Origin of the sequence: Shewanella sp. SM68 (assembly GCF_025653925.1) — a bacterium.
Classification (GTDB): Bacteria; Pseudomonadota; Gammaproteobacteria; order Enterobacterales; family Shewanellaceae; genus Shewanella; species Shewanella oncorhynchi.
Genome location: NZ_JAKKRU010000009.1, coordinates 111,617 through 169,287, shown reverse-complemented (window position 1 = coordinate 169,287; position 57,671 = coordinate 111,617). Strand labels below are relative to the sequence as shown.

The following is a 57,671-nucleotide window of genomic DNA, read 5'->3' as shown; positions in this document are numbered from 1 at the left end:
GATTTTCAAGGTCAAGTGCTCAAACTGCACGATTTAGCGTTACCAACTTTGCCATTACCTAATGCGGCGACTGTATTGGCAGTGATTGAACAGGGCTGGCCAGAGATCACGCCTTCAATTATTGCTGAGGGTATTAGCACGGCTCGGTTAACGGGTCGATTAGAGCAGGTGAGTGAGCAGCCGTTAGTGTTACTCGATGTTGCCCATAATCCCCATGCGGCGCGTTTTTTGGTACAACAGTTAGCGCCAATCGTTGTGGGTAAGCGCGTGTTCGCCCTTTGCGGCATGTTGAAGGATAAAGATATTGCAGGTGTGTTGCCTGTGATCAATCCACTGATCGACACTTGGTATTTGGTCAGTCTGCACGGTGAGCGTGGCGCGAGTTCGGCCATGCTACGCAAAACATTAGCCACTGAGGCTGCTGCATTTGAGTTTGAGGACATATCTGAGGCTTGGTCTGCATTAAAAGCGCAAATTAACCCAGATGATGTGGTAATTGTGTTTGGCTCCTTTTACACTGTGGCAGGTTTTAAGTCTCAATTTATGCAGGAAGTCAGTTTTGTCTAGCCAGTTTCATAATCGTTTAGTCGGCACTGTAGTGCTGGTTGCGCTTGGGGTAATTTTTTTGCCGGATATTTTGGATGGCAAAAAAGATCGCCAAGAAGAGCAGTTTTCCGAAATTCCTTTACGCCCGACCGTGATTGAGCAGCAAAAAGCCGACGATGATATGTTTGAAGTCTTGTCGGCCGAGGATGCTGCTGCGCTGAATGGGACTGAGGTCGCCTTAGCCGAAATGCCAGTTAATGCTGACAATGAAAAGTCTGTCGCCGCGCCAGTAATCGAAGTCGCAAAGCAAGATGTTAAGAAAGATGTTAAGCCTGATGTTAAAAAAGCAGAGCCTAAGCCTGAAACGAAACCTGAAGCTAAAAAAGAGCCGCCTAAAGCCACTGTAAAAACTGAACCGGCTAAAAAGGCGGACGCTAAAGCGACCACTGTGGCTAAGGCTGAAAAGCCTAAAGCAGAAACGCCCAAAGCCAGTGCAGCCAAAGAGGATGCCGTTAAAGTGGTCAGCCGTGACAGCTTGAAAAGTGGCTTTACCTTGCAGCTTGGCAGTTTTAACAACGCAACGAATGTTAAAGCCTTGGTTGCACAGCTGCGTAAGAGTGGTTTTAAAGCGTACACTATTCCTGAAAACCCTAAAGATGGCGTATTAACTAAAGTGTTTGTCGGACCCGATGTGTCTGAGGCAAAGCTGAAGAAAGTACAAGTTGAGGTGGAAAACCTTACACGTCTCAAGGGCTGGATTGTTCCTTTTAATCCCTTAGAATCTTAATGGTGATACAACACTCGAGACTGAAAATGATTTATTTACCTCACTAGGGGTGAGAATCGTTTCAGTCTCTGGTAGAATCGCGCCGTCTTAAAGCCCATGTCGGAAAGCCATCTCAATGGTTTGGATTGATTACGCTATCATATTCGTCATCGGATTATCGACTCTTATCAGTCTGATCCGTGGATTTGCCAAAGAAGCCATGTCCTTAGTGGTATGGTTTGCGGCTTTCTTTGTTGCCAGCCAATTTTACCAAGATCTTGCCGTTCACTTAACACAAATGAACGATGAGATGCTGCGTAATGGCGTTTCTATTGCCATCCTCTTTATTACCACTTTGGTACTCGGTGCCTTAGTTAACTATATTCTCGGACAACTTGTTGTCAAAACCGGATTATCTGGCACTGACAGGCTTTTGGGCTTGTGCTTCGGTGCTATTCGAGGCGCGCTTATTGTGAGCGCCTTGTTGTTTTTCATGGATGCTTTTACAGGCTCTCCCAACTCCCAATGGTGGAAAGATTCTGTGCTAGTACCCGAATTTGGCGTTGTTATTCAATGGTTTTTTGACTATTTGGAAAATACCTCCAGCTTTGTACCCAAACTATAAGAAAGAAAATAAAATAATCCTAAGTGATAGAACATCTTACAATGAGGAAGCTTACCCATGTGTGGTATCGTCGGAATAGTTGGCCAATCATCGGTTAATCAGACCATTTATGATGCACTGACAGTGTTGCAGCACAGAGGTCAGGATGCGGCAGGTATTGTGACCATTGATCGTGGTGCTTTCAGACTACGTAAAGCCAATGGTTTGGTTAAAGACGTTTTTGAAGTCAAACATATGCAACGCCTACAAGGTAATGCTGGTATTGGCCATGTGCGTTATCCAACTGCGGGCAGTTCAAGCGCATCTGAAGCGCAGCCTTTCTATGTTAACTCGCCATTTGGGATCTCATTAGCCCATAACGGTAACTTAACCAACACAGTCGAATTAGCCGAAGGACTGATCAAAAAGCGTCGTCATGTTAACACCACTTCGGATTCTGAAGTCTTGTTAAACCTGTTGGCCGACGAACTGCAAAAAACCACGAGTTTAACCCTGACGTCGGAAGAAGTGTTCGATGCGGTCGCTAACGTACACCAACAAGCTCGTGGCGCCTACGCGGTTGTTGCCATGATTATTGGTCAAGGCTTAGTTGCGTTCCGTGACCCATTTGGTATTCGTCCTTTAGTATTAGGTAAGCACGAAACCGCCACTGGCACTGAATACATGGTGGCTTCTGAAAGCGTGGCACTCGATGCTGTTGGCTTTGAAGTGATGCGTGATGTGGCACCGGGTGAAGCGATTTATGTTTCAATTGACGGTCAGCTGTATACCCGTCAATGTGCAGCCGAGCCTAGCTATGCACCTTGTATCTTCGAATTCGTCTATTTTGCCCGTCCAGATTCGACGATCGACAAAGTGTCTGTATATGCAAGTCGCGTCAACATGGGCGCTAAGCTTGGCGAGAAGATTAAGAAAGAATGGTACGATCACGATATCGACGTGGTTATTCCTATTCCTGAAACCTCTTGCGATATCGCGCTGGAGATTGCCCGTTGCATGGACTTACCGTACCGCCAAGGTTTTGTGAAAAACCGTTATATTGGCCGTACCTTCATCATGCCTGGTCAACAGGAGCGTAAGAAGTCAGTGCGTCGTAAGTTGAATGCGATTAACACTGAGTTCAAAGGCAAAAATGTCTTGCTGGTGGACGACTCTATCGTTCGCGGTACGACCTCAGAGCAAATCATCGAAATGGCCCGTGAAGCAGGTGCTAAGAAAGTGTACTTTGCCTCTGCCGCACCGGAAATTCGTTTCCCGAACGTGTACGGTATTGACATGCCAACGTCGAATGAGCTTATTGCACACGGTCGTGATGCCGATGAAATCGCCAAGTTAATTGGTGCTGATGGCATTATTTTCCAAGACTTACCCGATTTAATTGAAGCGGTAAGAATGGAGAATCCTGCAATTAAACGTTTCGAAACGTCCGTATTTGATGGTCACTACATCACGAACGACGTTGACCAAGCGTATTTAGATCACTTGACGCAACTGCGTAATGATGATGCTAAAGCCGATCGAAATAAAGATATCGGCACTAACTTAGAGCTGCATAACGTCTGTCACCCATAAAGATTGTGGGTCATTCAGTATCGTAAATTTTGTGTTATTTTTGTTCTAAACGATACAAAAAAGCCAGTGAGAAATCACTGGCTTTTTAATGGCTTATATTTGCTTAACGGATCATCGTGATAACGTCTACGTATTTATGCGTTGTGTTGTTTCAGTCATTACATTTTCTTCAGCGTGTTTACGTTCAACCCAGTAATCCGCATTTTTAATACCCAGTTTTACCGGGTCAAAAAGTGGCTCTATGCCGAGTGCTTGCTGTGATTCATAATCTTTTAGGCAAGTGAATGCGGTTTTCCTTAATAGAATAATGGCAATAATATTGAGCCATGCCATGAGTCCAACACCAATGTCACCCATTCCCCAAGCCATATCAGCCGTTTTAACTGTGCCGTATACGGTTGAGCCAATGATCACGACTTTGAGAACGACCATGAACCAAGGGTGATTTACTTTACGGTTGATATAGGCAATGTTGGTCTCGGCAATGTAGTAATAAGCCACTATGGTCGTAAAGGCGAAGAAGAAGAGTGCGATAGCCACAAAGATATTGCCAAATCCTGGCATCATACTTTCCATTGCCGTTTGTACGTAGCCTGGTCCTGCAGCGACTCCGGCAATGCCGGTATAGAGCGCCGCACCGTCTGGGCCCTGAACATTATACAGTCCTGTAATAAGCAGCATGAAACCAGTTGCAGAGCAAACGAATAAGGTGTCGATATACACAGAAAAAGCTTGAACTAACCCTTGTTTGGCTGGATGGCTTACCGCCGCTGCAGATGAGGCATGTGGCGCTGTACCTTGACCCGCTTCGTTGGAGTAAATACCCCGCTTTACCCCCCACATGATGGCTAAGCCTAAAATGGCACCAAAACCCGCATCAAAGCCAAAGGCACTTTTGATAATTAACCATAAAATACCCGGTAGCTGGCCAATATTTAGCGCTATGATGACACAAGCCACTATGATGTAACCCAGTGCCATAAAGGGGACGACGGCACTGGCAAAGTGAGCGATACGTTTTACACCGCCAAAAATGATAAAACCAAGAAGCATGGCCAGTATGGCTGCCGTCACATTAGGATCTATGTTGAAAGCGGTTTTTAAACTTGAACCTATCGAGTTAGCTTGTACGCCTGGCAGCAGGATCCCGCAAGCAAATATGGTCGCAATTGCAAATACCCATGCATACCATTTCATGCCTAAGCCTTTTTCAATATAAAAAGCAGGCCCACCACGATACTCGCCATTGATTTTTTCTTTATAGACTTGACCTAAGGTAGATTCAACGAAGGCGGAGCTGGCACCGAGAAAGGCAACCATCCACATCCAAAATAAAGCGCCAGGACCACCAAAGGTGATTGCTGTGGCAACCCCTGCAATGTTACCTGTACCGACTCGGCCCGCTAATGTCATCGCGAGTGCTTGAAAAGACGACACTCCCGCATCAGTACTCTTACCATCAAACATCAGGCGGATCATTTCTGGCAGATGGCGCAGCTGTAAAAATCGAGTGCGAAGGGAGAAATAGAGCCCGACACCTAGGCAAAGAAAAATAAGTGCAGGGCTCCAAATTACACTATTGATCGCGTTGACAATCTCATTCATAGACTCCGATTCCTTTATTGTGTTGTTTTAGCAGAGTTTTTAGGTTTACTGTTATTCAACAGATGTTGAGTTAGGACATTCACTTTTGATTAAGACATTTTTTGTAAATATCCAAGATACTCAACATAACTATTTTTTAGGGAGCTTCATAGTTAAAGTGTTAGATATTTGAAACCAATGTGTTTTGAAATTGAGTTTTAGCATGGATAAATAGAGCAGAGGGGCGAGTTAACTCGAAATACGGTAGTGATTTATTATGAATGTCAGTTATCCCATTACCCAAAGTAGCATCCACACGCCGAATAAGCTGCTTAAGCTATGGCGCGTGATTTGATGGCTGAGTAATAGAGATAAACTCACAGCAATAGGAATGACGAGAATGAATCCCCATGCTAACGGCATATCGATGATTTTCATTTGTCCCAGCCAGGTACTGGTGAGCATGCTTATTGCGAGTAACATTAAGCTATGGAATATCAATAACTGATTGAATCTTAATATTAATACTGGAGTTATTGTCATAGCCTGTCGCGCATTTATTGCAAACTGTCTCATAGTCACTCCTTAGTTATTTAGTGTATCTTATGCCTTGTTGAGAATTATTCGCAATTGAATTTACACTTAAGCTTTTACATTTAAGCTCGGTTTACTACAGAAATTTGCACTCAACTGGCGTTTGGGCTAAATTATACTGTAATTATATCCAGTGCTTGGTGTTTGTATGATTCTCTATATCGCAGAAAAACCTAGCCTAGGGCGGGCCATTGCCGATGTATTGCCTAAACCCCATAAAAAAGGCGATGGATTTATCGAAGCCGCCAATGGCGATTGTGTGTCTTGGTGTGTCGGTCACTTGCTCGAACAAGCAGAACCTGATGCCTATAATCCCGAATTTAAGTCTTGGAAATTCGAGCATTTGCCAATAGTGCCAGACAAGTGGCAACTAAAACCTAAGGCCGCAACCCGCAGTCAACTCACAGTGCTTAAACGATTAGTCAAACAAGCCAACACCTTGGTTAATGCGGGCGATCCCGACCGCGAAGGGCAGTTACTCGTGGATGAAGTGATTGCCTATCTTGGCGTGACGGGGGACAAGCTACATCAAACCCAGCGTTTACTGATCAGTGACTTAAACCCACAAGCTGTAAAACGGGCTCTAACACAGCTACGCAGTAATCGCGAGTTCATTCCTTTATCCACATCGGCCTTAGCTCGCAGTCGTGCCGATTGGCTCTATGGCATGAATATGACGCGTGCGTACACCATCCAAGGTAAAAAGGTCGGTTATCAAGGCGTGTTATCCGTCGGCCGAGTACAAACGCCATTACTTGGACTAGTGGTGCGCCGTGATGAAGAGATTGCCCACTTTCAATCTAAACCTTTTTATGAAGTACTAGCGCATTTGGCGACCGAGAAGCAAGAAACCTTCAGCGCCAAGTGGCAACCTAGCGAAGCTTGTCAGCCTTATATGGATGAAGAAGGACGAGTGTTAGCGAGAGGGCTAGCGCAAAATGTGGTGAGTCGCATCAGTGATAAACCCGCCTTAGTCACTCAATTAGTGGCTAAGGACAAGAAACAGAATCCACCATTGCCCTACAGCTTATCCGCGTTGCAAATTGATGCGGCGAAACGGTTTGGCATGAGTGCTAAGGATGTGCTCGATACCTGCCAGAGTTTGTATGAACGTCATAAACTCATTACTTACCCACGCTCCGACAGTCGTTATTTACCCGTTGAGCAACATAACCTTGCGCCTTCGGTACTTAAGGCGATCAGTAACGGTGCTGCTGAGTTATTGCAAGGTGCTGATGCACCCGATCCCCGTCTTAAATCTAAAGCATGGGATGATAAAAAAGTGGACGCCCATCACGCAATCGTCCCCACAGAGAAGACGGCTAACTTATCTAGCTTGAGTCAGCGTGAGAGGCAGTTATATCTTCATGTTGCTCGCCAGTACTTAGCCCAGTTTTATCCGGCTTATTGTTACAGTGAAACCACAGTGCAAGTGACAATCGAGGGTGGCTTATTTAATACCAAGGCGCGTCAGGATAAATCCCTCGGCTGGAAGCAACTCTTTGCCCGCCAAGAGCCAAATGGCAGTAAGGCGAGTGGCAACAAGTCGACGGAAGAAAGCGCAGGTAAGGACGATGAGGAGAATGACGAGTTTATCGGCCAATTACCGCCTTTGAAATTGGGACAGGCTTTGCATTGTACTCGAGGCGAATTGTTGGAGAAAAATACTCAACCACCAAAGGCCTTTACCGATGCCACTTTACTCGGAGCTATGACGGGTATTAGCCGTTATGTGACCGATCCTGAGATCCGTAAAATTCTTAAAGAAACCGACGGATTAGGTACAGAGGCTACCCGTGCAGGTATTATCGAATTGCTGTTCAAACGCGGTTTTTTACAGCGCTTAGGTAAATCTATTGTCTCGACAGACGTGGGGAAAGGATTGATTAACAGCTTGCCCGCGAGTGCGACTACGCCGGATATGACAGCGCTTTGGGAAGCGAGTCTGAATGGCATTTGCCATAAAGAAACCTCTTATCAAGCCTTTATGCAGCCACTGCTCGGCACCTTATCCACGCTTATCCAGAATGCAGGCGCACAACTGCCAACCGCGCTTAATGGTTTACAAGGCCAAGGTTATCGTAAAACGGCAAGTAATAAATTCGGTTATCGTAAGTCGTACTCTAAAAAATCAAGTTCAGCGAAAGGTATAGGTACAACAAAAAACAATGGTTCCAACAAATATGCTTCCCAAAAGACCAGTTCCAAAAGTTCGGTAACTCGATCAACCAGTCGTTCAGCTTCTAATAGCCGCAAATCTACAACAGCAGTGTAATGACACACTTGTTGCATATATGTCGTTATTGTCTCTTGATGTAATAACGACATTTAATTTATCTAACGGTATTTAACAACCGATAATCACGATATTTCGAGATTGCCTGATCCGTATCTAAAAAACACCTTGATTTTCAGCTTTTCCTCCCGGTGGCATATAACCTGCTTAGTATTGATTGGGGAAAATAATATATTAAATAAATCATGTGATTATATGTGGTTTCGCTGAATTTAAAGGTAGATGAAATGAAAAAGACATTGCTCGCTTTGATGATCCCAAGCTTATTGTTAATGGGAACTGCTCAAGCCGTTGAGTTGTATAATGACCAAACTAACAGCGTTAACATGATAGGTTGGTTAGGTTTTGCCGCGTTAAATGATGGTCATGAAACTTCCGTTATAGATAATTTTTCTCGTGTTGGTTTTCGTTTCGACCGTCAAGAGAAAAATGGCTGGAGCTCCTTTGCCCATACGGAATGGGGTATCAATATGGTGACCAGTGATGACGGCCTTATATACACGCAAGGCCAAGGTGGCGGTCAGTTATCTGCATCTAAAAATTCAGATTTTTTATTCAATCGACTGGGTTATGTAGGGATGTCCCATGAGAAATGGGGAAAGATCAGTTTTGGTAAGCAATGGGGGGCTTACTATGATGTTGCTTACACAACCGATGTGCTCAATGCTTTTACGGGGTGGTCAGTGGGGGCCTATACCTTCGGTGACGGTGGTTTAACAGGGGCAGGGCGTGCCGATGCTGCGCTGCAATATCGTAATACTTTTGGTAATCTACATGTCGCAGTGCAGTATGCCTCTAAACAAAATAGCGATGTTGCCTTGTATGATGGCAGTGGTGCTCCCTTGAATGATGGTTCCGAATTGAGTTTCGAACCTAGCTACGGTGCAAGTGTAACTTACAACTTTACTGATAAATTTAAAGTGCTAGCGGGATTTAATCGTGGTGATTTTACCGGAAATCTTGCAGGCCAAGAGGTTGATAACACTAATCAAATTATTGGTATTGGCGCCCAATACGGTAGTTTCTATCAATATGCTCCAGGTCGTGATGCTGACGGTTTATACGTAGGTTTTAACGCCCATAAGAGTGAGCAAAACGAATTAGTGGGCGGAGATTTATATGATTCAACTGGAGCAGAGTTTATTGTTGCTTATCAGTATGATAATGGTTTCGTTCCAACAGTATTACTGACATATCAAGATCTTGATACCGATGTAGATACTGCGATCCAAGGAAAATGGACACGCCAATTTGCAGTGTTAGGTCTGCATTATCGCTATAGCCGCGACACAATTATGTACGTTGAGGCCAAAATAGATTTCAGCAGTATGGATGATAAAGCCTATGAAGATCTACAAGATAACAACTATGCGGTGGGAATCCGTTATTTCTTCTAGATCCTATGGTTATCATTAATTTTTCAAAGGTCACTTATGTGACCTTTGTTATTTATGCACTTTGTTAACCGATGCTTTCTATTTTTGTTATAGAGCACTCGTTAGCCTTGAAAGATTATACAATCCCCAGTTTCTTCATTTTGCTGCGCAGGGTATTGGCATTGATGTCCAATAACTCAGCCGCACCTCCTGGACCATAGAGTTTTCCACCTGTAATCCTCAGTGCATGACTAATATATTTTCTGGTCATAACATCAAGGGGCACAAGTTTATCGCTCGCATAGTTTGGATCTATGATAACGGTTTGATTTGCTTGGGTCGTAATTTCCTCACCCTGATGTGGAGCAAGGAAGCCAAAATCTAACGGTCCTGAAGGTTGTTGTATTATCGCCCGTTCGAGCACGTTAATGAGTTCTCGGACATTTCCTGGCCAAGCGTATTGATTCAGAATATTCAATTGTTCCGGTGTAACTCTTGGTAATTGAGGCAGGTTGAACTTTGAACTCAGTTGCTCGATAAAATGCTGTACGAGTAAAGGAATGTCTGTACGTCTTTGTCTTAATGAAGGGATTTCAATAGGGAAAATAGCTAAGCGATACCAAAGATCTTCCCGAAACATTTCTCTGTGTACCATAGCTTGTAAATTTCTATGGGTGGCAGCCACTATACGAATATCCAGCTGTACAGCATCATGCCCACCCACACGGGTAATACTGCTATTTTGAAGCACACGGAGTAATCGAACCTGTGCGGATAGTGGTAGCTCACCAATTTCATCGAGGAAGATAGTGCCGCCATTGGCTTGTTCGAAGTAGCCAATTTTACGGGACTCAGCCCCAGTAAATGCCCCTTTTTCATAACCAAAGAGTTCGGAGTCAATCAAAGTATCTGGAATGGCGCCGCAGTTGACCTTGATAAAGGGCTTATCCGAACGTTCAGAAAGTTCGTGAATAGCATTAGCTATCACTTCTTTTCCACACCCCGTTTCACCCAGCATTAGGACGGTCGTATTAATCTTGGCAATAGATTGCACTTGCTGCATGACGTGTTTCAAGCCTGAATTGGCTCCCACTACGCCATTCTGGACATCCAGTGTTCTGCGAAGACTCACATTCTGCTTTGAGAGTGCTTCATTTTCTTTAAGTAAATTACGTCCGCGTAGATTTAGTGCAGTGATTAAGGCTAATGCATGCATATGCGGAGCAATTAAATCAGCATGACGAGGGCGAAAAACGCCTGTCGTTTTGGCATAAAATCCGACTATCCCAAGGTGGGTATTTTCGATAGACATTCTCAAAATGATCAGCGAACGAATACCACTGATCACCTTAGGCGCAACTAAAGCTGTGATTGGGTCGTGCTCAATATCATTAACAATTCTCACGCGTGGGCGTTGAGGATCATCTAAGCACTTAGCCAGTTCTTCAGGGATAGATATTTGCCTATCTAAGGTACATGATTGGTTAGCATTGACATGAGCAATAAATTGTATGTCATTAAATTGTTTGCGAAAAATATTAATAAATAGCCCATCAATAGGCAGTTCATCCCGAATAAACTCGAAGTAACTTTGCAGGGACTTTTCGAGTTGTAGGCTACTGCATAATCTCAGTGTCGATTCGTGATAAAAGTGTTTTTCCATTGATATTTCATGTTAATCATTAAGTATCGTGATTGTAGATCTTTATATTTCGTGATTCCGTGCCTCCAATCAAAGTTCCCCACTTAATTACCTCTTTTTAGGTGCTTGGCACAGCGCATGCACTTCCATGCTGACAAGTTCCAGCCATTATTGAAGGAAGTAAGCATGAGTAAAACTCAAGATATTGATACGGGCCGTCGGCAGTTGCTAAAAGGTGGGGCTGTGATGGCTGCGGGCTTTGGGGCTGCAATAGCCTTACCTGCAACAGCAAGTTGCGATGCTGTTCCTGAAGCATTCGACGAGATTGTAGATGTGCTGGTCGTCGGCAGCGGCTTTGCTGGTATGTCTGCAGCATTACAAGCAAGGGAAGTCGGTGTCAGTGTGATGGTTGTGGACAAGATGCCTGTCTTTGGCGGTAACTCAACAATCAATGGCGGTGCCATGGCTGTGGCGGGCTCTGAGTTGCAAAAACAGGCCGGAATTAATGATTCTGTCGATGAAATGGTCGCCGATATGATGCGAGCAGGTCGGGGCATGAACGATGTTGAGATGTTAAAACTGGTGTGTAATGGCACGGCTGAATCCTGTCAGTGGTTGATTGAACATGGGGTTAAGTGGAAACCTTTTGTGCAGCATTTTGGTGGACACTCAATACAACGAGTCTTGCAAACCGTTGAAAGTTCAGGGGCAGGTATTATCAGACCGCTGATTAACGCCGCGAGAGATAAAGGCGTGGTGATGAGAAATCAGACCAAGCTCGAAAGCTTTGTGAAAGATCTCGATGGTCGCGTGATTGGGGTCGAAGTTCGTGAAGGTTTTTATTTCCCTAATGAGCGAACCGGTAAAATACGTCGCATAGGCGCGCGCCGTGGTGTTGTCATGGCAACGGGGGGCTTTGGTCGCGATATTGAATATCGCATGATGCAACTACCTGAGTTAAATAACGACTTAGATTCCACCAATCATGCTGGTGCAACTTCAGAAGCCCTAAAGCAAATGATGCTCTTAGGTGCTAACCCTATTCATTTAGACCAAATTCAACTCGGCCCATGGGCATCTCCCGATGAAAAAGGCTTTGGTACTGCATCCCAGTTCAACACGATTGCGACCTATCCCCACGGTATTGTGGTGGATGTGCGCACTGGTGAACGTTTTTTCAATGAACTTGCAGATCGTAAAGCGAGAGCTGACGCTATCATGACTCGCCGTGATGAACATGGTCAGCCTGTTTATCCTATTGGTTTCACTAATGCAGAAGGGGCTAGTAAGGCGCAAACCTTAGATTGGGGACTGAAATATAAGGTGATTAGTAAAGCAGAAACCTTAGACGAACTTGCTGATATTTATGGTATGCCAGCCAAAGCACTAAAAGCTCAAGTCGCCCGTTGGAACGAAGCGGTAAAAAATGGTGTTGATAAAGAATTCGCACGTCCTCTGCAAGAAGCCATTGTGCTAGATAAAGGGCCTTGGTATGCCGTTCGTATGTGGCCAAAAGTTCACTATTGCATGGGCGGCGTTAAAGTGAATACCCGATCAGAAGTACTGCATTTAGTCACCAACCAAGCCATTCCAGGGCTGTATGCCGCAGGTGAAGCAACCGGAGGAATTCACGGTGCTAGCCGTTTAGGCGCTTGTGCTGTCGCAGAGGGCGTTGTTACTGGTCGCAACGCGGGCCGAAATTGTGCCGCGGCAAAGGCGGCGGTGCTTAAGCAAGCATAATTAGATTTTTATTAAAAATTACAATGTATTGGAGAATGGTAATGAATAAATCAGTGTTGATGGCATCGCTTACTTTAAGCCTACTCTCTGGGAGTGCTTTAGCGATGGAGCACGTTGTCCTCGATGGTAAACATTTAACGCAAGAACAAGCATGGGCAATCGCCGATGGCGCTAAAGTCAAGATTGCATCTCAAGCGAAAACCCAACTCGTTAAAGCTAATAGTTTGTTGATGGAAGCTGCTCGTTTAGGTAAGCCTGTTTATGGTCTTACTGTGGGCGTTGGTTTGAACAAAGATCACAAGTTATTTGATGCCAATGGCAAGTTAAGTGATGAAGTGCTTGAGGCATCACGTAACTTTAACTACAGCACTTTTCGAGCTCATAGTGCAGGAGTCGGTGACGCTGCACCGATTCGGTTAACTCGATTAGCCTTGGCGGTACGCTTAAATACTATGCTCGCGGGACAAACAGGGGTGCAACCTGTTGTGGCTGAACTCTATGAGGCATACCTTAACAAAGGGTTAACGCCAGTCATCCCCGCCCACGGTACTGTAGGTGAAGCGGATATTTTGCTCTCATCCCATGTCGGGTTAGCTATGGTGGGTGAGTGGGAAGTATTCTACAAAGGACAACGTGTTAGCAGTAAAGATGCTATGGCGGATGCCGGAATTACACCACTTGTGCCTATGGGTAAAGATGCGCTATCAATTCTGTCTAACAATTCGTTTTCAGTTGCTTATGCGATGCAAGGTTACCGTGAGGCCAAGCAATTACTCTCTATCTCGCCAACGCTATTTGGTTTAAGCCTTGAGGGATTAAATGGTAACGTGGCGCCATTTTTACCACAAACCAATGATATTCGTCCTTTCCCTTATATTAAAGCCAGCACAAGTGACATTCTAAAACAGTTAGATGGCAGTTATTTATGGCAGCTTAATGATGAACGTCCTTTGCAGGACCCTCTCAGTTACCGAACGACAGCATACACGTTAGCCAGTGCTGAACAAGCGTTAGCAGAATTGAATGATGTGGTAAATATTCAAATAAATCATTCGGATGATAACCCTGCAGTTATTGTTGGCGCATCGAATGAGTATGCGAAGTTTCCACAGGTTGCTAAGTATATTGTCGAAGGGCAAGGTGGTGTGTTCCCAACCACGAACTTTGAACCTTTGCCTGTTGCACTGGCAGTACAAAACTTGAGCGTGGCGTTGACGCATGTATCCCATAACAGTGTCATGCGCACTATCCACTTATCCGATGATCACTTTACTAAACTGCCACGCTTTTTAAGTGCTCCAGGTAATAATGGCCATGCTTTTGGCGCGATTCAAAAAGCTTTTGTAGATATGCAGGTTCGTAATAAACAGTTGGCGACCCCAGTGTCATTTGATGGGATTTCAATTGCGGGGGGAATTGAAGATACTTTCACTAACCTGAAGCTTGCTGCGGACAATTTGATCCAGATTGTCGACAACACACGTGTGATCTACGGTTTAGAGTTGCTGCATTCAAGTCAAGCAATTGATTTACGTAAGTTGGCCACTCCAGATCTTCATTTAGGTAAAGCGACCGAAGCCATGTACAAGGCTTACCGAGAAAAAGTGCCATTTGTTGCTCAAGATCGCCCATTCACGCCTGATATCCAAACTTCAACTGAATTTATCGCAAATTATTAATATGTTATGCGGGGCAGTATGCCCCGCTATAGGAAGAGTCTGATGTTAAAACCCTTATATACACTTTTACTTGGTTGCATGTTCATGCTGCCAATAACAACAAATGCGATGAATATTAAGGATTATCATAAGGATGTGATGACAAGTGAGAATGGTCAGGTCGACTGTACTGCCTGTCATGGTGATGTAAAGCGTAAGACCATACCTGATGCCGCAGTGTGCGCTAACTGCCATGGTTCTCCTCAGGATGTGGCTAAACTGACTAAGCGACCTGAAGACGCGGGGCATTCGGTTGAGCCCAATCCCCATGACAGTTTACATTACGGTTCTGATTTACCATGTACCTACTGTCATCAAGAACATAAAGAAAGCAAAGTTTATTGTAATCAATGTCATGAATTTACTTATCCTAAAATGAAGCGATAGTTTTAAGATTTTGTCACTTTGCTTTGTCGTCTATTTTATTGGGCAATGCACTCGCCGAAGGTGAGTGCATTTTTTGCAAAAAAAAGAGTAAACCAAAACGGTTTACTCATACGGAAATGGGTCGTTAAAGCTTGCCAAAATCACTCAACTGATGAGGAGCAGGCATATAATCTCAGCATTAACTTAATTAGCCCTTAAAGCTCATATTTATCTTAGGGTGTCGCCTCGGTTTAAGCTGATGAGCTTATCCAGTATGCGTTCTCCATCCATGCGGATGCCGTTATGTTCATATTCTGATGTTAACCAATACTTTAGCCTGCCAACTTGTTTTGTGGTTTCTAAACTGTATTGCATCTCTACAAACATATCTTCACTGTAAATGGCCGCTGCAACAGGGACTCGGTTTTGTGCCAGTTGCTCTAGATTGTAAAGTGTTGGCCAATCTGATTTATGGGCAAGGATTTCTGCCGCGGCTTTAAGCGGCACTAAGTGACTAAATTGGTCAAACATCCATGGGTATATCATCTCACCTGTGAATAAAAACGGTTTACCTTGTTGATAGTTAAAGGCGGGGAATTGCTGTCTAACCCTGTGTGCCGACCATTGTGAAGCCGAGTGTTGACAGTAGATGGCTTCATGCAACAGGGCAAAAATCGGGTTAGTGTTGTAATCGAGCATTTGACCGAAATGATTTAAAAATAACGGGTTAACGACTGTCCCTGAAGCCGTGTTGATCAAGGCTTGTTCAAGCAAATAATAAACCGATTCAGGCCCTTGCTCCATTCCAATATTAATACCCAGCAGTTGCAGCATTTCAACCGTGAGGCGTTCACCCGTTGCCAAATACACTTCATTTTCAAGCAAATGTTTTGCTAAGCGAGTGACGAGATGTTGAGCATCGTGGAAGCGTTGGAAAAATTGTTTATTCTTCGCCAGTACGCGTTGATAAGTCGCAAGATAGACGTCGTCGCTGCTACGGGTTAATGATGGTATGCCACCCGTGATATAGGCTTCACTGACGCCTTGAGGGGCGGCGCTTAAATAATGTAACACGCAAAATCCCCCGAAACTTTGGCCGAGAATCGCCCACTTATCGGCGGGACAAAGCTGGGCACGAATCGTTTCGGCATCACGAATGATATTGTCAGCCCTGAAATGGCTTAGGTAATCCGCTTGAGCTGCGGGATCTAAGTGTTGCAGGCTTTGGTAATTAATCGGTGTTGATAAGCCTGTGCCACGTTGATCGAGTAATAACACCCGATATTCTTTTAATGCGCGGCGGATCCAGCCGCTGTTGCTGGCGGGACGCATGGCCGCAAATCCAGGGCCGCCTTGAAAAAATACGATATAAGGTAGTTTTTTATCTTTGTTTTCTGGGCTACAGAGTTCTCTGGCAAACACTTGGATTTGCTCTGCAATTGGATTTTGATAGTTGAGGGGCAAGGTAAAAGTGTGTTTCTTCGCCAGCACTCCGGCGAGAATAATATCGGGTTTCATCAAACAACCTTAATGGCAGAGGATCATGTTATTGTGATTGGCAGATTGTATACCCAAATAAGCTGAAGATGCAGTAACCTAGGCTACCTGAAACGCGTATCTTCAGCTAACTTGGGTATAGACAAAATAGTTTATGTCGTAAGCTAGGATTATTTGATTAGCTTTTGGTGAAGATCAATTTTTTGGATATAAATTTGAGCCATGATGAGTTTCTTAGCGTAATCTATCGCTTATGGATAACACGAGATTGAAGCTATGAAGTATCAGATTATTCCAGTGACACCTTTTCAGCAAAATTGCAGCTTGATCTGGTGTGAAAAAACCAAGGGTGCTGCGGTTGTGGATCCTGGCGGTAATATTGACAGGATCCAAAACGAAGTGGCGAAACTTGGACTCGTCCTTGAAAAAATCCTCCTTACCCATGGGCATATCGATCATGTCGGTGGTGCAAAAGCCCTAGCGAAAGCCGCTAATGTGCCGATTATTGGCCCGCATATTGCTGATAAATTCTGGATTGATAACTTACCTAAGCAAAGCCAAAATTTTGGTTTTCCCCATTGCGATGCCTTTGAACCGGATCAATATCTACAGGATGGCGATATTGTTAAAGTGGGCGAGCAAAGTTTATCTGTGCTGCATTGCCCTGGGCATACGCCGGGACACATTGCACTTTTCTCTGCCCAATCTAAGTTGGCGTGGGTGGGGGATATTTTGTTTCGAAGTTCTATCGGTCGCACCGATTTCCCCCAATCAAATCATCAGGATTTAATTCACTCGATCACCGAAAAACTGTGGCCCTTAGGTGCCGAGGTTGAATTCATTCCTGGGCATGGTCCTATGTCGACCTTTGGCGAAGAGCGCGAGCATAACCCCTTTGTCGCGGACCAACTTTTACTGTAATTGAGACGCCATTCAGCATTGCTTGATTTGTGAGCGATAATCACTCGCAAATCAAATGATTATTTCAGCTAATAAACCAACCTTTTTTATGTTTTCTGTTTTTCCTTCTAGACTTAAAGCAGTTCTTCCGTCTACTGGGGTAAGTATGAAAACAAAAACAATGATGAGCGTGGTCTTTTCGACCATAGTCGCGAGTGCCGTGATTTCTGCGGTATTGAGCTTCAATGTTAAGTCTAAAATCGATCTCTTTAATGATGCGGCTAGCGTCCGATATCAGTCCTATCAAGTCGCCGATGAGTTAAGACAAAGTTCTGATGACCTAACGCGTCTCGCTCGAACTTACGCTGTTACGGGTGATGAAAAATACGAAAAAATGTATATGGATATTTTGGCTATCCGTAATGGTGAGAAGTCTAGACCTGAAAAATATCACCAGATTTACTGGGATTTGGTGCTGAGCTATGGCGATAAGCCAAAACCCGACGGTGCTAGCATTGCGATAAACACGCAAATGAAGTCCCTCGGTTTTTCTGATGAAGAATTCCGTTACCTTGAACAAGCCCAGCAAAACTCAGATGCGTTAGTCGCCCTCGAAGTGAAAGCCATGAATGCCGTCAAAGGTATTTTTATGGACCCCAACACCCAAACTTACACGATCAAAGGTGAGCCTAACTTAACCATGGCGAGGGAGTTATTACATAGCGACCAATACCACAGAGAAAAAGCTAAGATCATGCAGCCGATTGATGAGTTTTTTACAGCATTGGATAAACGTACCGATGGTGATGTGAATAACCGACTCGATTCCCTGCATGCAGCATTAAACTGGTCCCAACTGGTGTTATTTATCGTGATTTTAGCCGCCGTTGGCGGATTTATTATCGTTAAGAGCAGGATTGTGACTCCCTTAGTGCAGACCTGTGTTGAATTGCTCGATATTCAGCGCTCTAAAAATCTTGCGCGGCGGATCTCTGTTACGACTCAGGGGGAAATTGGTGAAATCGTTAATCAAATCAACTTGTTTATCTCTTCCCTTGCCAGTTCATTATCGACAACGGATGGTATTGCAAAAGAGGTGGCTGATTTAGCGAAGCAAACTAAAGCATCAATTCAAATTTCGCGTGAAAGCTCAAATCGAGTGGCGAGAGAACTGGACGCCAGCGCCAGTGCGATGGAAGAAATGACCACGACCTTAGTGCATGTAAGTGAGAGCACCTCGAACGCTGAAAGCCGCGCCGCCGAAAATGAAACGCATGTCACTGTAGGTAAACAGACAGTATCGGAAGCGTTGAAAGCTATGTCGGTATTAGAAACTGAGTTTAGGAATACTCAAGACTCTATGTCACATCTAGTGAACGAAAGTACCCAAGTCAGCAATGTGTTGAGTGTGATTAAGGCAATTGCTGAGCAAACGAATTTGCTGGCACTGAATGCCGCGATTGAAGCCGCACGGGCCGGTGAGCAAGGACGAGGCTTCGCTGTGGTAGCTGATGAGGTTCGATCATTAGCCCAGCGCACTCAAGATTCCACCAAGGAAATCGATGATATTGTCGCAAGCCTTCAAAGCCGTACGAATCAAGTGGGTACATCTGTGACTCAAGCGGCGACGCTAATGCAAAAGGCGGGGGTAGAATTGCAACGTATCGTGGCAGTATTTGAGGATATTCGCCATAGTACGGAAGCGATTCATGGGATCAATACTCAGGTTGCCGCTTCAACCGAAGAACAATCCTTAGTTTCTAAAGAAATCGCTTCGAGCATGATGGTGATCCGCGATAATTCCCGTGAAGTATCACAGATTATCGAACAGATTGAATCGACCTCCATTAGTCTAGACAACCAATCCCAGATACTGCGCACTAAGGCGGGCGAATGCCAGTTTTAGATGAAATGTGGTTGATTTGCGAACAAACGCCACTCAGACATGGACGTCAATTCTTCCTCTTTAACTTCCCCTGAACATATTTTATGCTTCAACACTTTTTGAAATCTATTACTCCTTTCAATACGCACACGCCTTTGCTAACTTGGTTGTCCATATGTTTAATGCGAGCGTTTGACGAAGCGGTTTTATTTGCTGATAAAACTTGCGTCAAGCTTTGATGACAAATAGACGTCGATAGCTGCGTTATTAACAGTGATAGTTTCAATAGCGATAAGCGCATTAAATTTTTTAAATCTCCCTAACCCAATGGAGTCCTTGCGGATGGATCACCAAATCGAAGATTTACTAGAGCATTGGCTACCGCTGGCAGATGACGCTTGGGTGCTTGCGGTGATCACCCAAATTCAAGGTTCGGCCTATCGTAAACCCGGTGCCATGATGTTGTTCCATGAGTTTGGTCAAGGCGTAGGTATGTTAAGTGGCGGCTGTTTAGAAGCCGATTTACGCCGTCATGCTCAAAATGCCATGCAGACTAAGCAAGTCATGTGCGTCACCTATGATGCAAGCGATGAGTCCGATGCCAGCTATCGACTCGGTTGTGGTGGCATAGTAGATATCATGTTGATCCCTCTGCTAAAAGAGAATCATGATCTTGGCTTAGTTGAGCTAGTGCAGGCATTTCGCCACGGTCGGTCGGGTTTTTACCAATTGCCTTTAGTCAAAGCGGGGACGGATGCGCGCCAGTATCACGCTGCGTTTTATTCTGAGGAGTTGACGCCGTTCCCCGCCAGCGATTTTGTACGCACGGGCGTCTTCACCCAAGACGCGGGAGAATCACTGATTATTCCCTTGAGACCAAGATTCCATCTTGGGATCTTTGGCGGTGGTATCGATGCTAAGCCCGTTGCCGCCATGGCCCACACTTTAGGTTGGCAAGTGACTGTTTTCGATGGTCGTACCGCCTATGCCAGAGCGGCGGATTTCCCCCATGCCCATGTAGTGAAACTGACCGCGGGGGAATTAACCGCGAATCATATCGCTCAATTGGATTGCGCCGTGGTGATGAACCATAACTTGGGCTTAGATGCTGCGGCATTAAAGGTTATTCAAGCGCATCCGCTAGCCTATATTGCCTTGCTTGGTCCTGCCCATCGACGGGATAAAGTGCTTGGAATGGCAGGGCTCAGTACTGAATCTTTTTCTGGGGTATTTTCTGCTCCCGCAGGGCTTGCCCTTGGCGGCGAGTTACCGAGTGCCGTGGCGTTAAGTATTTTGGCCCAGTGCCACGGCGTGCTCCATGGCGCAACCTTAAAACATCTCGATGAGATAATGCGTTAATGACATTGCCGCCAGTACAAAAGTCTTCTGTACTAATGTCTACAGCGCCAAAGTCGGCAGCGCTAACGTTGACAGAGCAAACGCCACTTTCATCCAAGCGGCTGCTGATTGTGGTACTTGCGGCCGGCGAGAGTAAGCGCTTTGACGGGGTAAAGTTAGCGCAACTTCTACCATCACATAGCGCTACGAAAATTCGCGAACAAACCATCATTAACACTCATGTTGAGCGTTTACAGCAGCTTAGTTGCCAAGATTTAGGTTTGGATCGCAAAGACACTCATTCGCTCCAGCATACGCCTTTGTTAATCATACTCGGTGCTCATCAGCACATATTGCAGCCATTATTAGTCGAGCTTCATTCCCGCCAACCCTTTGATATTTTAGTTAATCCACAGTGGCAAACAGGCTTGGCATCCTCAGTGAGTTTGGCGGCAAGCTATGCCAAAGAGCAGGGCTTTGATGCCATGCTGCTGACATTGGCAGACCAAGTGGCCTTGAGTGCAGACGATTATCGACAACTGATTTTGACATGGTATGAAACCGGTAAAGACGTTGCCGCCCATTATTTGGATGATTTAGGCGTACCTGCTATTTTTAATGCCTCTACATTACCGCAGTTCACTCACTTGAGTGGTGATCGCGGGGCGAAATCGATTCTAAAACAACAAGTACAGCGGGGAGCGTTAGTCGCTATAACACTACCCCGCGCCGCAATTGATATTGATACCCAAGCCGATCTTGCGTCGTGGTTGGCACTTAAGGAGTGAGTTATGGCAGAAGTATTATCAACCACTGCAGTTATCAAGGAAGCCAGTACCGCCGCTTCCACCCAAACACTTTTCATCAACGGTAAATCATTTACCTTAGATGCCGATCCTAAGATGCCAATCCTGTGGGCGTTACGGGATATTTTAGGGCTCACGGGCACTAAATATGGTTGTGGTGCAGGGTTATGCGGTGCTTGCACTGTGCATTTAGACGGCCAACCTGTGCGCGCCTGTTTAACCAGTTTGGGGCAGGCACAAGGAAAACGTCTGACAACAATTGAAGGGCTGGATAATCAAAAGCTTAAAAATGCTTGGGCCGAACATAACGTGCCCCAGTGCGGCTATTGCCAAGCGGGACAACTGATGTCGGCTGCGGTGTTAGTGGCGCAGCATCCGAAACCTTCTGCAGAACAAATCAACTCGGCCATGTCGGGTAATCTCTGCCGCTGCGGAACCTATCCTAGGATCAAAGCCGCACTGCAAAACTATGCCAAACAGGAGGGCTAATATGAGTACTTTTACTGCCGTAGAAAATATCAGCCGTCGCGATGTGTTAAAACTGTTTGGCGCAGTAGGGGGCGGATTAGCATTAGGGGCGAGTGGATTAACTTGGAGCCCCATGGCGTTGGCGCAGGATAAAGAAGCGCGGTTGAATCTGTTTATTGCCATTGGTGAAGACGACAAAGTGTACCTCACTTGCCATCGCTCCGAGATGGGACAGGGGATCAGAACCGGCATTCTGCAAGTCTTAGCCGAAGAGTTAGAAGCGGATTGGGATAAAATCGTCCCCATTCAAGGCTTAGCTGATAAACGTTATGCCAGCCAAAACACAGACGGTAGCCGCAGTATTCGCGAAAATTACGACCGCATGCGCCAAATGGGGGCGATGGCAAGAACTATGCTAGAGCAGGCTGCCGCCGCACGTTGGAAAGTTCCCGTGAGCGAGGTGCATACGGCCAGCCATAAAGTGCTGCATGCTAAAACGGGCCGTTCGGCCAAGTTTGGCGAGTTAGCGTTAGCCGCATCTGAGCAACCCGTACCCGCCGTTGAGTCGTTAACCTTTAAAGAGGTTAAAGATTTCAAGCAGATTGGCGCATCACGCCAAATCGTTGATATGGATGCCATGTTAAGCGGCAGCGCGATTTATGGTTACGATATCAAACTCGAGGGCATGCTCTACGCCAGCATCATGCGCCCGCCCGTGCTTGGGAGCGATGTGGCAAGCTTGGATGATACCGCAGCGCGCAAAGTGGCCGGTGTCGTGGATGTGTATCGTTTGCCCGCCGCTAAGGGCGCTCCCGCGTTTCAGGCTTTGGGCGGCGTTGCTGTTATCGCCACAAACACTTGGAGTGCCCTCGAAGGCCGCAAGGCATTAAAGGTCACTTGGACTCAGGCCGACAACAGCCAGCATGATTCAAGCCTCTATTTGAAAGAGTTGGTCGAGCGAGTACAGCAAAGCGGTAATGTCGTGCGCCAAGTTGGTGATGAGATCAAAAACTGGCCCGAGGCGAATACGTTAAAGGCGGTTTATACCGTGCCTTATTTAATTCATTCTTCTATCGAGCCGCCCGTTGCTACTGCCCATGTGACTGAAAAGGGCTGTGAAATCTGGGCATCGACCCAAACGCCGCAAAGTACCCAGCAAAATGTGGCCGCAGCGCTAGGTATGGAAGAAGATGCGATTAAAGTGAATGTCACCCTATTGGGTGGTGGTTTTGGGCGTAAATCTAAACCTGATTTTAGCGTTGAAGCCGCGCTATTATCGAAGCAATTCAAGCGTCCAATTAAGGTGAGTTGGAGCCGCGAAGATGAAATTCAAAACGGTTATTACCATGCTATCAGCGCCCAGTCCTATCAGGCACTGTTTGATGCCAGCAACAAACCGACCGCGCTTTTAGCCCGTACGGGATTCCCATCGATCAGTTCAACCTTTGCCGAAGGGGTGGAATATCCCTCTGGCGGTGAGTTGGATTTAGGCTTTGTGGATGTGCCCTTTGCTTTGCCAAATTTAAGATACGAAGCGGTAAAAGCGCAGGCGCACAGCCGTATTGGTTGGATGCGCTCTGTGTGTAACATTCAGCACGGTTTTAGTGTCGGCAGTTTTGTCGATGAAATGGCTCATCGTTCTCAGGTTTCTTGCCCTGCAATGTGGCGTAGCCTGTTAGGTGAAGCAAGGCGTGAGACCTTTACCGACCAACAGTTCACTTACGGCAACTATGGCGAAGAGCTCAATCGTCACCCTGTGGACGTCAGTCGCTATTTTGGGGTCATTGATGCGGTCGAAAAAGCCCAAACTAAGGCGCCCAAGGCGGGTAAAAATCAGGGCTGGGGGTTTGCCGTGCACCGCAGTTTTGTCAGTTATGTCGCCGTGGCTATGCTGGTGGAAGTTAGTGAGGATAAACAGCTTAAAGTGCTAAATGCCATCGCTGCTATCGATGCGGGCACGATAGTTAACCCTGATAGGGTAAAAGCACAGACAGAAGGTGCGATTATATTTGGCCTGAGTTTAGCCTTGATGGGGGAAATCACTTACAAAGAGGGCAAAGTGCAGCAATCGAATTTCCACGATTATCCTTTGCTGCGACTTCCCCAAACCCCCGATATGGAGATCATCATTATTGCATCCGATGCGCCGCCCGCAGGCGTGGGTGAGCCGGGTGTACCGCCCGTCGCCCCAAGTTTGACCAATGCAATTTTTGCGGCGACGGGGCAGAGGATCCGCGATCTTCCCGTGAATAAACTATTGCGAGTGTAAGTGTCGGCAAGAGGGTTAACTGAAAGCCGTTTGAACAAAAAAGCGCCTAATAAGCGCTTTTTTCGTTTTTTTACCACAAAAAATTTGCTTGTTAGCGATTTTACGGGCATTAATGCCGAAAATTAGCAATAGATCAGGTTTTTGTTACCAAAATAGAGGTAATTTAACCAATATGTTTACCCAAGCTACCTCAAAATACACATTTTAGAGCGCCCAAGGGTATTAAACTTCCGTGAATAGAATTACTAAAGGGGTCATCCATGGAAAATCGTTGGCAAGTCGCTATTTCTGCCGGCCTATTGGCGGCTATTTGGTGTGGCGTCGCAGATGCTTTTCATCTGGTCACTTGGATCGGCTTTTTAGGTTGTAGCACTTTTTTTGCTCAACCTAAGGCTGGCTTTCAGGGCGTGATGATGGCGTGGTGCACAAACCTGTCCGGTGTATTTTGGGCTTGGCTCATTATCTCGGGTAGCAGCTTTTTTATTTCGCCCGTATTTGGGTATATTTTTACCGGCATAGCCACTTCGGCCATGTGTTTACAGGCAAGTTATCAAAAGCTTAGCTTTATTCCCGGCGCATTTATTGGCTGTTGCACTACCTTTGCTATGGCGGGTGATGTGGCCAATGTCGTGCCGTCGTTGATCATTGGTGGCTTATTAGGTTTTAGCATGAGCCTGTTAACGGGGCAGTTGGTTACTCTGACACAAAAGTGGTCTGCCGCCACACGTAACCAAGTTGCTAGCACGGATTAGCATAATACCTGCTCAGATCTTATGACTGACATAGTTGTCGTGGCAATCTGAGCTATACTGCTGATTTAGTGCCAAATAGCATTTTGTTCTTAGGAATTATCAAGATGAAACAAATCCAGTTTCGTACCATTGATGCCATATTGATCAAGTTCAGTCTCAACGGAAAGTTTTGGGTAGTGTGTTCTATGGTGGCGCTGATCACGGCCGCCGTGGCGCTTGTCAACTATCAACATGCGCACCGTAACCTTGAGCAGGCCTCTATCGCTCGGGTTCAAGCTAGCGTCGATACCTTAGCGCAAGTTGCAATGGCGCAAAAGCTAGAAGCTGACGCCTTATCTCAATTTGCCAGTCAATACGGGTTAACTGTAACTTCAAGGCAAAGTGACGCGCAGCGTCAAGGGGATAAAGTGACGGTCAGCGCCAGTGTGTCAGGTCAAGCCTTACAACTGACGCAGAATGTCCATGAGTGGGAAGCCGATGCGCGTAGCGATGCTAACTTTATGTTCTGGTTAGCGTTAGTGGGTTTGTTGCCTTTATTCCAACTGAGTTACTGGATTTCAACTTCACTCGGTGGTGGATTATGGGACATGTACTTAGCCATCAAACGCTTAGCCGATGGTGATTTGAGCTTTAGATTAAACTTCTTTGGTACTGACGATTTCAGTTTGATTGCCAGGGAAATCGATCGCTGCGCCGACAATATGAGTGAAATGGTGTCAGCCATTGGCAAAAATGCACAGACCTTATCATTGGCATCCGATGAATTTAATCAACAGGCGGCCACCAGTGATAAACTGATTGGGTTCCAACATCAATTCCTCGATTCCGTTGCCGTGGCGATGGCGCAAATGACCTCAGCGATTGAAGAAGTCTCTGTTAATGCGAGTAATACTTCGTTGCAAACCAAGGAAAATTCAAGCCAAATGTTGGCCAGTCGTGGGCGTATTAGCCATACAGTGGAAAGCATTGGTTTACTCTCAACTAAGATTGGTGCGGCGTTTTCATCGGTGGAACAATTGTCTAAGGATGCGGCGAGTATTGATGCCGTGGTCACAACCATTAACAGTATTTCCCAGCAAACCAATTTATTAGCCTTAAATGCGGCCATTGAAGCGGCCCGTGCCGGTGAGCAAGGTCGTGGCTTTGCTGTGGTAGCCGATGAAGTGCGTACCTTAGCGGGTCGAACTCAACAGGCCACGGTAGAAATTCAGGCCATGATTGAAGGCTTACAATCTGGCACGAGTCGTTTATCTAGCATTACCATGGAAATAGTCGATCAGGCCGATGAAGGTCGCAGTGCGATTATCGCCGTCGGTGATGATGTTCAAGGCATGGCGCAATCGGTCAATGCGGTATTTGATATGAGCAGCCAAATTGCCGCCTCGGCGGAAGAGCAGAGTGTCGCCGCTCGCGACATTGCCGGACAATTGAATGAAATCCGCCATCAGTCGGAAACTATCAAACAAACAGCCCAGCGCAGTGTGACCTTAGCTAATGATCTGCACCATGCCTCGGTCGAGTTAGATGGGATTTTAAAGCAGTACCGCACGAGCTAATGTTCACCTTCAAGGTGGATAGTTCGCATTGGTCACAGAGGCATAAAGTCCGATACTGAGTCTCACATTGAGTATTAGCCTATCATCTGAAAATGGCGGAAATCTTAGATTTCCGCCATTTTAATTTGGAAGTACCCAAAGAACTATTTAGTTATATTGCCCCATTCCGTTCTATCAGCGTGACATTATCTAAATTGACGGTCATAGATTTCAGGGGAGAAAGTTATGTCTGAAAATGTCCTTTTTGCGGAGGGTATTTCACTGTGGTTGGCGGTGGAAATCTGTGTTTTGTAAAAATAGAATTTGGGGAAATTGATGGTTTCTATATGGCTGATTGTGTTAACCTTTATCGGAAATATTTAAGAAAAATATCAAGCAATTTTAAATTGTTTGTTGATGATAAACGTTCACCAGAGTATCACTTGTTCGCCTCGGTCAATTAAAATTGGCTTGGGACGCCGCTTAACGTTAGGCAACAATAATTATGAATAACGATCCATTTCGAAACCCGACAGATACCGAAATAGCTAGCGCAGAAAGCAAACTGGGCATCAGTTTTCATGATAACTACCGATCATTTTTGAAGTCTGGCAGCGATGTTGCAAACGCTACCTTTGAGCCAGCGGTAATTTTACCTGGCTCTGGCCATCTTGATATCTTTGACATTGCTGAAACAGCCTGGAATGTCATGGGTCTTCCAAGAGTCCTTTTGCCATTCATCGAGGATAATGGCGACTATTTCTGCATAGCAAAGACGGGTGAGATAATTTATTGGTCTCACAACGGCAGCACTAAGGAAGAATGGCCGAATCTTTCTGCATGGTACAAGCAGGTTTGTGTTGACCTTGAGTAACTGTGATAGCCTAACTAGCGGTTCAAATCGTTCGCTCCGCTCTCAGTGATGGGTTAAAGCCTGCCCCTTAGCCAAACGTTAACCCATACAAGCATTTAAAGCGGGACTGCTAACAGTTTGCTCGGCTTCGCTTCGCTACACAATTTTAGCAAACGATTATCAGCCCCTTAAATGGGCGTTAAGTATTATGAGCAAATATCGAGATAAATTCGAATATCCGGAAAATCCAGCAAGTGCTGAAGACATTCAGGCTCTTGAGAAATGGTTAGGAACAGATCTTCCGAGTGAGTATAAGAAGTTCTTGCTTGAAACTAATGGGGCAGAAACTCCGATTGGCGTGCAAGAACCAGATGACTCAGTTGTGCTCTGGAGCGCTAAAGAGATATCCGAATTAACAGAAGCCTATTGCTACGAGCAATACTTGCCTGGCTTGGTTGCTATTGGTTCAGATGGTGGGGGAGAGTCAATTGTCTTCGATACCACACATAATATAAGCTCAGAAGACTGGCCAGTTTATAGGGTACCTTTCGGCGATTTAACGAAAGAGTCTATGGTATTGTTGGCGGAAAATTTCAATGAGTGGGTTTCCAGTGGTTATTCGCTCAAGTTCTAAAATGTTTAACAAGGCCAGTCAATCTGACCTCCGTAAACTGTCTTCTTTTTTGCAAAAAGACGTAAAAAAGCTTCCAACTCACTCCGGCAGTTGCTGGCGGTGTTATGTTTAAAGCGGTAGAAATTAGAAAGAGGGCATCAATATGTCAGGAGAGCGAATATCGGGTGATGGAGAACGAGAACGGTGTCCTGTACATGGGCATACGAGAAGGCTCTCTAGCAAAGAAATTAATGAGATTAAGCACGCTGTAGAAGTTGCTAACTCACAAGCTAAACGTAAGGGCATTACACCTAAAGATCCTCAAATTGGTCTTTTCAGTTGTAAATGTAATTGCTTCTATGTGAAAGTTGAATAATGGTCCATCAATATGTTGATAGTATTATCAGAATGCGAACATAACAAATTGCTGTATCTGACATTTTTCCGTTCCTTCTTTTTTGTTTGATAACACAAAAGCTTCTACTCCAAAAATGCAGCTGAGCAAGGCGTTACACCATAGAAATTTCTATGCGAAATTCACCTGTTATAGCTGATGACCTAACACGCTTTTGTCCCAAAGCATACTACGTATTTCTTTAAAACAAACAGGTTTCACCAATGCTAAACAGGTGAGCCTTGGTGATTTGCGAGACGACCGTCCGGCCCATGGCCGCTCTTTGGCGTCCATGCCATCGCGGCATTTGTGAATCCTTTCACATCAGATGGGGCGGTCGAGCATCCACGGATGGACTGGCTGCGAGTCGACGAGCAAATACCATGGCAAGCATGTGTGAGTGGACATCAGCAAACGCTAAACTCCTCACAACTAAAATTATTAGTCCCCAAACACTCGTCTTCAAGACATATCTGTCCAAAAGTGAATTACGTTCAGTATCACACCTGACTCATTGACTATTCATCGAACGATAAAGATAAAATATGTTTCGCCCATAAACAAACATCGACCTAAGCCGATGTTTTATATCTACTAAGATGATCGAACGTTAGCGGGTTAAGCCTCTTTGAACGTGCTCCAGATGGGGGCGTGATCTGAGGGCTTATCTATGCCGCGTAGATCGTAATCGACGTCGGATTCGACTAAACGTGCTGCCAGTGAAGGCGTTGCTAAAATCACATCAATTCGCAGGCCACGGTTGTCATCGAACCCTTTGCTGCGGTAATCGAACCAAGAATAACGTTCGATGCGCTCTGGGTGTAATTGACGGAAAGTGTCGATTAAGCCCCAGTCTTGTAAGGTTTTTAACCACTCACGCTCTTCCGGTTGGAAGCTACATTTGCCGGTTTTTAGCCAACGCTTACGATTGACTTCGCCAATGCCTATGTCTAAATCGGTCGGCGAAATATTGATGTCACCTATGATGGCGATATCTTCATCGTTGCTGTGATTTGTCTGCAAGTAGTGCATTAAATCTTGATAAAACTTACGTTTAGCAGGATATTTTGTTGGGTGGTCTATGCTTTCGCCCTGGGGGAAATAGCCGTTGAACACAGTCAATGGACGACCATTCGCTTGGGTAAATGTGCCGATAATCATGCGGCGCTGGGCATCTTCATCATCGCTTGGAAAACCCTTTTGCAGTTTTTCTGGTGCGATTTTAGACAGCATGGCAACACCATAGTGAGCTTTACCGCCGTGGTAATGCACTTGATATCCCATGGCTTCGACTTCGGCTAATGGAAACGCCTCATCGTGCACTTTGGTTTCTTGCAGGCCGATGATGTCGGGCAGGTGGCTATCGATTAAGGCTTGCAATTGATGCAAGCGCGCCCGCAGACCATTGATGTTAAAGGACACTATTTTCATTAAGGCAGGACTCGTTTAAAGGGTTTAACCACAACACTTTGGTAAACGCCCGCTTCGATATAGGGATCGGCATCGGCCCAGTGTTTTGCTGCGACTAAGGATTCAAAATCTGCGACAACCAGTGAACCACTAAAGCCAGCATCACCAGGGTTTTCGCTGTCGATGGCTGGGTGTGGGCCAGCGATCAGTAAACGACCTTCATCGGCGAGGGCTTGCAGGCGAGCTAAATGGGCTGGGCGTGCGGCTAAACGTTTTTCTAAACTATTCTCAAAATCTTGAGCTGAAATCATATACCACATTATTTGAGTTCCTTGCGTTGATCTTCGGGAAGGTGTTTATAAAGATAAAATACGGTCAGGACAGTATTAATTAAGGTTAAAGCGGTTAAACCAAACACTTTAAAATTGACCCAAGTTTCTAATGGCAAACTAAAGGCGACATAAATATTGACTAGGCCACAAGCGGCGAAAAAGATCACCCAATACCAAGTTACGCGAGCCCAAATTTTGTCGTCTACTTGCATTTCTTTGCCTAACATCGACTTTAATATCGATTTATTGAGCAATTGACTGACACCTAAGGCGATGGCAAACAAACTATAGATAATGGTCACTTTCCACTTGATAAAAGAATCATCGTGAAACACTAAAGTGAGTGTGCCAAACACTGTCACCATCGCAAAGGTGATTAAGTGCATCTTTTCAAGTTTCTTATATAGCGCATAGGTCACGATCAATTGAAGCGCGGTGGCTGCGATCAATGCGCCGCTGGCGATATAAATATCGAAAAATTTATAAACGGCAAAAAAGATGACGAGGGGCAGGAAATCAAGCAGTTGTTTCATAAATAATCATGTTAAAGAGACATGGGCTTGAGTGTAGCATGTGCAACATAAGGGCAAAAGCACCATGGGCCTAGGATTGCGATCTTGCCCATTAAATGGGTTTAATGGGCAAGTTAGACTTGTGCCTGTTTGGTTGCGTTTGTCTTAGCGTTAGGACGACTTAGTAGTGGGCAATCGTGGCATTGGCCAGTGTTGGCGAGTTGATACCTTAGGCAGCAAGCACGGCGAATGCATTGGATGTTTGTGCTACCTTCTTTGGGTTCAACAATCAAATTGATGCTGTTATACAGTGGATTTTGGGTGCCATCAAAAAAGGTCGCTCTGCGAAACAGAGCTTGCTTAAGTTGCTGATTTTGTTGCTGAGATAATCCCAACTCTCCTAGATACCAGTGGATCAGATAGCCTAAGTGACTCCAATATAATTTAGCGGGCACGGGGCTCAAAGTGAGTAGGCGCTCAACACTCGGTTGCAGTAAGTTTAAGATAAGGCCTTGTAGGGCGAGTTCTTTATCAACTGGCGGCTTATATGAAGTTAATGACGAGTGTACCTTAGTGTCTGTCCTGAAGCTTGGCTTAGTGTTTGTTTGGGAAAGTAGCTCGATGCCGTGGTATTTTTTAAAGGTCAAAGCGGTATTTGGCTGTTGCTTTGTTATTTTAAATTCAAATTTTGCCACTCGGCCACTGGCGTGTATCTGCATAAAAACGGACTGTGGCTGCCAGTGAATAGGCTCGAAATCGGCTTTTGGGGCGTTAAAAATCCACTCCATCACAGGCGGAACTAAAAGGCCAAAATACCATTGACCCCAAAGTGAATGCAGCGCTTTGCGAGTGTCTTTTATACTGGCCTCAGCGTTTTTACTGACCAAAGCGCTTTTACTGGCGAAAGCGGGCGCTCGGCTGTTTGCAGTTGTTTTATCAGTTTCGGTTTCATCTTCAGTTACAGCTTCAGTTTCACTCTGAGTTTCTGCGCTAGGGTGTGCGATGGCAAAACGTGCAATGAGTTTTTGATAAGTATCGGCGCAGCTCCATTCATTAAAACTGAGCCCACTAGGGGACTGCGTTGCGCTAAGGTGCTCGCCATAGAAGGGTGCCCGTTGATGTAACAGCTGATTGAGTGACAAAATATTTTGATTCAACGCGTTGTGGCTTGGCGCTATATCGCACAATGTTTGCAGTCTGGTGTCTCTCCGTTGGCTTGCCATTGTCACTCCTTATAGGGTTGTGATTGATTCCCACTGTTATCGATAAGTCCATGTAAATGATTACCTTGCGAGCCCAAGATTTGGGCTCACAAGGTTTTTCGAACGATCTCAATATAAATCTGACTTAGAAGCGATAGTCCAAGGTTAAGCTGGCACTTCGCGGCGTACCGTATTGGAATTGACTATATTGACCGACTTGGCTGTAGTAGCTTTTATCTAAGGCGTTGTGCAGGTTTGCGCTGAGCTTAAGTTGCTCGGTGAAGGCGTAACTCGCCATTAGACTCGCTAGCGCGTAAGAGCCTTGCTCGACTTCGACTTTGCCAAGTGGCGAATTAACTGTTTGGTAGACGCGGCTCTGCCAGTTAACCCCCGCACCTATTTGCAATTTATGCCAATCACCGCCAAAGGTATAAGTGGTGAAGAGTTTTAACTGCTGACGTGGTGACGTGGTACTGATACGTTTGCCTTCAGGATCTTCGCTAGTGAACTGGGTGTAACCTAAGTAAAGATTCCAGTCATCAGTGATTTTACCCGTTGATTCAAATTCGAATCCCTGTGTTTTTGTACCGTTTACGCCTTCATACACTTGCGTTGTTGTTCCTGGGATCACATCGCCAGTGCTGACTCCGACATTGTCTTGTCTGATCTCAAACACCGACAGCGACATATCTAAAGCCTCATCGAACAGGCTCGCCTTAATCCCGCCTTCGTAGTTTTTCCCTTTGACCGGATCTAGATAGCTTTTATCGATTTTTTGCTTAGTTTGCGGTGCAAAAATATCCGTATAACTGGCATAGAGCGAATATTGCTCGGTCAGGGCGTAGGTGAGGCCGAAGTAAGTGGTGAGTTCGTTGCTGATGTTGAAATCGTAACGGCTGCCAAAATTATCTTGGTCGGTTTCCCACTCATTGAGGCGTAATCCGACGAGGACAGCTAACGCGTCGCTGAGATTAAGCTGAGTTGCTACATAGGCTGCACTCTGTTTGGTTTCGCCAAATGAACCCGTGGTATAAGTTTCCTTCCATTGAGGTTTTGGATATTGGAAGTTCGGATCGCGAAAATCCCCTAAAAGCGGTACTGCAGCCGTGGGGTAATAATAGGGATTGGCGAACTCTTGGCGTTGGCCATTCCAGCCAAACATCAATTGATGTTCTAATCCAAAGAGTTGGTATTGTCCTTCGGCGCGCAAATCCACATTGTGTTGGGTGCGACTGCCGTCGACATAGGCGATAGACCCAGCCTTTGCGCCGACATTGGTTACAGGATCGGGATAGCCCATGGCCCATAGCACATCGAACTCCAATGAGTTATCGCCATAGGTGTAAGTCCCTTTTAGGTTCCAACCATTATCTAATCTGTGTTCGAGACTCGCAAAGGTGTTGAGGCCTTGGGTATGCGCCGAGCCCCAATCGGGCGCCGTTGAAGTGGCACGATCATAATTAGTGCGACTGCCATCGCTGTAAAATAGCGGTAAACCGCCCGACATAGTGCCGCTCGGCGTAGCATCTTGGTAATCGACACCAAGGGTGAATAAGGTGCTATCGCCAATATCGGTTTCGACTATGCCGTATAGCGTTGTGCGCTGCTGCTCGTACCTGTCTTGGAATGAATCTTTATCCTGATAGGCGGCCACCACGCGACCGCGCACAGAACCCGAGTCATTTAAGCCGCTGGAAACATCGACCATACCACGCACATTATTCCATGAGCCCACACTTAACGAGGTGTTGCCCATAAACTCTTGAGTTGGGCGTTTACGGATAAGGTTAATGGCCGCCGAGGGATTACCGGCTCCCGTCATGAGGCCAGTCGCGCCGCGTACCACTTCTACTCGCTCGTAGATGGCGGTGTCGATCAGATTATCGCCATAGTTGAAGCGGGTATCGTAGGTGGTTGGCACGCCATCGTACAAAATGCTGCTCACGGCAATGCCGCGGGCACTAATACTGTATCTGTCGTTATCCATTGGGCGGGCATTGATCCCCGCAACGCTGGTCATGGCATCAATGACACTATTAAGCTGTTGATCGTTCATCATTTGGCGGGTGATAGACGTGACCGATTGCGGCGTTTCTAGATAGGATAAATCGAGCCCAGTTGCCGTGTTCATCGCTTGGGTTTTATAACGGTTGTCGTGTAAGTCCTTAGCGCCAATGACATTGATGACTTCAATTTCTTTCTGGTGCTTTTTAGTCTTACTATCCGCATCGACAGTGTCAGCTGTGGCATGGGGAACCGTAGCTAACATGGCTGAGCACAGCAATAGCTTCGGGTTAACGAGGGCTTGCCGACAGACGAGTGCGATGCTGGAGAGAGGAAAAGTCTTCATAATGTTGATCTTTAATTCCGTTTAGGTTGGGGGTTAAACAAGCTGGGCCAACATTGGCCCATGCTAAAGTTTCGGGGTTATCCACTTTGTGGTGTGTTAACGTGTCCTTTGCTCAGCGCTGCTAAGCATAGGGCGCTTAAAGGCATGGCTTTGTCTAAAGGCCGCCAAGGGATTGTCGATGCCGCCGGCGAAACGCAGGTTTTTCTCCCTGTCGGCGAGGTCTATCATTTGCTGGTTATTATTCAATTGGATACGATTGAGGCACGTGCGTACAAAGCTGTCCTTAAACAGATCGTATTGGGCAAACTTGTCGGCCAAATGTGGATGCTGGGCTTGGTAATCACGTACATTGTCCGCCACTAACTCCCAGAATTGGCTTTCACTGACACTGGTTTGCTCATCAAGCAGCGGTGCTAAATAGCGGAAAATACAGTCAAAAATATCCAGTAAGATGTAGTTAAGCTTCATCTCTTCTTCAAGGCTCACCGCAAGGCGTTTTACATCATCAGGTAGCGGCTTCGCGCCATTGAGTACCGCGACTTCTTCACCTATGTCTTTCATTAAAATCTTGACTGGCACGTATTCATCGAGCACTAAGATCAGGTTTTCCCCGTGCGGCATAAAGACCAGATCGTAGGCAAAAAAGGCATGTAACAGCGGCGATAAATACAGGTTTAAGTAGCGACTGACCCAATCCTTTGCTGGTAAGCCTGAGGCGGCTATCAAGGCTGCAATAAGGGCCTTATCTTCATGATCCGTATGCAGTAGCGCAGCCATGGTCATCAGATTTTGTTTAGGCTCAATGTGTGGCAGTGGGCTTTCGCGCCACAGGGCAGAGAGCATTTTTTTGTAGGCGCTATCTTGAGTGAGCGCCTGCTCGTAATAATGGTGGTGGTAACCTATGGCGGCAATTTCCTTAAGGATTACAAAGCCTTGTTGGGCAAAGTAAGGATCGTTTTCAACCAAGTTTGCAACCCACGCATTAATTTGCGGTGTGCAGCTCATGTAAAGAGGCGATAGACCACGCATAAAGCCCATATTTAGGATAGACAGCGCGGTTTTGACATAGCACTTTTGCGGTGATGCAAGATTGAAAAAAGTGCGTATCGATTGCTGCACTTGATATTGCTCATTGCCTTCACCAAGATAAACTAGATCGCCACGGGCTATATCGCCGGCAAAGACGCGGGCGATTTTTTCACGCCACTGCCAAGGGTGCACAGGCATAAAGTAGAAGTCCTGTGGATCATGCTGCTGGGTTTTAAGACGTTGTTGGAAGTCAGTGAACTGCTGGCCAAGCTCTTCCTTGAGTAATGCGTCGTGACTCAAGTTTTCGAGGGCGGCAAACGTGGTTTTGTTTTTGCGGACTCCAAGCCAGACTAACTGCATCGGCATCGCGCTTTCAGGGGCAAATTGACGGTAATCCTGCATATCAAAACCAATCCGGCCATTATTGGCAATAAACACCGGATGGCCTTCTGTCATACCCGCTTCTATGCTCTGATAATCAGCTCGCGCCAGCGTGGCGGCGGGGATCGCCTGATGCGCTAACTTGTACGCCTTGCTGTAAAGGGTGCTGGTGATTTCTTCTAAATAGGTTGGTAGTAAGGTTTCGCTGATCCCTAAGTCATTTTTAAGGGAAATGATCAGCGACATCGCATCAAGGATTTGCTCTTGTCCTGCAAGTGAAACGCGGATGGAATCAGCATCGATAGCAAGATGATCGAGCTGATAGTGCCGCGCACTAAAATAATAAGTGCTGTCTTTGAGCCGCAGTTCATAGTGATTGAGCCCCGCTTTTTGCCCGTACAGGGTCGGCGTAATGAGCTTCTCGTGGGTGAATTCGCAGAGGATTTTCTTCACTAAATGACGATTAGCCGCTTGCCAATAGGCGGGAGTCAAATGCTCCGGCATAGAAGTCGATGTTGTCGATAGCGCCGGGCTTTGTTGAGCATGTACTGCTTGAACATGATGATCTTGCGTTGGCAATGGGTTCATTAATAAGGCTTTTGTGGGTAAGTTCATCTAATTCACCTGAAGAGTCGATAATGTCATGGGAGAGGTTGCAGATGCCGCGTGCGAGCTTGGCTTTGCTAGTGTTGGGCTTGCTAAGTATTGTTCTGCTAAGTATTGTTCTGCTAAGTTTGGCAGAGCAGATGTTGACTGATCTGAGCTTGGCAGGGCTGAGGTTGTTTGGGCTAGGCTCGTTAAAGAGGGCGTGCTCGATGGTCGAAGGCGCTGGGCCGCAGTGCAAAATCCGAGGAAAGCAGCTTTAGTGCTTAATTGAATCGCTTTTTCATAGCGAATGCCTATCAGGCTATTTAAGCGATGAATTTTGCTATTGAGTTGATCAGGTTCAACCACGAGGCGATTAAAGGCTAGTTTTTCAAGCACGAGCTGCGCTATCGCATCCATCACCTTTAAGGATAAGCCGCTGACGGGTTTGCCATCTGGCGGCGCGATAATCAGATGCATACCACAATCACCCGGCGCAACACGATAGTGCTGACCGACTTCATCGTGGACGGGATCGTAGAGTTCCACCATAAATAGCGCTTTGGCCTGCCATTCACCTATCAAGGCAAACTTGTGTTCTGTTGTTGCTAACAGATTTTTTATGGCATCAAGGTTCAAGCCCTGCATACCCCAAAACTTGGCGTAATCTTGGTTAAACCAAGACTGTAGTGTTGGAATGTCTTGTGTAAGATCTAACGCTCTGAACTGGAAACCATTGATGCTTGTAATAGCCGATAGCTGTGTTAAACATAGCCGCGTTAAACAATGGTTGCTAAATTGGCTTGCCATTATTATGCCTCCTGGTTCGGCGCCATTAAGACCGGCATATTGGTTCCCGCGCCTGAACTCACGGTTGAACTTGCGCCAGAATTTGGAATCTTGGTTGGAGGGATAGTTTGTGGCGCATCAACTTGAGTTTTTCTGTGCGGCGCCTTAGGAAAATGTCTAGGATTAAGATCCAGCGTGTTAATTGCATTGGCGCCGCAGGGCTGATGACTGGCAAGTTTGGCCGGATCGAAGGTTTGAAACGCGATATGTTCCTCAATGTGGTAGGGCGCATAACCGAGCACGGCTTTTAAGATGGTGCCGTTGCGATAACAGCCCATACCCAGATCTGGAGAGCTTATCCCATGGGTATGCAAACCGACATTCTGGACAAAAATATCCCCTCGAATATCTATGCTGTAATCACGCTGCACGCTAAGTTGTCCGGCGTCATCGAATTCGACTTGTTGCTTAATACCACTGATAAACTCGGGTAAACGATAGTGGTAACCTGTGCCTAAAATAATGGCGCCCGTTTCTTGCTCAAAGGTGTGATTTTTTTCATTGTGGTGGAAATGCAACTTGAGCATATTAGCTTGGGGCTCGATATGAGTCAGCGCCGCATTCGTCATCAGTCGGCATTGAAAATCGGCCAATAGGCGCTTTTGATATAACAAATCGTAAATGTCGTTTATCAGCTCAGAATTTATCCCTTTGTAGAGCTGTTTCTGGCTGGCGATCAGTGAGCATCTTTGATTAGGGGTCAACTCGTGGAAGTAATCGACATAATCTGGCGAGGTCATCTCTAAAGTAAGCTTGGTATATTCCAAGGGATAAAAACGCGCTGATCGTGTCATCCAATTGAGTTGATAACCATAGGTATCAATATCTTGCAGTAGATCGTAAAACACTTCCGCCGCACTCTGGCCACTGCCAATTACTGTGATGGCACTCTGACTCTGCAGGTAGGTTTTTTGCTGCATATAACTGGCGGTATGCATGACCCGTGCATCTTGGATTGGGCAATCCTTTGGTAGATAAGGTTCAGTGCCAGTGCCTAGCACTAGCTTTCGGGATTGATAGGTATGGGTTTTACCACTGCGCCTATCAAAACCTGTAACTCGATAAATACTTTCACCTGCGTTGTAATCCACTTGAGTGACCTTAAAACCAAATTTAAGGTTGCTGAGTTGTTGGCTCACCCATTGGCAATACAAGTTGTATTCGTGGCGAGGTAAAAAGAAATTCTCACGAATATAAAAGGGATAAAGCCTGCCCGTTTGCTTGGCAAAATTAAGGTAACTGTAGCGGCTGGTGGGATCGGCCATAGTCACCAGATCCGACATAAAGGGTGTTTGCAATCTTGAGGATTTGAGTAGCATGCCTGGATGCCAGTCAAAACTGGTTTTAGCATCTAAAAATAAGCAGTTAAAGCCGTCAATAGGTTCTGATAAGGCGGCGAGGCCAAGATTGAATGGGCCAATGCCTATGCCAAGTAGATCAAAGATTTCGCGATCCATTTCCCTTTGCTGTGTACTCACTTACGCCTCCTTGGCAACATGCTACTGCGTGTTGCCGATCCAGTAATCAGTTACCTAAGGACGCAAACCAAAGTGAATGCGGTTATCAAAATAGACTGTTTGGCTATTTATCTTGCGTTGCTCAACTCGCTATTTTTAGCTCAGTCCTTAGGCCATTTCCTGCTGTCTCTGTCCCGACAACGGTAGGTAAATTAGCATGTGAAAATATTCAAATGCAAAACATTCTCATTTGGGTGGGGCTGTAGGTTAATACTTTTAACCGATAAATAAGGGGGGCGGATACGGTTAATAGTACAAATAAGTAAGTGATAAAGGGGTGATAATTAGGCAGCGTTTTGGGGATATATCATTTAGGATTTTACGATCTCTATTTTTATAAAAGATATAAATACAGTGGTTTACATTAATGCTTGAGTTGGTTCGAGAACAGAGAAAAATTGATTTAGGTGGGAGTCATGTCATCCTTATACAATAAACATAGGTGCCGCTAAACGGTCAGTGTAAATCCATTGTAAAGCGTGGACAGGAGGCTCAATGAGCGCTTTGATTTAATACGATTGGTATGGTGTAGGTCGTACTGTTTTAGTTTAAGTGAATATGGGCAGGGTAACAGATCGAGCAATTATCGATGTAATTTTTAGTCGCTGTACGCATAAGAGAAGGAGTTCAAGATAAAGCCGTCCTAAAACGGCTTTGAAATAAAATAGTTAAATCGGAAGATTAAGTCGTAAAACTAGCGTAAATCGACAAAATGAGCTGTGATTTTACGCACCAAAGGCAACACCATCAGCAGTGTAGGAAAGGCGACAACCCATGAGATTAGCCAAGCGCCGAGCCAGAGTTCGAGAAATTGCGGTGAAGCGCCAACGCCATTGAAAGTGCTGATCCCAGAAACGATACAACTCATGAGAATAGAGAGAAAAAATGGCATCACCACAGTGGCATACTTGGCCGGTAATTTGGGTGTTCCCAAAAAAGTACGAGGTTTGTTATCGGGTAAAGATTTAGAAATGGTCATCGGATCCTCTAATGGATATGTATCAGGCGAATGATTTGTTACAGGCTAGCACTATACCTTTTTTTATCGACTTAATTCATCCAATTTGTTACCCAAAGCTCGCCTGTTACATTAACCCAATGGCCTAGCGAGATAGGGGATTTCCCAAGTTCATTATCAAAGGGGAGCGGTAGATTTGATTGCAACAGGTAAATTGTATCTTCGGGTGTTTGGCTGATGTCGATGATTTGTCCCGAAGCTTCAAAGTGACAGTTATGCAACGGGAATTTCAGATGCTGGTGTGGCGTTTGTTTAATCATATCAGCTTGAAGACTGGCACTTGCTAATCGGCCAAGCAATTCAACTGTGACCCATTGGTTAACCGGAAAGCGAATTTCGGCCTGCTGATCGCTACCTTGGTAGTAAAACCAAATTGGCGCACCATTATCGCATTTACCTGCAACTTCACCTTCAAAACCACAGCCCCAAGGCGTTAATTCGAGAATATAGATCCGATACTGCATAAAAAGTCCGTTTTTCTTCGATAGGGCATTCTATCGAGGAACTGTGACTAAATAAATACGCTGTCAGTGTAGTACTGGGTGAGTGTCAGTATTGCCTTGATAGATTGTGTTTGAGGGAGATAAAGGCTGAGTAAACATAGAGCTTGGTAAATATAAACAAAATAAGCGAGGCGACGAGTCTACCTCACTTATTTTATTTGTAATTGAATTCTTGATTTATATTGGATTATTTAAATCAAGACTCGCTTAGGTTGCAGCCTTCATTGTGCGAGTAAATTCCCCAAGCGTTGCAAGTAGCTTAACTTCATCGTGCTGGTGGGTTTCGATGATTTTTACTACGGCAGAGCCAGAAATCGCCCCCGCAGCGCCCGCTTTGATGGCGGCGCTTACCTGTGAAGGCTCGGCAATACCAAAACCGAGGAGCGGTGGCGGGGCGTTAAAGGCTTTTAATTTAGATAAAATTTCCTCTACCGGCACGCCAGCTTTCGTGTCTGTGCCTGTGACTCCTGCGCGGGATAAGAGATAGGTGTAACCTTCACCACTTTTACTCACTTGCTCTAGGGTTTCACTGTCAGCATTGGGCGGCGCGATAAAAATCGGCGCAATACCATGGGCTTTAGCGGCTTCGCTAAAGGGCGCTGATTCTTCCACTGGAACATCGGCGATAAGTACTGAATCCACACCCGCTTGCTGCGCTTTGGCGTAAAACGCATCTATGCCGTTAGCAAACACCAAGTTCGCATACAGCAGTAAACCGATTGGAAGTTCAGGATATTTAGCGCGCACTTGCGCCAGTAATTCAAAACACGCCGTTGGAGTTGTGCCAGCGGCTAAAGAACGCAGGTTAGCGCCTTGGATCACTGGGCCATCGGCCAAGGGATCGGAAAACGGAAAGCCCAGTTCTAAGGCATCGGCGCCGTTTTGCACTAAGGTATCGATAATTTTTAGCGATAACTCAGGGCTAGGATCACCAAGGGTGACGAAGGGGACAAAAGCGCCACGGCCTTCGGCGTTGAGTCTGGCAAAGGTGGCTTGGTAACGGCCAGTGTTGGTAGACGTGTCACTCATGTTTATTATTCCTCTTTACCATTCAAAATGTCAGAAACGGTGAAAATATCTTTGTCGCCACGACCGGAAAGATTGACCACTAAAATGGTTTCTTTGGTGCACTCGCGCGCCATTTTGACGGCATAGGCGATAGCATGCGCCGATTCCAATGCGGGAATAATACCTTCACAGCGCGCCAGTTGTTGGAAGGCTTCTAAGGCTTCATCGTCGGTAGCCGATTCATAACGGGCGCGGCCTGTGGCATTAAGATGCGCGTGCTGCGGGCCAACGGAGGGGAAGTCCAATCCGGCTGAAATCGAGTAAGATTCTTCGATTTGCCCTTCGCAGTCTTGCATCAAAGGCGCTTTCATGCCGAAGAAAATACCAGTCTTACCGTGTTTAAGCGGCGCGCCGTGCATTGGCGTGTCTATGCCTTTACCCGCAGGTTCGACGCCAATCAATTCGACACTTGGTTCGTCGATAAAGTCAGCAAACATGCCGATAGCGTTGGAACCGCCGCCAACACAAGCGATAACGGCATCGGGCAGGCGACCTTCACGTTCCAGCATTTGCTTCTTGGTTTCTTCGCCAATAATACGTTGGAATTCACGCACTATGGTTGGGAACGGATGTGGCCCCGCAGCGGTGCCCAGAAGATAGTGGGCTTTTTCGTAGCTGCCAGACCAGTCGCGCATCGCCTCGTTACAGGCATCTTTTAGGGTGGCAGAACCTGAGGTGACAGGGATCACTTCCGCGCCCATCAAACGCATTCTAAATACGTTAGGTGATTGGCGCGCAACGTCTTTGGCACCCATATAGACTTTACATTTTAAGCCTAACAGCGCGCAGGCAAGGGCGGTGGCAACGCCGTGTTGTCCAGCGCCGGTTTCAGCAATAATTTCTTTTTTACCCATGCGTTTAGCAAGCAGGGCTTGGCCTAACACTTGGTTGGTTTTATGGGCGCCGCCGTGGAGTAAATCTTCCCGTTTAAGGTAGATTTTCACCATAGGATTTGGGCTTAAATTGCGGGTTAAGGTGAGTGCTGTTGGGCGACCCGCGTAGTTTTTCAGTAAATCGGTAAATTCGGCTTTAAAGTCGTCATCTTCCTGCGCTTCCACAAAGGCAGTTTCTAATTGCTTAAGGGCTGGCACTAAAATCTGTGGCACATACATGCCGCCGTATTCGCCGAAATAAGGGTTAAGCTTTAACTTTGACATACCTTTTTCCTTATCTTATCAATCAGTTTGTCAGTGGCTTGATGGTGCTAATAGCGTCTTGGGGTTAACCGCATAATAGTGTTAACTGAGTTGTTATCTATTTGGCCACTGGCATTAATAGGTTCATATTGTTTGTTGAGCATCACGCTTGTCCTGCACCAACAGCATCTAGGGCTTCTTGCTTAGCGCGATAGGCTAGAGACGTAAATGGGCAAAAGCCGTTTGGATCAGTTGCGCCGATTTAATTCCTGCGGCGGTTTCTAGGCCAGAATTAAAATCTAAACCGTAAAATCCTTGGGCATTGGCACTGGCCGCATTCTCGGCGTTGAGTCCACCCGCCAACATGGCATGGGCCTTTTGCTGGCCTAAGGACTTCACATCAATATTTTGCCAATTAAAGGCTTGGCCCGAGCCGCCAAATTGGTTTGCCGTTTTACTATCAAACAGATATCGCGATGCTCCCTGAGGTAAGTTACCAAGCTCACCCGTTTGCGCATCGACGCTGACGGCTTTCCAAATTTGAGTGGTGAGTCCCGCTTGCTCAAGTCGCTTAGTGAGCTCTGCGATTTCAAGTTCAGTTTCCGTGCCATGCAGCTGCACGGCAGATAACTGCAAACTGGCTGCGGTATCCGTAATGGTGCTTGGCGCTGCGTTAACAAACACACCGACGAATTCAATGGCGGGAGCCGCGGATGCGCGATATTCCCTGAGCAATTGTTCAGCGGCGTTAAGGGTTAACGCGCGCGGGGATTTTTCAGCAAAAATCAGCCCGGCATAGACGGCGCCTGACGTTGCCGCGGCGCGAATATCTTCCATGCGGGTGAGGCCGCAGACTTTATTGTGACCGAAGATCAATTTACGGCAGGCTAAGTCGATATCAGCCTCGGCCATTATCGAACTACCGACGAGGAAACCATCGACCAGTGGACTCAGGCGGCGTACTTGCTCATTGTTGTAGATGCCAGATTCGCTGACAACCACGCGGTCGCTGCTAATGTGTGGCGCTAAGGCTTCTGTGGTGGCGAGATCGGTACTCAAATCCCTTAAGTTACGGTTATTAATGCCAATGATCGGCGCATCTAATGCGATGGCGCGTTTAAGCTCTTCTTCGTTACTGACTTCGGTCAGCACATCGAGTTGATACTGAGCGGCTTCTTTCGCTAGGCGGTGATATTGCGCATCATCGAGTACGGATAGCATCAACAGAATGGCATCGGCGCCTTGGTGGGCGGCGAGTTTAATTTGGTATTCATCGACAAAAAAATCTTTGCACAGAATAGGTTGGTTCACCCGAGCGCGTACCTTAGGGATATAGTCCATATCCCCTTGGAAAAACTGCTCGTCGGTTAATACCGAAATGCCCGCCGCATATTTTCCGTAAATATCGGCAATGGCTTCTACATCAAACACATCGCGGATAAGCCCTTTGGACGGGCTGGCTTTTTTACATTCTAAAATGTAACCTGCTTTGGGCGCCTTGAGTGCGGCAAATAAACTGCGGTCAGAGATTTTTGGCGACAAGCTTGCCTCGGGGAAACGCAGCTTCAGGGCGGCAATATGGGCCGCTTTGGTATCGACTATACGGGTTAACACATTACTTTTTGGCATAGGGTTTGTTTCTGCCTGTGGCTGAGTTCTCATATCTTGGCTATTTGTTATCAGTTCTTGAGTCATTGCCACTTATTCCTTTGTTTCACTGCTGACTTTAGCTAATTGGCTTAACAATTCAAAGGCTTTACCGCTTTGTATGGTACTGAGCGCAAGTAAGGTTCCCGTTTTCACTGAATCAGCAATTCCACACACATATAAAGCACAACCGGCATTGATGGCGACCGCATTGGCATGCGCATCTGTGCCGTAACCTTTTAAAATTGCCTCGGTGATCAAGGCATTCTGCGCGGGTTCGCCGCCTTCTAAGTCACTGATTTGTGCTAAAGGCACACCTAAATCGGCGGGTGTGAGTTGATACTCTATGATGTCGCCGTCTTTTAATTCGGCCACTTGGGTGTTGCCGTGCAGCGCGACTTCATCTAAACCACTGCCGTGCACTACCATAGCGCGTTTTGTGCCAAGCGCCTTTAATACTTTCGCTATCGGTAAGACTAACTCAGGGCTATACACGCCAAGTAACATAAATTCGGGGCGGGCAGGATTGATAAGTGGCCCTAACACATTGAATAAAGTGCGCGTTTTCAGTGCTTGCCTGACCGGCCCCGCATGCTTTACTCCGCCGTGGTAGTGGGGCGCAAATAAAAAGCACAGGTTCAATGCGTCGAGGCAACGACTGGCGGTGTCTGGTGACATCGTTAAGTCGATACCAAACTGCGCCAAAAGATCCGATGAACCCGATTTACTCGACACGCTACGATTGCCGTGTTTGGCGACCTTGGCGCCCGCCGCCGCGGCAACAAAGGCCGCAGTGGTGGAAATATTAATGGTATTAAAGCCATCGCCACCGGTGCCAACTATGTCAACGATGCCATTGCTAAGGTTATCGCCATTCGAGTAGGGAAACGTCTTGGCGGCGGCGCGCATCGCATCGGCGGCGCCGCTGATTTCATCAATGGTTTCGCCGCGCATCTTGAGCGCGACTAACATGCCTGCCATAGTGGCTTCACTCATTTCACCGCGAATTAACGCGCTAAAAATCTCAAAGGTTTGCTCGCGACTTAAACTCTTACCTTGGTATAAAACGTCGAGTAAAAGCTGAATATTTTTTGTACTCATGCATTTACTCCTGCTGTCATGTCTTGGGTCAGAAATGCCAAGGTTTGAATGAGCAGTGTGCTGCCCAACGTCGTCAGAATCGATTCTGGGTGGAACTGAAACCCAACGGCTCTATGCTGCGGGTGCAAAATTGCCATCGGCATAGCGTCTGTGGTTGCAATCACTTGCAAGCAATCCGGTACTTGAGTGGCAACGAGACTGTGATAGCGGGCAACGGGCAGGGGAGAGGGCAAACCGGCAAATACGCCAGTACCGTCATGGAAAGTGGGGCTTGCCTTGCCGTGTACCACAAAAGGCGCGCGCGCCACTGTGCCGCCGTAATATTCCACCATGGCTTGATGCCCAAGGCAGATCCCCAGCATTGGCACCTTACCCGCAACTTTGGCGATAAGTGCCATCATAGAACCTGCCTCATGGGGGGCACCAGGACCAGGTGATAACACGAGGGCTGCAGGCTCTTGTTCGTTAAGCAGTTTTTCAGCGATATAATCGGCGGTAACATCGTTGCGGTAAATCACCACTTCACAGCCAAGGCTGCGAAATTGATCCACTAGGTTATAGGTAAAGGAGTCAAAATTATCGAGTAGATAGAGTTTCATGTTTGGCTCCTATTTATATTGCACTGAAGAGAATTGTGCTGAAGTGGATTGAGTTGACGATTCATTCACTGGTGATTCAGTTACTAGCAGTCCAGCGCCCATCTTGATGGCCGAAATCACGGCTTGGGCTTTTTGACGGGTTTCATCTGCCTCGCTTTGTGGATCAGAATCAAATACCACGCCAGCGCCCGCTTGAATAAAGGCGGTGCCATTTTTAACAAAGGCGGAGCGGATCACGATGCAAGTGTCCATGTCACCAAGGGCATTAAGGTAACCCACAGCGCCGCCATAGCTGCCGCGGCGGGCTTTTTCTGCTTGGCGTACCAGTTGTGATGCACGTACTTTTGGTGCGCCCACTAATGTGCCCATATTCATACAGGCCTGATAAGCATGCAGGGCATCTAAATCTTGGCGCAGTTGACCCGTTACGCGGCTGACGAGGTGCATCACGTGGGAATAACGGTCAACTTTTAATAGTTCGGCGACTTTGCGGCTGCCGCTTTGGCTGATGCGTGCGATATCGTTGCGCGCTAAATCGACCAGCATTAAGTGTTCCGACAGTTCTTTTTTATCTAAGCGCAGTTCAAGTTCAATACGGCTGTCTAAGTCAAAATCAATCTCGCCCGTGGCGGTTTTACCGCGTTTGCGGGTTCCTGCAATCGGGTAGACTTCCACCTGATTACTGCTGGCATCAAATTTGAGCGCACTTTCTGGTGAGGCACCAAAAAGCGTGAAATCTTGGCCTCTGAAATAAAACATGTAAGGGCTTGGGTTCGTCAGACGCAGGGCACGATAAGCCCCTAAAGTATTCGGGCAAGGCAAACTAAAGCTACGGGATGGCACCACTTGGAAAATATCGCCCGCAATAATGTGTTCTTTCAAATCGATAACGGTTTGTTTGAACTCCTCATCGGAAATATTGACTTGCTCAGTTGCATCGATGGCGACCAGTGTCGGTATATCGGCAGGTGAATTACCCAGAGTTTTACATTGTGTGCTTAACAGCTGAACTCGCTCGCTTAGTGCTGCGGTAATGGCTGCATACTGGGCTGAATCACGACTGAAATTATGGGTAATGATGTCGGCTTGTTTCAGTTTATGGTCGATAAGGATTAAGGTTTCAGCGAGGTAAAATAAGTAGTCTGGGCAATCGTTATCGCGGTTCGGTACGGCTGGCAGCGGTTCGACGGTATCAATCAAGTCGTAGGCCAGTACGCCACCTAAAAACAGATCCTCAAAGGCGGGCTTGGTCTGGCTGTCAGTATGGGCGCCACAATCAATCTGCTGGATAAACATCCGCAGACCATCGAGTGGCGAGGTCGATTTTAAGCGTGCATCTTCATCCTGCAGCTGAGTGTCTTTTTGCAATGTCACCACTAAGGTCAAGTTATCTCGGGCTACATTGACTGCTGTACTGAAAAACAGCGCGATGGGAGCAAGTAAGCTCGCGCCATTGTCGGTCAGTGCGGTGAAGGTCAGCTGATAACCGTCACAGCGGATCATCATGGTTGCATGGGTCATTACCATGCTTTTTAAGTGATCTTTACTGTCGATTTCGGCCGATTCGAGCAACATAGTATGGGGCGCATCTTGGGTGATGTGCTGATATAAGCGTAGTGGATCGCTGTGGTAGGTTAATGCCGCCTTGAGTGTGCTTGAGCGTGCGAATGTCTGTTTGGGCATGTTCATATTCCAGCTACCTTATAAAATATCTTTAACATCATGAGTTATCTCGCTTTCTTAATTTTTTTACCCGAGTCTGCCGACATTTTTCGCACCTAACAAAAAAGCCCGCATTTCTGCGGGCTTCTTGTTGATTCTGGTCACTTTCAAATGAGCACAGAGCTTCACACCACCCGCTACGTTGGGAAGTGCCACCACCAAATGATGTTTAATGAAGCGTTAATGTGTGTCATTCAAAAGGGTCTCGCTAATTCAGTTAATTGGTGTATAGAAAACCTTAGCTGGAGCTGAATGTCAATTGAATATTTTTCACTTCCTGCGATTTATTCGCTGCAATGATGCATAAAATTGATGTTACTCAGCCACAAAATACGAGATAACAGCGCATTTGTTAACAAGTTCGCGTACAATAGCACCATGAATACTCAAAGCATATTGGCTGATCTACACAGCCACACGACCGCGTCCGATGGTCAGTTAACGCCGTCTGAATTGGTGGCAAGAGCCCTTGAAAAGGGTGTGCAGTTATTTGCCATTACCGATCACGACACAGTGGCTGGTTTACCTGAAGCCCGTGCCTTTAATCAGGCACAAGCTACTCCATTGAAATTGATTTCTGGCGTGGAAATCTCTACTCGCTGGAACAGTTACGATATCCACATAGTGGCGCTTAACTTCGATGCTGATAATCCAGCGTTATTAGCATTTTTAGAAAACCAGCGTGAATTACGTGAATTACGTGCTCAAGAAATTGGTCATAGATTAGCTAAAGCTGGCATTGAAGGTGCCTACGAAGGTGCTAAGGCGTTGGCGGGTGATGCGGCATTGAGCCGTGGACATTACGCTCGCTGGATGGCTGAAAATGGTCATGCTGTGGATATGCCCAGCGTCTTTAAACGCTACCTTGCACGCGGTAAAACCGGTTATGTGCCTAATAATTGGGGTGATATGGCCAGTGCCATTGATATCATACATAACGCAGGTGGGTTAGCAGTGTTGGCGCATCCTAGTGGTTATAAGTTATCGGCTAAGTGGCTTAAGCGCTTAGTGCGTGAATTTAAAGAAGCGGGTGGAGATGCCATGGAAGTGGTGCTTGGCCAGCAAACGTTAGACGACAGGGCCAATCTTGTGGCGCTGAGTGTCCAAAACCAGTTGCTCGCATCGATAGGGAGTGATTTTCACTTTCCGAGCAATTGGATAGAATTAGGTAAAAATCTGTATCAGCCCCAAGGTATTGATTGGGTCTGGCAATCGGAATCTTGGATGGAACGACCATGAGTCAGTTTTTTTATGTACATGAAGTAAATCCGCAAACGCGGCTTATAAGTCAGGCGGTTGCCGTATTGAAAAGCGGCGGTGTAATTGTTTATCCCACCGATTCGGGCTATGCCTTAGGCTGCTTGATTGGTGAGAAAGACGCGATGACGCGGATGGCGAGAATTCGTCAAATTGAGAACGATCATAACTTTTCCTTGATGTGCCGTGATTTATCCGAGCTTGCGACTTACGCTAAAGTGGATAATCAGGCGTATCGCATCCTAAAAAGTTGCACGCCTGGGCCTTATACCTTCATTTTCAAAGCGACTAAAGAAGTACCGCGTCGCTTACAAAATGACAAGAAAAAGACCATAGGTATTCGTGTGCCCGACAATGTGATCGCACTGGCGTTACTTGAAGCCTTAGATGCGCCGCTGATGTCGACCAGTTTAGTGATGCCGAATGCAGAATTTGCCGAGTCTGATCCTGAACAAATTCGTGATTTGCTCGAGCATCAAGTGGATGTGATTATCCACGGTGGTTATTTAGGCGAAAAGCCAACGACTGTGATTGATATGTCTGAAGATAGCGCCGAGATTTTACGTGAAGGCGCGGGTGATATCACGCCGTTCCTCTAAATTTGCCGCATTAGATTTATCGCTAATGGATGCGGGTAAGTGATTCGGATAGTGGTAGTCAACATTTGGCAGTTTTATCGCCGTAGATTTACAGGTATAATCGCGCGTTTGGCGTTAACCTTGGTTGGATAGCGCAGTGTTAACGGAGCAAGATAGCGGATGCAGGGCACGCAACAGAGTTTACCCTTAGCCGTTATTCGTGGTCAGGCAATGACCGAAATGCCGCTGGATTTGTTTATTCCGCCTGAGGCATTGGAAGTGTTCCTCGAGTCCTTTGAAGGGCCATTGGATTTACTTTTATATTTGATCCGTAAGCAAAAATTAGACGTTGTCGATTTACCCATTCAGCAAATCACCGCGCAGTATTTAGAATATATTACGTTGCTGACTCAGGCTCGAATCGAACTTGCCGCTGATTATTTAGTGATGGCGGCAACGCTTGCCGAGATTAAATCCCGTTTGCTGCTGCCGCGTATGGTGGCTGAAGATGAGGTTGAGGAAGATCCACGGGCACAGCTTATTCGGCAGCTTAAAGCCTATGAAGTGATTAAAGAAGCGTCGCAAAAACTCGATGATTTACCGCGGCTCGAGCGGGATGTATTTCAAGCCAAAGCAGTGGCAGCACCCGACATTAAGCCGTTAATGATCCCGCCAGAAGTCTCGTTGTTTGAAATTGCCCGCGCCTTTGGTGATGTACTCAAACGTATCGATGCCTATGAAGATCATCACGTTAAGCGTGAACAGTTATCGACCCGTGAGCGTATGAGCCAGATTTTAGCCATGTTGAACTCGGAAGATTTTACGGCATTTGAACGTTTATTTACCCTAGAAGAAGGCCGTGCAGGCGTGGTAGTGACCTTCTTAGCACTGATGGAATTAGTCAAAGAATTATTGGTCGAATTGTACCAAACAGATCCGTTTTCAACTATTTACGTTAAGGCCTATTAATTGATGCAGATAAATCCGACTCAATTAAAACAGCTTATTGAAGCGAGTTTGTTTGTATTGGGGAAACCCTTGTCGGCGAAAATGTTGAAAGACACTGTATTGGTGGATTTCACGGTTTCCAGAGACAAAATAAAAGCTGCATTGGATGAGCTGCAGCAGGATTATCAAGACCGAGGTGTGCAACTTGTGAAAGTCGCTGGGGGTTATCGCTTCCAGACCTTAGAAGTCTTGAGTCCTTTTTTGCAGCCCCTGTGGCAAGAAAAGGCGCCTAAATATTCGCGTGCGACATTAGAAACCTTGGCGGTAATTGCTTATCGTCAACCAGTGACTCGCGGCGATATTGAACAGGTGCGCGGTGTGGCTATAAGTAGCCATATCATAAAAAGTTTGTCAGATAGACATTGGATTAAAGTAGTTGGCCATAAAGAAGTACCGGGGCGACCCGCGTTATATGCCACTACCTTAGAATTTTTAGCATATTTTGGCTTAGACACCTTAGCGGATTTACCGCCGCTGTCGGATACTGAGTCATTGCAGGCGGTTTTTTCAGGTTTGAAATCATCGCCAGAACAGTCAGAAGAGCATAATACTAATGAGTGATTATAACTAGCTGTTTTCATATTCATTCGCTAGCATTCGTTTTATTGTTCGTTTCGTTGAAAAGACTGGTTAAAAATGGATTTAACAGCAATTTTTAATTCAAATCCCTTCGTTTCCATTCACAACATTTGTGTACATAACAGCGTACACAAAAATGCCATGTACACACTGGAGAACGGATATGGCACTTTCTGATTCTTGGCTGAAAGCAGCGCTGAATAAAGAAGTTGAGAAGCCATACGAACGTGCCGACAGAGACGGTCTTAGTGTGCGCGTATCTTCTAAAGGTGTCATCACTTTTCAGATGCGCTATCGCTGGCTCGGTAAAGCCGCCAGAATCGATATTGGCCCATATCCCTTGTTATCACTCAAAGAAGCGCGTGAAGCTTGTATCGTTCAGCGTAAGCTATTGCTCGATGATATTGACCCGCGTGATGCCAAGCGTGAAAAGGCGGCAAAGGCTCGGGCTGATGATACGACGATTGAGGGCGTATTCAGGTCTTGGCATCATTCCCAGTTCGGCGAAGGGCGCTCAAGTATTAAAGCGACAACCTCGGACCTTTACCTGCGTTCGCTCGAAATTAACGTATTTCCCATCTTTGGCAGCAAGCAGGCAGATCATGTCACGCTTCACCAGTGGCTTGATTTGTTCGAGTCGATGGCAGCAAAAAAACCAACCATTACCAACTTAACGCTAACGCTTAGTCGTCGGGCGTTAAAATGGGCTGTTCGTAGACGTTTAATTAAGACGAATGAATTAGCTGGGATTGAGTCTAAAGAAGATTTGAATATCTCTAAGAAAAGCCGTTCTTGCACGCTCAATGATGAACAGCTGATCATACTTCTGCAGGCAATAGATAATGCAAAAAGACAAAGGTTAGGAAACCGGATAATGGTTTTCTTAGCGTTGTTTTTTGGTTGTCGGGTAGGGGAATTGAGGATAGCCAAAAAAGCTGACTTTGATTTTGATAAGATGATTTGGACTGTGCCGGTTGAAAACCATAAGACGGGTTATATGATGCAGCGGCCACTTTTGCGGCCGATCATCGATGAGATTAAGCCAATGCTATTGCTGGCATTCTCTTTGAGCAAGTGTGACTTAGCTTTTCCTACTGCTAAGGGTGAGGTTTATTCAAAGGCAGCAACAACACGAATGTCTTTCCCATTAAATACTTGGGCAAAGATGAACGGTACGCCGCTGCCTGACGATTGGGTATTACACGATTTACGCAGAACACAACGAACAAACATGAGTAAGATCACGACAGTCGAAGTCGCTGAAACTATGCTTGGGCATAAGCTCAGTGGCATCAAGTCAATTTATGATCATCATGATTATTTAGAAGAACAAGCTAAGGCGTATAAAATCTGGTGGCAAAAGCTACAGCGATTGAAGGACCCTGCAGCCTATCCCAATGTGATTGAGCTTAAGGCCGCGCAATAGAGGCGGCATTAAGACTGCTGCTCATAAATCCAGTGTGTGACTTCTTGAAAACTGTATTTATTTCTAAAGTGAGGGTTAGTGGTGGGTTTTGGGAAGTCTGGCGCTTTAAATAGTTGATACAGTTTAGTGGTACCGATGCCCAAGGCTTTAGCAAGTTGGGCAGGTGAATAAAACTGCTGTGTTACTTGCGGCTTGTTCATCGCTTCAATTTCTTGCTGGAACATTATTCACCTCCACTCAATTCTTTGGGGTTATCTGCTTTTAACCCCATCCTATCTAATCGAGCAATTACGGCTTGCTCACGGCCATGGACAGTTGATAGATCAAACTCAGGGCGCTTGCTAAGGGTTGCCACTTGTCGCTTAAGCTCGGCGTTCTCTGCGACAAGCCGGTTAAGTCTGTCATTCATATTCATGCTTCACCTACCTGAAGTTCAACTTGCTCGTCTCTAAACTCCATGCAAACAAATTTTAAAATTTTCTTCTGCAGATCAACTCGTTTAAGCATTGCATCGTTCAGCACTGCTTGGGCAAATGTTTTTTGAAGGTTGTTACAGTATTTATCGAAGTAAGGCTCTGAATTACCATTCATTTTAAATGGTAAGCTATTTTTGTTTTTGAATGACATTTGAACGAAACACATCAGTAATGCCAATTCATTTTCAATGAATATCATATCGTTAAGTTTTTTAAGTTCATCTGATGTCAGCATTATGCACCGTCCTTATTTTTCCCAACCGGTTTGACTTTGGCATCAGGTTTCACGTCGATGCACCACGCTTCACCTTCTGCGTTAATAACGATAAATCGCCAACCGAAAAGCCACTTCATCGCTATTTTTTTGCCAATCCATGAGAATAAAATCCAGATGATCGGAAGCAGCACAATACATATAAAAAATGTGGTCATTAGCAATCCTCTTCATCTTCAGGTTTTGGTGGATTTAAGCGGTTAGCAAGATTTCTAAGACGCTCGACTTCACGTGTAAGTGCCATTTCAACACTTCCGTAGTGATCATCTTTTCTTCTGTAGTCATCGCTAAAACCCGCAATTTCATTTGCCCTGCGCTTAAGGATTTCTGATATTTGCTTTTGCTCGCTGGCGGTTAATTTTATTGTTGCCATCAATTACCACCTTGTTCAAAACATCTTTTATATCTATTTCTGTACTTTTCATCGCTAAGCTTTGATAAAAAGCTCGATTCTATTAAAGGCCAATCAGCAGAACTGTTAAAAATTGCCGCTTGCCTTTTATCGCATGACCACCCTGTATTGCTATCAGTTTCACCTTCAACCCATTCAAGGTGCTTGCATTGATGGCACGACTTACTTAGGTTGCCCATCACTCACCACCCTTATTGCTTATAGCCTCATGTTCAAGCATTAAGGCAATTGCTGAATCAAGTTTCTTGTTTAATTCAATTGCCGCCTTTTTAGTGAACCAAAGCGCTTCACCTTTCAATTCAATTTCTATAGGGAAGTTTTTGTTTTCTTCCACGAAATTAACTTGTGCCGCCATCACTCACCACCTTCATTAGATGCGTCTGCCGCGAGTGCCGCGCTGTTCATTAATCGCCATTTTATTGGCAATGGTTTTCGCGAGGTCTATACCTTGCCAATGTGCCAGATCAGTAACTCTTAGAATGATGTCGGCTAGTTCAGTCCCAAAACAGTCTGAAGGTGCTTCACCGCGACATTCGTTAACGGCTTCGCCAACTTCTGAGGCTATAAGTGCTAGAGCCTCTAAAACTGTTTTGTTATGCCAGCCCATTCGCTCAACCCAATCAAATTGTTTCGCGGCAATTCTATTAATTGGCATCCCATTATCTAAAATTTCTAGATCAACTTTCATCGCGTTTACTTGGTCCTTTAATTGCTGAATCTCGGTACCCAGTTTTTGCTTAACATCGACGAGCTCGGTGGCAGGAACGTACACACCAAGACCTTCAACATTGATTTGGCTTGAGCCGTTGCCGTCTAAAAACACTCTGCGTTTAGTTGTCATCACTTACCTTCCTTTGCTAAATCTTCTGCTAATTTTTTCAGGAAATGTTGACAGCTTCCTGAGGTTTCTTTGGGTGCCTTGTACCATTTCCGCAAGGCATCACGGATTACTTTTGATTGCTTCATGCCGCTTCCTTCTCCATCGGCGCGAAGAACAGGGCAACTGGGCCATCTTCTGTATCGTGAATACTCAGCAAGAATGATCCAGTCTTGTCGCAAACTGGGTTCCAATCACTGATATCGATGTCGCCATCATCGAAATAACGCTCAATCAACTCTTCATTGGCGTCAGACTCAAACCTAATCACCACTAATTCACCGCCGTTTGCGGAAGCCCATGCCTCGCATTCTGCTCTTGTAGTACCTTCATCCCATTCGGGCAGATCTTGATGGATCCAATAACCTTGTTCACGTTCAACTGTTGCTGCTTGTATTGGGTTCATAAAAACTCCTATGCCGCTTCTGCGGTTTGAGTGCAAAGCTCGGGGAGATTTGCGCGGGTGAGTGCTTCGGCAAATTGCGGCGGTACGCTGTTGCCAACACGGGCGACTTGCTGCTTTTTGGTCGATTTGCCGTTGTAGTTGTTGATGATGTAGTCAGGGGTGAAGCCTTGGCAGGCGAATAGCTCATGGGGTTCGAGCATGCGCATACCGATATCAATTATTTGATAGGGTTCACCCTTGATCATCACTAGGCCAAAGCGGTCATTGGTGGTGATGGTGTGCAGTGGTTCGTTACAGGCCACGCCGTCTTGCTCGTTGCCGTAGTATTTGATGAAGAACGCGCGCACTTCGCCGAGGTGTAAGCTACCTGCGGTGATCGTGTGTGCGGGTTCATCCATCGGAAAGCCGATGTTAGTACCGCGCAGCTTGATCATGTGGCTGGTGATCAGCGCGTTGTGATCAACCGTTGTCACTGTTGGCAAAGGGTTGTTTAGATCATCACCTGGTCCCGTATAATTGCCGCCGTAATGCTTACAGATATTGGCGGCGGTGCGTGGCTCAAGTAATTCATCATCTCCGTAAAGCTTTACGTATTCCTCATAGCTACCACCAAAATTCTTCGTTTTGGCAAACCATTCTGTGAAGGTTGGGATGGTTTCGTTAACTTTCTCGATCACAGGTTGCACCACTGCAAAGTGACCGCCTTTGACTTGTGCGCATATCGTGCGCAATGGCTCATTAACGGCCATATTGCGTTGATTGCTGGCGTTAGCGTGCTCGGTGATAAAGGGCGCTAGCGTGATGTTTTGTGGCACAATAAACGGCTCTTTTGCATCAATCACAAAACGCTGAATACCTTTAGCAATACGGCGCATGGTGTTTTCAGCCAGTGGCTTTTTACGGCCAAAGATGGATTTGCAGGGCAGTGACCAGTCTATGCACTCGGCGGCTGTGCGCCACGGTAGCAGCTTGCCCGATTTAACCGCTTCGCTATCCGGTGCACCGTGCGTAGGCTCAGGCCAAACAATTGGCTGACCATCACAACGGGCGATCATGAATAGACGCTTACGGATTGTCGGTGCGCCATAGTCACAGGCCCGTAGCTCGCGCCACTCGACCTTATAACCCAGCCCTTTAATCAATTTAGCGGTATCGAGCAAGCCTAAGGTTTCAACGCATTCAGCTAGTGCAGGGTGATCTGCATCTATGCCAGTGCTTAACATGCTGACAAAGGCGTTAAAGGTTTCGCCTTTGCGCTCAGGGCATGGGTGCATTGCATCCGTTACAGGGCATTGAATTAACGGCCCCCACGTTTTAAATTCCTCGACGTTTTCGAGCATCATCACGCGAGGGCGTACTTTCATCGCCCAGCGAACCGTTACCCACGCTAAGCCGCGAATCTCTTTATTGACTGGCTTGCTGCCTTTGGCTTTGCTGAAGTGTTTACAGTCAGGTGAGAACCACGCCAGTGCAACCGGCTTACCTGCCGTAGCTTGCACTGGGTCGATATCAAATACCGACTCGCAATAGTGCAGGGTGTCTGGGTGATTAACTGAGTGCATCGCAATGGCGTCAGGGTCGTGATTGATTGCAATATCAACGCTGCGACCGATTGCCCAGCCCATGCCTGTGGAAGCACCGCCTCCACCTGCGAAGTTATCTACGATTAAGCCGCGCATGATTTAATATCCTTTGGCATGTTCATCACTAAGTCGTCAATGATTGAGTCAGCTGAGTGACCTTCTAATCGTTGTCTGTTGATTTCTTCACAGATTTCTTGGAATTGGGTTTCAGTGGGTTTTTCTATGCCGCAAAGCTCTAATACTTCTTTTGCAATGTTCAGTACTTCAATCGGCCATACGCTGTTTGAAACTGTGCTATTCCGAGCTATCTGTTCCTCGATATCAATCTGTTCAGCTTCAAACTCACCTATTTGCTCACCTTCTTCGGCATCATCTGGACGCTGTTCGATAGTGCCTTGAATGTGGCTATGGCTTTTACGCATTAGCGACACTGGGCCCTCTAGCATTTCATCGCGGTCAATATGTCGGTAGCGTGGATCACAGGGACGGCCAAAGGGATGGAACACCAAAAACATGGATCCTTTATTGTTACCATTGGCAGGTTTTTCAGTGACAGGATCGACAAATGATAAGCGGCCACCAATGACTAAATGCACTTCTTGGCAGTGTTCAACTGCGCGTTTAAACCAGCCTACAGATTGATCCATCATCACTAGCATCACGCAGCCTAAGCCTTTGGCTTGCCACTTAATTACCGTTTCGACAAAGGGACCAATATTTGAGTAAGGTGGGTTCATCCATACGTAATGGCCTGTTCTTGCCTCTGGATGAGTCTCACCAAATGCCTCGCCAGGCGCGCCAAACGCAGCGTGAAACCAGTTAGTTTCATGGGTGTTTTGTTGCTCAGTGATATAGCGCGGTGAACGGGCATTAATATCGCTTGCCGCTGCATCGAGCACAAAATGATATTGATGGTCGTAAAAGTCGTATACAGCACGAGGGGTGCGGTAGCTGTCTTTGGTGCTCATGCAGCATGCTCCTTTGAATCAGTTAACTGATAACTGGCTAATTGTTTTTCGAGTTCAGCGATGCGCACATTTGCCGCGGCTAACTTGGCAAGATGCTTTTCCCAGTCGATTTCTTTGATTGCCTCAACCACGCCCATGGTGTTGTTAAGCGTGGTTTGGGCGCGCATCAGGTTTGATAGCTCGATAAAGTGGCGAGCGGCGCAGCGTTCTGGTTCCAAGCCTGTGGTGTAGTGCAGCTTTAGGGCGGCAATAGTGGGCTCGGATGTAATGCGCGTTAGCGATAGCAGTAAGTCGAGTTTGCGCTCTGACTCACTGCCAGCGAGTAAGTGGAGCATTTCGCGAGGGGCGGCTTTAGTCATGCTGCACCGCCTTGGTACTTGGCTTGTTTATGTGAAAGCAAAGCAAGGGTTAGCGCTGACTTGTCGTATTGACCTTGCTCGATGAAATCAATTGATATTTGTTTTAGCTGGTCGTCGGTTTTATTGCGCCAACCAGTTAGTTCTGCAATTAACTTGATGCCAGCGACATAGTAATTTTTGCTTTCAGCATCTGGGTTTGGCTGGTAACAAATTAAACGGCCAATTGCGCCAAGGAAGTAGGCGACGGGCTCCATGTCGTTATAATTTGCGTTGTCTTGAAAGCCATACCTTGTACATAGTTCTTGGTAGTGATAAGCCTCGATACCTGACCATTCATTATCACAATAAACTTTCTGAACTCTGGCCTCTGCT

Annotated in this window: 57 protein-coding genes and 1 other annotated feature (2 of these 58 running past the window's edge); of the genes, 24 read left to right on the top strand and 33 right to left on the bottom strand. The window is 46.2% G+C overall.

Annotated elements, in window-relative coordinates; translation table 11 throughout:
- The 4 genes from folC to purF all read left to right on the top strand — a co-directional run.
- Positions 1-567: the 3' end of a bifunctional tetrahydrofolate synthase/dihydrofolate synthase gene (gene folC, locus L5M40_RS15540; protein WP_263175616.1), read on the top strand. Its footprint begins 705 nt before the window's first position; 567 of the gene's 1,272 nt are visible here — the last part of the coding sequence; its start codon lies off the left edge, out of view; it ends in the stop codon at positions 565-567.
- Positions 560-1,333 carry an SPOR domain-containing protein gene (locus L5M40_RS15535; protein ID WP_263175615.1) on the top strand — a complete coding sequence of 258 codons (774 nt, stop codon included), beginning with the start codon at positions 560-562 and terminating at the stop codon, positions 1,331-1,333. Before folC ends, L5M40_RS15535 begins: the two co-directional genes overlap by 8 nt.
- Before the next feature lie 115 nt (positions 1,334-1,448).
- Entirely contained in the window at positions 1,449-1,937 is a 489-nt protein-coding gene (locus tag L5M40_RS15530; protein ID WP_028761030.1) for a CvpA family protein, read from the top strand.
- Positions 1,938-1,994: 57 nt separating this feature from the next.
- Positions 1,995-3,509, top strand: coding sequence for an amidophosphoribosyltransferase (purF, locus tag L5M40_RS15525; protein WP_028761029.1), 1,515 nt, complete (start codon positions 1,995-1,997; stop codon positions 3,507-3,509).
- A gap of 126 nt (positions 3,510-3,635) precedes the next feature.
- Here the strand turns inward: purF and L5M40_RS15520 are convergent, their stop codons facing one another.
- Together L5M40_RS15520 and L5M40_RS15515 are read right to left on the bottom strand one after the other, a co-directional pair.
- On the bottom strand, positions 3,636-5,114 hold the full coding sequence (locus L5M40_RS15520; protein ID WP_173244059.1) for an alanine/glycine:cation symporter family protein: 1,479 nt from the start codon (positions 5,112-5,114) through the stop codon (positions 3,636-3,638).
- A gap of 267 nt (positions 5,115-5,381) precedes the next feature.
- The gene (locus tag L5M40_RS15515) at positions 5,382-5,669 is read right to left on the bottom strand and encodes a hypothetical protein (protein ID WP_263146234.1); all 288 of its coding nucleotides are present in this window, start codon (positions 5,667-5,669) and stop codon (positions 5,382-5,384) included.
- 166 nt (positions 5,670-5,835) lie between these two features.
- Here L5M40_RS15515 and L5M40_RS15510 point away from each other — a divergent pair, with 166 nt between their 5' ends.
- Positions 5,836-7,962, top strand: coding sequence for a DNA topoisomerase III (locus L5M40_RS15510; protein ID WP_263175614.1), 2,127 nt, complete (start codon positions 5,836-5,838; stop codon positions 7,960-7,962).
- Positions 7,963-8,210: 248 nt separating this feature from the next.
- The gene (locus L5M40_RS15505; protein ID WP_263146239.1) at positions 8,211-9,380 is read left to right on the top strand and encodes a porin; all 1,170 of its coding nucleotides are present in this window, start codon (positions 8,211-8,213) and stop codon (positions 9,378-9,380) included.
- 115 nt (positions 9,381-9,495) lie between these two features.
- Here the strand turns inward: L5M40_RS15505 and L5M40_RS15500 are convergent, their stop codons facing one another.
- Positions 9,496-11,022 carry a sigma-54 interaction domain-containing protein gene (locus tag L5M40_RS15500; protein ID WP_028761024.1) on the bottom strand — a complete coding sequence of 509 codons (1,527 nt, stop codon included), beginning with the start codon at positions 11,020-11,022 and terminating at the stop codon, positions 9,496-9,498.
- 165 nt (positions 11,023-11,187) lie between these two features.
- On the opposite strand from L5M40_RS15500, the gene L5M40_RS15495 reads away from it, so the two are divergent.
- From L5M40_RS15495 to L5M40_RS15485, 3 genes are read left to right on the top strand one after another with little or no spacing between them, the layout of a single operon-like run.
- Positions 11,188-12,741 carry a flavocytochrome c gene (locus L5M40_RS15495; RefSeq protein ID WP_263175613.1) on the top strand — a complete coding sequence of 518 codons (1,554 nt, stop codon included), beginning with the start codon at positions 11,188-11,190 and terminating at the stop codon, positions 12,739-12,741.
- A gap of 41 nt (positions 12,742-12,782) precedes the next feature.
- Positions 12,783-14,420: a histidine ammonia-lyase gene (gene hutH / locus L5M40_RS15490; protein WP_263175612.1), complete on the top strand. Its 1,638-nt coding sequence runs from the start codon at positions 12,783-12,785 to the stop codon at positions 14,418-14,420.
- 42 nt (positions 14,421-14,462) lie between these two features.
- Positions 14,463-14,846 carry a cytochrome c3 family protein gene (locus L5M40_RS15485; RefSeq protein ID WP_173244080.1) on the top strand — a complete coding sequence of 128 codons (384 nt, stop codon included), beginning with the start codon at positions 14,463-14,465 and terminating at the stop codon, positions 14,844-14,846.
- A 207-nt stretch (positions 14,847-15,053) separates the two neighbouring features.
- Here L5M40_RS15485 and L5M40_RS15480 read toward each other — a convergent pair whose 3' ends face one another.
- Positions 15,054-16,343, bottom strand: a complete 1,290-nt coding sequence (locus L5M40_RS15480; protein ID WP_028761020.1) for an alpha/beta fold hydrolase — start codon at positions 16,341-16,343, stop codon at positions 15,054-15,056.
- A gap of 255 nt (positions 16,344-16,598) precedes the next feature.
- Between L5M40_RS15480 and L5M40_RS15475 the strand changes: the two genes are divergently transcribed.
- The 10 genes from L5M40_RS15475 to L5M40_RS15430 all read left to right on the top strand — a co-directional run bounded on the left by L5M40_RS15475 (position 16,599) and on the right by L5M40_RS15430 (position 27,762).
- Entirely contained in the window at positions 16,599-17,243 is a 645-nt protein-coding gene (locus tag L5M40_RS15475; protein ID WP_263146279.1) for an MBL fold metallo-hydrolase, read from the top strand.
- Between the two features lie 145 nt (positions 17,244-17,388).
- Entirely contained in the window at positions 17,389-19,128 is a 1,740-nt protein-coding gene (locus L5M40_RS15470) for a methyl-accepting chemotaxis protein (protein WP_263256919.1), read from the top strand.
- Between the two features lie 321 nt (positions 19,129-19,449).
- Positions 19,450-20,466 carry an XdhC family protein gene (locus tag L5M40_RS15465; protein WP_263175611.1) on the top strand — a complete coding sequence of 339 codons (1,017 nt, stop codon included), beginning with the start codon at positions 19,450-19,452 and terminating at the stop codon, positions 20,464-20,466.
- On the top strand, positions 20,466-21,233 hold the full coding sequence (locus L5M40_RS15460; RefSeq protein WP_411569000.1) for a nucleotidyltransferase family protein: 768 nt from the start codon (positions 20,466-20,468) through the stop codon (positions 21,231-21,233). Before L5M40_RS15465 ends, L5M40_RS15460 begins: the two co-directional genes overlap by 1 nt.
- A 3-nt stretch (positions 21,234-21,236) precedes the next feature.
- A complete protein-coding gene (locus L5M40_RS15455; RefSeq protein ID WP_263175608.1) occupies positions 21,237-21,740 on the top strand; it encodes a (2Fe-2S)-binding protein in 504 nt (167 codons plus the stop codon).
- A gap of 1 nt (position 21,741) precedes the next feature.
- Positions 21,742-23,988: a xanthine dehydrogenase family protein molybdopterin-binding subunit gene (locus L5M40_RS15450; RefSeq protein WP_263175606.1), complete on the top strand. Its 2,247-nt coding sequence runs from the start codon at positions 21,742-21,744 to the stop codon at positions 23,986-23,988.
- 260 nt (positions 23,989-24,248) lie between these two features.
- A complete protein-coding gene (locus L5M40_RS15445; RefSeq protein ID WP_113940728.1) occupies positions 24,249-24,740 on the top strand; it encodes a DUF1097 domain-containing protein in 492 nt (163 codons plus the stop codon).
- A 104-nt stretch (positions 24,741-24,844) separates the two neighbouring features.
- The gene (locus tag L5M40_RS15440; protein WP_263175604.1) at positions 24,845-26,296 is read left to right on the top strand and encodes a methyl-accepting chemotaxis protein; all 1,452 of its coding nucleotides are present in this window, start codon (positions 24,845-24,847) and stop codon (positions 26,294-26,296) included.
- Between the two features lie 484 nt (positions 26,297-26,780).
- Positions 26,781-27,149 carry an SMI1/KNR4 family protein gene (locus tag L5M40_RS15435; protein ID WP_263175603.1) on the top strand — a complete coding sequence of 123 codons (369 nt, stop codon included), beginning with the start codon at positions 26,781-26,783 and terminating at the stop codon, positions 27,147-27,149.
- 187 nt (positions 27,150-27,336) lie between these two features.
- The gene (locus L5M40_RS15430; protein WP_105252108.1) at positions 27,337-27,762 is read left to right on the top strand and encodes an SMI1/KNR4 family protein; all 426 of its coding nucleotides are present in this window, start codon (positions 27,337-27,339) and stop codon (positions 27,760-27,762) included.
- A gap of 991 nt (positions 27,763-28,753) precedes the next feature.
- Here the strand turns inward: L5M40_RS15430 and xthA are convergent.
- The 16 genes from xthA to L5M40_RS15350 form a co-directional block, all read right to left on the bottom strand.
- Entirely contained in the window at positions 28,754-29,566 is an 813-nt protein-coding gene (gene xthA / locus L5M40_RS15425) for an exodeoxyribonuclease III (RefSeq protein WP_263175602.1), read from the bottom strand.
- Positions 29,566-29,865, bottom strand: coding sequence for a YciI family protein (locus tag L5M40_RS15420; protein ID WP_028761008.1), 300 nt, complete (start codon positions 29,863-29,865; stop codon positions 29,566-29,568). The genes xthA and L5M40_RS15420 overlap by 1 nt, the downstream gene beginning before the upstream one ends.
- A complete protein-coding gene (locus L5M40_RS15415; RefSeq protein ID WP_028761007.1) occupies positions 29,865-30,410 on the bottom strand; it encodes a septation protein A in 546 nt (181 codons plus the stop codon). Before L5M40_RS15415 ends, L5M40_RS15420 begins: the two co-directional genes overlap by 1 nt.
- A 113-nt stretch (positions 30,411-30,523) precedes the next feature.
- A complete protein-coding gene (gene fhuF, locus L5M40_RS15410; protein ID WP_263175601.1) occupies positions 30,524-31,612 on the bottom strand; it encodes a siderophore-iron reductase FhuF in 1,089 nt (362 codons plus the stop codon).
- Between the two features lie 124 nt (positions 31,613-31,736).
- The gene (locus L5M40_RS15405) at positions 31,737-33,941 is read right to left on the bottom strand and encodes a TonB-dependent siderophore receptor (RefSeq protein WP_263175600.1); all 2,205 of its coding nucleotides are present in this window, start codon (positions 33,939-33,941) and stop codon (positions 31,737-31,739) included.
- Between the two features lie 96 nt (positions 33,942-34,037).
- The gene (locus L5M40_RS15400; protein ID WP_263175599.1) at positions 34,038-35,966 is read right to left on the bottom strand and encodes an IucA/IucC family protein; all 1,929 of its coding nucleotides are present in this window, start codon (positions 35,964-35,966) and stop codon (positions 34,038-34,040) included.
- Entirely contained in the window at positions 35,967-36,746 is a 780-nt protein-coding gene (locus tag L5M40_RS15395; protein ID WP_263175598.1) for a GNAT family N-acetyltransferase, read from the bottom strand.
- Positions 36,747-36,748: 2 nt separating this feature from the next.
- Positions 36,749-38,263, bottom strand: a complete 1,515-nt coding sequence (locus L5M40_RS15390; protein WP_263175597.1) for a lysine N(6)-hydroxylase/L-ornithine N(5)-oxygenase family protein — start codon at positions 38,261-38,263, stop codon at positions 36,749-36,751.
- A gap of 733 nt (positions 38,264-38,996) precedes the next feature.
- Positions 38,997-39,281 (bottom strand): DUF2798 domain-containing protein, encoded by a 285-nt coding sequence (locus L5M40_RS15385; protein ID WP_028761002.1) that lies wholly within the window; start codon positions 39,279-39,281, stop codon positions 38,997-38,999.
- A 71-nt stretch (positions 39,282-39,352) separates the two neighbouring features.
- A complete protein-coding gene (locus tag L5M40_RS15380; protein WP_105252115.1) occupies positions 39,353-39,784 on the bottom strand; it encodes a glycerate kinase in 432 nt (143 codons plus the stop codon).
- 246 nt (positions 39,785-40,030) lie between these two features.
- Positions 40,031-40,852, bottom strand: coding sequence for a tryptophan synthase subunit alpha (trpA, locus tag L5M40_RS15375; protein WP_219251499.1), 822 nt, complete (start codon positions 40,850-40,852; stop codon positions 40,031-40,033).
- A gap of 5 nt (positions 40,853-40,857) precedes the next feature.
- Positions 40,858-42,048 (bottom strand): tryptophan synthase subunit beta, encoded by a 1,191-nt coding sequence (gene trpB, locus L5M40_RS15370; RefSeq protein ID WP_263173846.1) that lies wholly within the window; start codon positions 42,046-42,048, stop codon positions 40,858-40,860.
- Between the two features lie 195 nt (positions 42,049-42,243).
- Positions 42,244-43,722 carry a bifunctional indole-3-glycerol-phosphate synthase TrpC/phosphoribosylanthranilate isomerase TrpF gene (gene trpCF, locus L5M40_RS15365; RefSeq protein ID WP_263173848.1) on the bottom strand — a complete coding sequence of 493 codons (1,479 nt, stop codon included), beginning with the start codon at positions 43,720-43,722 and terminating at the stop codon, positions 42,244-42,246.
- Positions 43,723-43,728: 6 nt separating this feature from the next.
- Positions 43,729-44,775: an anthranilate phosphoribosyltransferase gene (gene trpD / locus L5M40_RS15360; RefSeq protein WP_263146317.1), complete on the bottom strand. Its 1,047-nt coding sequence runs from the start codon at positions 44,773-44,775 to the stop codon at positions 43,729-43,731.
- Positions 44,772-45,374: an aminodeoxychorismate/anthranilate synthase component II gene (locus tag L5M40_RS15355; RefSeq protein WP_263146320.1), complete on the bottom strand. Its 603-nt coding sequence runs from the start codon at positions 45,372-45,374 to the stop codon at positions 44,772-44,774. Before L5M40_RS15355 ends, trpD begins: the two co-directional genes overlap by 4 nt.
- A 9-nt stretch (positions 45,375-45,383) precedes the next feature.
- Positions 45,384-47,057, bottom strand: a complete 1,674-nt coding sequence (locus L5M40_RS15350) for an anthranilate synthase component 1 (protein ID WP_263175596.1) — start codon at positions 47,055-47,057, stop codon at positions 45,384-45,386.
- Positions 47,058-47,155: 98 nt separating this feature from the next.
- Positions 47,156-47,263, bottom strand: a sequence feature (Trp leader region).
- A 211-nt stretch (positions 47,264-47,474) separates the two neighbouring features.
- On the opposite strand from L5M40_RS15350, the gene rnm reads away from it, so the two are divergent.
- The 5 genes from rnm (at position 47,475) to L5M40_RS15325 (ending at position 51,944) form a co-directional block, all read left to right on the top strand.
- The gene (rnm, locus tag L5M40_RS15345) at positions 47,475-48,335 is read left to right on the top strand and encodes an RNase RNM (RefSeq protein ID WP_105253095.1); all 861 of its coding nucleotides are present in this window, start codon (positions 47,475-47,477) and stop codon (positions 48,333-48,335) included.
- Positions 48,332-48,952 carry an L-threonylcarbamoyladenylate synthase gene (locus L5M40_RS15340; RefSeq protein ID WP_263175595.1) on the top strand — a complete coding sequence of 207 codons (621 nt, stop codon included), beginning with the start codon at positions 48,332-48,334 and terminating at the stop codon, positions 48,950-48,952. Before rnm ends, L5M40_RS15340 begins: the two co-directional genes overlap by 4 nt.
- A gap of 159 nt (positions 48,953-49,111) precedes the next feature.
- Entirely contained in the window at positions 49,112-49,900 is a 789-nt protein-coding gene (locus L5M40_RS15335) for a segregation and condensation protein A (RefSeq protein WP_263175594.1), read from the top strand.
- Positions 49,901-49,903: 3 nt separating this feature from the next.
- On the top strand, positions 49,904-50,500 hold the full coding sequence (scpB, locus tag L5M40_RS15330; protein ID WP_113940746.1) for an SMC-Scp complex subunit ScpB: 597 nt from the start codon (positions 49,904-49,906) through the stop codon (positions 50,498-50,500).
- A gap of 181 nt (positions 50,501-50,681) precedes the next feature.
- Positions 50,682-51,944 (top strand): tyrosine-type recombinase/integrase, encoded by a 1,263-nt coding sequence (locus L5M40_RS15325; RefSeq protein WP_263256917.1) that lies wholly within the window; start codon positions 50,682-50,684, stop codon positions 51,942-51,944.
- Between the two features lie 8 nt (positions 51,945-51,952).
- On the opposite strand, the gene L5M40_RS15320 is transcribed toward L5M40_RS15325, so the two are convergent.
- From L5M40_RS15320 to L5M40_RS15260, 13 genes are all read right to left on the bottom strand, one after another.
- Positions 51,953-52,168 (bottom strand): helix-turn-helix transcriptional regulator, encoded by a 216-nt coding sequence (locus L5M40_RS15320; RefSeq protein ID WP_259524159.1) that lies wholly within the window; start codon positions 52,166-52,168, stop codon positions 51,953-51,955.
- Positions 52,168-52,353, bottom strand: a complete 186-nt coding sequence (locus tag L5M40_RS15315) for a hypothetical protein (protein WP_263256915.1) — start codon at positions 52,351-52,353, stop codon at positions 52,168-52,170. Before L5M40_RS15315 ends, L5M40_RS15320 begins: the two co-directional genes overlap by 1 nt.
- A gap of 2 nt (positions 52,354-52,355) precedes the next feature.
- A complete protein-coding gene (locus tag L5M40_RS15310; RefSeq protein ID WP_263256914.1) occupies positions 52,356-52,655 on the bottom strand; it encodes a hypothetical protein in 300 nt (99 codons plus the stop codon).
- Positions 52,655-52,852, bottom strand: a complete 198-nt coding sequence (locus tag L5M40_RS15305; RefSeq protein ID WP_263256912.1) for a hypothetical protein — start codon at positions 52,850-52,852, stop codon at positions 52,655-52,657. Before L5M40_RS15305 ends, L5M40_RS15310 begins: the two co-directional genes overlap by 1 nt.
- Entirely contained in the window at positions 52,852-53,067 is a 216-nt protein-coding gene (locus tag L5M40_RS15300) for a hypothetical protein (protein WP_168823757.1), read from the bottom strand. The genes L5M40_RS15305 and L5M40_RS15300 overlap by 1 nt, the downstream gene beginning before the upstream one ends.
- A 217-nt stretch (positions 53,068-53,284) precedes the next feature.
- On the bottom strand, positions 53,285-53,461 hold the full coding sequence (locus tag L5M40_RS15295; RefSeq protein ID WP_168823759.1) for a hypothetical protein: 177 nt from the start codon (positions 53,459-53,461) through the stop codon (positions 53,285-53,287).
- Positions 53,462-53,476: 15 nt separating this feature from the next.
- Positions 53,477-53,947 carry a hypothetical protein gene (locus L5M40_RS15290; RefSeq protein WP_263256910.1) on the bottom strand — a complete coding sequence of 157 codons (471 nt, stop codon included), beginning with the start codon at positions 53,945-53,947 and terminating at the stop codon, positions 53,477-53,479.
- Positions 53,947-54,072, bottom strand: a complete 126-nt coding sequence (locus tag L5M40_RS15285) for a hypothetical protein (RefSeq protein WP_259581587.1) — start codon at positions 54,070-54,072, stop codon at positions 53,947-53,949. The genes L5M40_RS15290 and L5M40_RS15285 overlap by 1 nt, the downstream gene beginning before the upstream one ends.
- Complete coding sequence (locus L5M40_RS15280) at positions 54,069-54,389, bottom strand: hypothetical protein (RefSeq protein ID WP_263256907.1); 321 nt, start codon at positions 54,387-54,389, stop codon at positions 54,069-54,071. Before L5M40_RS15280 ends, L5M40_RS15285 begins: the two co-directional genes overlap by 4 nt.
- 8 nt (positions 54,390-54,397) lie before the next feature.
- Positions 54,398-56,068 carry a DNA cytosine methyltransferase gene (locus L5M40_RS15275; RefSeq protein ID WP_263256906.1) on the bottom strand — a complete coding sequence of 557 codons (1,671 nt, stop codon included), beginning with the start codon at positions 56,066-56,068 and terminating at the stop codon, positions 54,398-54,400.
- Positions 56,056-56,940, bottom strand: coding sequence for a phage N-6-adenine-methyltransferase (locus L5M40_RS15270; RefSeq protein ID WP_263256905.1), 885 nt, complete (start codon positions 56,938-56,940; stop codon positions 56,056-56,058). Before L5M40_RS15270 ends, L5M40_RS15275 begins: the two co-directional genes overlap by 13 nt.
- A complete protein-coding gene (locus L5M40_RS15265; RefSeq protein WP_263256927.1) occupies positions 56,937-57,275 on the bottom strand; it encodes a hypothetical protein in 339 nt (112 codons plus the stop codon). Before L5M40_RS15265 ends, L5M40_RS15270 begins: the two co-directional genes overlap by 4 nt.
- 20 nt (positions 57,276-57,295) lie before the next feature.
- Positions 57,296-57,671: the 3' portion of a hypothetical protein gene (locus L5M40_RS15260; protein ID WP_263256904.1), read on the bottom strand. 341 nt of this gene lie beyond the right edge of the window; only the last 376 of its 717 coding nucleotides appear in the window; the start codon falls outside the window, past its right edge; the stop codon is at positions 57,296-57,298.

Coding starts and splice junctions, on each gene's coding strand:
- L5M40_RS15530 (WP_028761030.1), top strand. CDS start 1,449: ATGGTTTGGATTGATTACGCTATCATATTCGTCATCGGATTATCGACT.
- purF (WP_028761029.1), top strand. CDS start 1,995: ATGTGTGGTATCGTCGGAATAGTTGGCCAATCATCGGTTAATCAGACC.
- L5M40_RS15520 (WP_173244059.1), bottom strand. CDS start 5,114: ATGAATGAGATTGTCAACGCGATCAATAGTGTAATTTGGAGCCCTGCA.
- L5M40_RS15515 (WP_263146234.1), bottom strand. CDS start 5,669: ATGAGACAGTTTGCAATAAATGCGCGACAGGCTATGACAATAACTCCA.
- L5M40_RS15510 (WP_263175614.1), top strand. CDS start 5,836: ATGATTCTCTATATCGCAGAAAAACCTAGCCTAGGGCGGGCCATTGCC.
- L5M40_RS15505 (WP_263146239.1), top strand. CDS start 8,211: ATGAAAAAGACATTGCTCGCTTTGATGATCCCAAGCTTATTGTTAATG.
- L5M40_RS15500 (WP_028761024.1), bottom strand. CDS start 11,022: ATGGAAAAACACTTTTATCACGAATCGACACTGAGATTATGCAGTAGC.
- L5M40_RS15495 (WP_263175613.1), top strand. CDS start 11,188: ATGAGTAAAACTCAAGATATTGATACGGGCCGTCGGCAGTTGCTAAAA.
- hutH (WP_263175612.1), top strand. CDS start 12,783: ATGAATAAATCAGTGTTGATGGCATCGCTTACTTTAAGCCTACTCTCT.
- L5M40_RS15485 (WP_173244080.1), top strand. CDS start 14,463: ATGTTAAAACCCTTATATACACTTTTACTTGGTTGCATGTTCATGCTG.
- L5M40_RS15480 (WP_028761020.1), bottom strand. CDS start 16,343: ATGAAACCCGATATTATTCTCGCCGGAGTGCTGGCGAAGAAACACACT.
- L5M40_RS15475 (WP_263146279.1), top strand. CDS start 16,599: ATGAAGTATCAGATTATTCCAGTGACACCTTTTCAGCAAAATTGCAGC.
- L5M40_RS15470 (WP_263256919.1), top strand. CDS start 17,389: ATGAAAACAAAAACAATGATGAGCGTGGTCTTTTCGACCATAGTCGCG.
- L5M40_RS15465 (WP_263175611.1), top strand. CDS start 19,450: ATGGATCACCAAATCGAAGATTTACTAGAGCATTGGCTACCGCTGGCA.
- L5M40_RS15460 (WP_411569000.1), top strand. CDS start 20,466: ATGACATTGCCGCCAGTACAAAAGTCTTCTGTACTAATGTCTACAGCG.
- L5M40_RS15455 (WP_263175608.1), top strand. CDS start 21,237: ATGGCAGAAGTATTATCAACCACTGCAGTTATCAAGGAAGCCAGTACC.
- L5M40_RS15450 (WP_263175606.1), top strand. CDS start 21,742: ATGAGTACTTTTACTGCCGTAGAAAATATCAGCCGTCGCGATGTGTTA.
- L5M40_RS15445 (WP_113940728.1), top strand. CDS start 24,249: ATGGAAAATCGTTGGCAAGTCGCTATTTCTGCCGGCCTATTGGCGGCT.
- L5M40_RS15440 (WP_263175604.1), top strand. CDS start 24,845: ATGAAACAAATCCAGTTTCGTACCATTGATGCCATATTGATCAAGTTC.
- L5M40_RS15435 (WP_263175603.1), top strand. CDS start 26,781: ATGAATAACGATCCATTTCGAAACCCGACAGATACCGAAATAGCTAGC.
- L5M40_RS15430 (WP_105252108.1), top strand. CDS start 27,337: ATGAGCAAATATCGAGATAAATTCGAATATCCGGAAAATCCAGCAAGT.
- xthA (WP_263175602.1), bottom strand. CDS start 29,566: ATGAAAATAGTGTCCTTTAACATCAATGGTCTGCGGGCGCGCTTGCAT.
- L5M40_RS15420 (WP_028761008.1), bottom strand. CDS start 29,865: ATGTGGTATATGATTTCAGCTCAAGATTTTGAGAATAGTTTAGAAAAA.
- L5M40_RS15415 (WP_028761007.1), bottom strand. CDS start 30,410: ATGAAACAACTGCTTGATTTCCTGCCCCTCGTCATCTTTTTTGCCGTT.
- fhuF (WP_263175601.1), bottom strand. CDS start 31,612: ATGGCAAGCCAACGGAGAGACACCAGACTGCAAACATTGTGCGATATA.
- L5M40_RS15405 (WP_263175600.1), bottom strand. CDS start 33,941: ATGAAGACTTTTCCTCTCTCCAGCATCGCACTCGTCTGTCGGCAAGCC.
- L5M40_RS15400 (WP_263175599.1), bottom strand. CDS start 35,966: ATGAACTTACCCACAAAAGCCTTATTAATGAACCCATTGCCAACGCAA.
- L5M40_RS15395 (WP_263175598.1), bottom strand. CDS start 36,746: ATGGCAAGCCAATTTAGCAACCATTGTTTAACGCGGCTATGTTTAACA.
- L5M40_RS15385 (WP_028761002.1), bottom strand. CDS start 39,281: ATGACCATTTCTAAATCTTTACCCGATAACAAACCTCGTACTTTTTTG.
- L5M40_RS15380 (WP_105252115.1), bottom strand. CDS start 39,784: ATGCAGTATCGGATCTATATTCTCGAATTAACGCCTTGGGGCTGTGGT.
- trpA (WP_219251499.1), bottom strand. CDS start 40,852: ATGAGTGACACGTCTACCAACACTGGCCGTTACCAAGCCACCTTTGCC.
- trpB (WP_263173846.1), bottom strand. CDS start 42,048: ATGTCAAAGTTAAAGCTTAACCCTTATTTCGGCGAATACGGCGGCATG.
- trpCF (WP_263173848.1), bottom strand. CDS start 43,722: ATGACTCAAGAACTGATAACAAATAGCCAAGATATGAGAACTCAGCCA.
- trpD (WP_263146317.1), bottom strand. CDS start 44,775: ATGAGTACAAAAAATATTCAGCTTTTACTCGACGTTTTATACCAAGGT.
- L5M40_RS15355 (WP_263146320.1), bottom strand. CDS start 45,374: ATGAAACTCTATCTACTCGATAATTTTGACTCCTTTACCTATAACCTA.
- L5M40_RS15350 (WP_263175596.1), bottom strand. CDS start 47,057: ATGCCCAAACAGACATTCGCACGCTCAAGCACACTCAAGGCGGCATTA.
- rnm (WP_105253095.1), top strand. CDS start 47,475: ATGAATACTCAAAGCATATTGGCTGATCTACACAGCCACACGACCGCG.
- L5M40_RS15340 (WP_263175595.1), top strand. CDS start 48,332: ATGAGTCAGTTTTTTTATGTACATGAAGTAAATCCGCAAACGCGGCTT.
- L5M40_RS15335 (WP_263175594.1), top strand. CDS start 49,112: ATGCAGGGCACGCAACAGAGTTTACCCTTAGCCGTTATTCGTGGTCAG.
- scpB (WP_113940746.1), top strand. CDS start 49,904: ATGCAGATAAATCCGACTCAATTAAAACAGCTTATTGAAGCGAGTTTG.
- L5M40_RS15325 (WP_263256917.1), top strand. CDS start 50,682: ATGGCACTTTCTGATTCTTGGCTGAAAGCAGCGCTGAATAAAGAAGTT.
- L5M40_RS15320 (WP_259524159.1), bottom strand. CDS start 52,168: ATGTTCCAGCAAGAAATTGAAGCGATGAACAAGCCGCAAGTAACACAG.
- L5M40_RS15315 (WP_263256915.1), bottom strand. CDS start 52,353: ATGAATGACAGACTTAACCGGCTTGTCGCAGAGAACGCCGAGCTTAAG.
- L5M40_RS15310 (WP_263256914.1), bottom strand. CDS start 52,655: ATGCTGACATCAGATGAACTTAAAAAACTTAACGATATGATATTCATT.
- L5M40_RS15305 (WP_263256912.1), bottom strand. CDS start 52,852: ATGACCACATTTTTTATATGTATTGTGCTGCTTCCGATCATCTGGATT.
- L5M40_RS15300 (WP_168823757.1), bottom strand. CDS start 53,067: ATGGCAACAATAAAATTAACCGCCAGCGAGCAAAAGCAAATATCAGAA.
- L5M40_RS15295 (WP_168823759.1), bottom strand. CDS start 53,461: ATGGCGGCACAAGTTAATTTCGTGGAAGAAAACAAAAACTTCCCTATA.
- L5M40_RS15290 (WP_263256910.1), bottom strand. CDS start 53,947: ATGACAACTAAACGCAGAGTGTTTTTAGACGGCAACGGCTCAAGCCAA.
- L5M40_RS15285 (WP_259581587.1), bottom strand. CDS start 54,072: ATGAAGCAATCAAAAGTAATCCGTGATGCCTTGCGGAAATGGTACAAG.
- L5M40_RS15280 (WP_263256907.1), bottom strand. CDS start 54,389: ATGAACCCAATACAAGCAGCAACAGTTGAACGTGAACAAGGTTATTGG.
- L5M40_RS15275 (WP_263256906.1), bottom strand. CDS start 56,068: ATGCGCGGCTTAATCGTAGATAACTTCGCAGGTGGAGGCGGTGCTTCC.
- L5M40_RS15270 (WP_263256905.1), bottom strand. CDS start 56,940: ATGAGCACCAAAGACAGCTACCGCACCCCTCGTGCTGTATACGACTTT.
- L5M40_RS15265 (WP_263256927.1), bottom strand. CDS start 57,275: ATGCTCCACTTACTCGCTGGCAGTGAGTCAGAGCGCAAACTCGACTTA.